This window comes from Bradyrhizobium sp. GW821-FHT13H06 (assembly GCF_058803975.1).
On record NZ_JBXAPN010000001.1, the window covers coordinates 449,741 to 507,411 of the forward strand.

Below are 57,671 nucleotides of genomic sequence, written 5' to 3' on the forward strand. Positions count from 1 at the left end.
CGCGAGCCATGACGCAAAGCGCCGGCAGCGCTCATAGGTCTGCGCCCAGGTGAAGCTGCGGCCCTCATAGACGGTGCTGACGTGATCGGGATAGACGGCGGCGCTGCGCGCGATGAAGCTCAGCGGGCTCAGCGGCACATAGTTGGCGGGTGTCTTGTCGAGGCCGATATTGTACGGGTTCTGCCGCTCACTCATCGACACACTCCTCAAATCGCGTCAAAGAAATCCGATCGAGATCCAGGGGAAGATCGCGACGATGATCAATCCCACCAGCAGCGCCAGCAGATAGCCCCAGATCGGCCTGATGCCCTCGGCCGGATCGACCCGTCCAATGGCGCAAGCCGCATAATAGCCGACGCCGAACGGCGGGGCGAATAGCCCGATACCCATGGCGAGAATGATCACCATGGCATAGTGCACCTCGTGCACGCCGACGGCGCGGGCGATCGGGAACAGCAGCGGTCCGAACAGCACGATGGCCGGAATGCCCTCCAGCACGCTGCCGAGGATGGTGAAGGCGAGGATCGAGACGGCAATGAAGGTCGTCGCTCCGCCGGGCAATCCCGTCATGGCCGCAGCCAGCGAGCGCGAGAAGCCGGATTGGGTCAGGCCCCAGGCCATGCCGGTCGCCGTGCCGATGATCAAGAGGATCGCGCCCGACAGCGCCGCCGTCTCGACCAGCATCGGAAACAGCCGCCGCCAGTCGAAGCGGCGGTAGACGAGGAGGCCGACGAGGGCGCCATAGACGATGCCGATGGTGGAGACCTCGGTCGCGGTGGCGATGCCCTCGACGACGGCGTAGCGGATCACGAAGGGCAGCGCGAGCGCGGGCAGGGCGACGATGAAGGTCCTGCCGATCTCGGATGCCGTGGCGCGGCGGACGTGACTCATGTCCTCGTGGCGGTAGCGCCACCACACCAGCATGCACAGCGTGATCGCGAGCACGACGCCGGGCAACAGGCCACCTGTGAACAGGGCTGCGATCGAGACGCCGGTGACCGAGCCGATCGTGATCAGCACGAGGCTCGGCGGAATGGTCTCGGTCTGGGCGCCCGTCGCCGCAAGGAGCGCGACGAGGTCGCCAGGCTTGGCACCGCGCTCTTTCATCTCGGGAAACAGCACGGGCGCGACGGCGGCCATGTCGGCGGCCTTGGCGCCGGAAATGCCGGAGACCAGGTACATCGCGCCGACCAGCACATAGTGCAGGCCGCCCCTGATATGGCCGAGCAGGCTCGCCAGGAACGCCACCATGGCCCGCGCCATGCCGGTCATCTCGATCAGGAGGCCGAGGAACACGAACAACGGCACCGAGAGCAGGATGAGGTGGCTCATGCCCTCGTCCATGCGCCCGACCAGCACCATGACCGGCGTGCGCGTGGCGAGCGCGAGATAGCCAAAGATCGCCAGGCCAAAGCCGAACGCAATGGGAACACCGGCAAAGACGCAGAAGCCGGCAACGCCGACGAAGAAGATGACGAGGTTGAGATTGCCGAGCTGCCGCAGGAGCGGCTCCGCCAGCCAGAACAGGCCGATTACGGCAGCAACGGTGACGAAGGCAGTTGCTACCATCCGGTAATCGGCCGCGCGCAGCAGCCGCAGCAAGGCAAAGGCCGCCATGAGGCCGATGCCGGTCGGCAGCGCGGCGGCGCGCCACATGTTGGAGATCTGGAGCGCCGGGGTGGTTATGTAGCTCTCTTCGTAGGCATAATCGAAGGACGGCCAGACGATCAGCGCCAGGAACGCCAGCGCCGCGCAGGTTGCGACCAGATCGAGATAGGCCCGCATCGCAGGCCTGGCGCTCGCAACGACCGCGGTCATGCGCATGTGCTCGGAGCGGCGGAAGGCGACCGCCGCGCCCAGCATGGCCAGCCACAGGAACAGGATCGAAGCGAGCTCGTCGGACCAGATCAGCGGCCGGTGCAGCCCGTAGCGCGCGACCACCCCGGCGAACAGGATCACGATTTCGGCGACGACGAGAATCGCCGCCGGGACTTCGACGAGGAGGCCGAGCACGCGCTCAGTTAAGCCCAGCAGTGAAGGTCGGCGAGGGGACTGCACAGCCACCTCGCCCGTTACTTCGGTCACCTCGACCTCGATATGAGCCATGACGGCCCCGACGCGTTACGACAGCTTGCCGACCGCCTTCTCCAGGAGGTCCCAGGCCTGATCGCCGTATTTGCCTTTCCACTCGGCATAGAAGCCGGCGGCGCGCAGCTTGTCCCGGAACGGCGCAACAGTCGGCTGGTTGAAGGTCAGGCCCTTGCCCGCGAGTTCCTGCTGCAGGCTGGCATTGAGCTTGGCGGTGTCCTCGCGCTCCTTCACGGCCGCGGCGTTGATGTTCTTGGCGACGATGGTACGCACGTCCTGCGGCAGCTTTTCCCAGGCCCTGCGGTTGGCCAGGAACCAGAAGCCGTCCCACATGTGGTTGGTCAACGAGCAGTATTTCTGCACCTCGTAGAGTTTTGCCGTCGAGATGATCGCGAGCGGGTTCTCCTGGCCCTCGACGATCTTGGTCTGGAGCGCCGAATAGACCTCGCTGAAATTGATCGAGGCGGGCGCCGCATCGAACGCCTTGAACATCGAGGTCCACAGCGGCGACACCGGCACGCGGATCTTGAAGCCCTTGAGGTCGTCCGGCCCGGTGATCGGCTTGGTTGACGACGTGGTCTGGCGGAAGCCGTTGTCCCAGATCTTGTCCATGACCTCGAGCCCGGCCTTCTTGATCTCGCCGCGGACATGGGCGCCGAGATCGCCGTCCATGGCCTTCCAGACCGTGTCGTAGTCCGGGAACGCGAAGCCGATGCCGTTGATGGACGCCGCCGGCACCAGGGTCGACAGGATCAGTCCCGACAGCGTGAAGAACTCGACACCGCCGGAGCGGATCTGGCTCAGCATGTCGGTGTCGGACCCGAGCTGGTTGTTCGGGAAGATCTGCAGGTCGAACTTGCCGCCGGTCTCGCTCTTGATCGCCGCGGCCATTTCCTTGGCGCGCACGTTCATAGGATGGGTGTCGGGCAGGTTGTTGGCATATTTGTAGGTGAACTCGGCGCTCTGGGCGCGGGCCACATGGGGCGCACCGAGGCCGCCCAGGACCGCGGTCGCGGCGGAGGCCTTGAGAAGCGTGCGTCGGGAAAAGCGCGTCGAAAAGACCATGGGTCTGCTTCCTCGGAAGGTTTGTTGTTGTTCTGAGATGCAAACCTATACGGACGGTCGGTCTTCAGGTCATCTGCGATCTCGCGAGGCCTCGCTTATTGCAGCCGGACAACGTCACGGCAATATCGGCTTTCGGCACGGAGATCCGATTTCAAAATCTGCAAAACAACCCCATGCACAGTAGCTTTCAAAAGCTCAGGCGACGGTCGAGGCGCAGGCAGCAACCGGCGCTCAAGTGGAGATGCCGCCGCAGGAATTACAGCTAAACTATTGATCTAATTCGAGATAAAGATATTCCATAATATACCTTATGCGAATTAGAGATAAGGCGCGCGGGGTTCCCGCTTGCTGAATGTCGTTCGCGTTTGAATTTGTCACTGGGGCCTCTGGTTGATTTTGTCACTCGCCTACTGATGCAATTGGCCTTTCTGGCCGGCGGCGTCTTCACGCTTGTCGCGGCTCGATCGGCCCCTGATTCTGGAAGACTCAATTCTGTCACCGGCGGTGTTGGCGCTTCGAGATTCAATTTTGGCACTGAGCGATAGCTCGGCCTATCGCAGGATAACTTACACTGCGATAGGCCGAGCCACGCTGCGCTCGTCGACGGGATCTACCGGCCGTCATCGGGACTGGGTTTGGGCTGTTGCTGGCGCACCCTGAGCCTGTGCAGGCTGCGGCGCTTGATTGGATCGGCCTAGGGGCAAGCGCTCGGAGGAGCGGTCATCCTCATGTGATGCTTGTCGTATCCGAACCAGAGTGTCTGCCTGGCGGACCGAAGCGCACGTCCCGTCGAAGTACCCTGACGCTGGCGACGGGCTCGGCGGGCGTGTTCGTCGCGTCGCTCCCGACAATCACGCAGCGGCCACCAAACACGCAGTCGTCCTTTTTCCAGCGTCAGCCGTCCTCTTGGGCCTTCCCGTAGACGACGTCGCCGCCGGGAGCATTCAGCAACGGCACTGCTGCTCCTCCCAGAACGTGATCAATCCCGGCGGCAGTCCGTCCCATCTCGGCGCGATCAATCAATCCAGTTTCGGGATCCACAACGATCACCGAGACGGTCTCTCCCGATTGCGCAGGTTCCGGAACGAGATTGGGCTGACCCAGCGGATCAGGCCTTCAAGCATTTCGAGACCCGACCGCGCTGCTGTGCGGTCTCCGAAGGAATTCCGCCGTCCAAGGACGATCGCAGAGCTGCGAATAGCCTTCGACCCACCTAACGAAAACCGGCATCGGCGCCCTCTCCTTCCGCGGCCAGGATACATCCCATTGGGAAGGGTCGCGAGGACGCGCCTGGGAGACCCGCCAATCTTGACTTATAAGAGATAATATAATATCTATTATTGGCAAATAATGGGAACAGAGGCTATGGATATATCCCTTAATTTAAGCTCACCCCAAGACGTTGCCTCCGATATAGCGAACCGCGCAAAGCAACGGCGATTAGAGGCCAACTTAACCCAGTCGGGGCTTGCCGCTCGCGCTCAGGTCAGCTTGGGCACGCTGAAGCAATTCGAGCGCACAGGCAAATCTTCCTTAGAGTTCCTCATAGCCATCGCGTTCGCTCTCGGCGCCGAAAAGGAATTCGAGGGGCTGTTTCCTCCGAAGCCGCACAGGTCGATCGAAGACGTGATTTCCAAGCCTGTCAGAATTCGGGGACGCAGAAAGTGAAGAAGCCGAAGGTCCCAAACGGAAAACCGCCCCAAGGCATCCAAAAGCTGGGGGTGTCGCTCGATTTCTACGGCGAAAAGATCGAGGTAGGAACATTGGCATGGAGCAAAGAGGAACGCCGGGCGTATTTCGAGTACCACCCCGATTTCGCCGCGAGGCGCCTCAACGTATCTCCATTCAAGCTTCCCGTCGGCGAGGGAGCAAAGCCGGCGCCGAATTCGCCGTTCGCCGGGCTGCACGGCATGTTCAACGATAGCCTCCCCGACGGTTGGGGCCGCCTACTCCTTGACCGTCATCTGCAAAACCTCGGATACGACTTCAGGCTCCTCACGCCTCTAGACCGCCTGGCATACGTCGGCCAGACCGGCATGGGAGCGTTGCGCTACATTCCCGATAATTCCCTTAGCAAAGCCGCCGGCGACGCCGTCGACCTCGATTGGCTTGCTGCACAAGCTGAGGCGGTCCAAGGCGAGGTCGACGAAGCCGACGTGGATCGTCTGCTCGAAATCCAAGGTGGCTCCGCCGGCGTCCGCCCCAAGATTATGATCGGCTTGAATGGCAAGACCGGTAAGATCGTAGCCGATACCGGCACCGAGCTTCCGGAAGGCTTCGAAGCTTGGCTGGTAAAGTTCAAATCGAACGTCGATCACTCCGAAATAGGAAAAGAAGAGTACGCCTACTCTCTTATGGCGAAGGCAGCCGGCGTCGATATGCCCGCCACTAAGCTCATCAAAACCAAGAAGGGCAGCTATTTCGCCGTCCAAAGGTTCGACAGAACCGAGGGTGGGAGCGCGCATGTACAGACGGTGAGCGGGCTGTTGGAGGCCGATCATCGGGCTCCGTCCATCGACTACGATACGCTGCTGAAAGTCACGCGGCTTCTGACGCGCGACGAGCGTCACGTGCGCCAGATGTTCGTCCGGATGATCTTCAATGTCCTCGCACACAACCGGGACGATCACGCGAAAAATCACGCTTTCCTGCTTGCAAAGGATGGAGTTTGGCATCCGACGCCGGCGTACGACCTCACGCTCTCGGAGGGCCCCGGGGGCGAACACAATCTAGCTGTGGACGGTGAAGGGAAGAACCCGACCAAAAAGCACATTCTAAAGGTTGCGCAAAATGCGTCGATTCCGCAGACGGAAGCCGAGCAGTTCGTCGAACAAGTTCAGCGTGCCATAGATCGCTGGCCCGAATATGCAAAAGAAGCCGGATTGACGGAGAAACGTCTCCAGGAAATCGACCGGCTGTTGAACAAGCGTGGACCGGGTGCCGCTTAGGACGGCGGCATTTCTCCCCAAACGTAGCCAACATTGCTTTCTGGACACCACCCTATGGCCTACGAAATAGATTTTCATCCCGTCGGGTCGGGGACCAACAGCGGCGACGCGATAACAATGCGCTACTGGACGGGCGCGGAGTGGCGCGTGATTGTCATCGATGCTGGATTCCAGGAAACCGGCGAAGCAATCGTCGAGCATGTGCGGTCGGTGTACGGCACGAACACGGTTGAGCACGTCGTCAGCACGCATCCGGATAACGATCACATCAGCGGTCTCCGCGCAGTCATCTCGCAACTGAATGTGCAGAATCTCTGGATGCACGTTCCCGAATACCACGCGAAAAATATGATGGATTACTTCCACGATCCTCTATGGACGCTGGAAGGTCTCACTGCGGACTTGCGGCGCGCCTACCCGATCGTCAGCGAAATCCGAGACTTGGCTCTGAAGCGGGGCACGTCGCTTCAGCCTCCGTTTCAAGGCGCGAGGATCGGACCCTTCACGGTGCTTTCGCCGACGCTGGCGATGTACGAGGGCCTCCTCCCCCAATTCCGGGACACCCCAAAGCCCGCGCAGCAACTCCTCGTCTTCCTGGGGCATTGGCTCACAGGAATCGGGCGACGCGTGGCGGCGGAGATTCGGCGCATCATCGCGGAGGACCTGTTCACCGAGACGCTCCGTGAAGGCGGCATCACGGCGGCGGAAAACGAATCCAGTGTGGTCTTGTACGGTCAGATCGACGGTCGAAACATCCTCCTGACGGCGGACGCCGGCTTGAGGGCTCTTGACGCTGCCGTGTCGTACGGGATCGCCATCGGTCTTCAGTTCGGTACCGCTCTGAACGTATTCCAGGTCCCGCATCACGGCAGCCGCAACAACATCTCCCCTGCATTGCTCAATCGGATCGTCGGAAATGTCTCGGGGTTCGGATCCAGAAGGTCGATTGGTTGCGTCATCTCCGCCGGGCCCGAGGATGAAACTCATCCGCGACAAGTCGTGGTGAACGCTCTCCTGCGTCGTGGCGTCGAACCCCAGGACACGAAGAAGGGCCTACTTCTTTTCAATCACGGCGTTTCGAATCGGGCGGGCTTCAGTCCCGCACGCACGCTGGAGTTTGCCACGCGGGTGGAAGCCTATGACTGAGATGGTATCGACGTCTTCCCCGGCCAAGATCCGACAGGTGACTTGCGGGGATCGTTTCATCCCCCGACGGTCACATTGCGAGTAAGTGCTGCTCGAGTTGCTTGGCGATCGGAACTCGTAACTTCTTTGAACCTGCGTTGCCTCGTTGGCAACGGAGGCATACTTGGGTGTAATCGGCCTGCCCGCTCTCTTTCGGCGTGAAAAGAGCGCGGCGCGCCCTTGGTTATCAATCAGAAACCCGAGCAACTGCGCATTCTTTAACTCATGAAAAGCAAGCGTCGAGACGCCTTCGCCCCAAAGGAATTTCCGGCAACACTCTTTCGACCTCCAGACAAACGGAGCGATGACTGGCCGGATGAGCCGGATGTCCGGCGGGCTGTGACCTACTTTCGCGACCTTATTGGCCAGGACGAGTGGAAGAAGCGGCGCAATGCTGCGGCCAATCGCCTGTACGCGGCGTCGCTGGGTCGTGTCGACGAGACCGACCGCGGCAGATATTTCGATGAGTCCGACGCATTCGGCTGGTATCTCTTCCTGGCCGAGGCTTTCATCGATCATGTCTGGAATTTCGAGCCGACGTTCGGATCGCGGGTAGTGCCGGTGTTCAAGGCGATCGGGCGCGGTCTCGATCTGCTTCTTTCGGTCGACGGCGTCGAAGAACGGGCACGTCGCCTGGTCGGCAGTGAACGGCGTCAACCAAATGGCGGGCTCTTCGAGCTGCTCGTCGCATCCGCCTATCGCTCGTCGGGCGCGCGGGTAAAATTCGTACCTGAGCGACGCGGGCTGAGCCGGACATACGATATGGACGTCGAAATCGGCTCGCGCTCCTTCGCGGTCGAGTGCAAGCGCTTGGAAACGAGCCAATACGGCGAACGGGAACGAGCCGCGATGCGCGAGTTATGGCGCCCCAGCGCGGCAGGGTTTTCCCAGAATGAGCAGAGCGCATTTTGCGATGTCCATTTCCGCATCCCTATCGATCGGGTGCCACCCGCTTATCTGACCGAGAAGTCGCTCGAGTGGCTCCGGTCCGACATGCCTTCGCTGCTTTGGAGCGACGATATATCGTATGGCGCGATGGGCGAGCTCGATCTCGATCCGTTGCGCGAGGTTCTCGACGATCACCATGTGCTCGCGTCGAGCTCACGTATGCTGGAGCTGCTCTCGGGCCGCTACGTGAGGCACGCCAATTACATTCAGTTGAGCCGCTTAAAGCTCGCGGAAAACCCGAGATATGTGCGCGAGTGCGATCTTGCCGTGCTGCTCCGTTGGGAATCGGCCTCTCCCGAAGCCATCGATGCCAAGGCCCGCGACATTACGACGAAGCTATCGGAAGCCAGCGACCAACTTCCTGCGGGTCGCCCCGGTATCGTTCACATCGGCTTCGAGGCCGTCGAAGGAGACGATGTAGAGCGCGCCCGACATCGGAAGATCATCGAGCGAGCGCAGGCTTTCGATCCGAGGGGAAAACCTCTGGAGTACGTGTATTGCCATTACTTCGTACCCGAAAGCCCGCCTGACCAGGCGTGGGCGTTCGACGAGACGCTCCAGTGGGTGGGCATCGCGCCGACCGGTCCTCATCCCCTCGGAGAAACCATGCTGATCCTTCCGGCCGAGGGCGTTCGCGAAGGACCTCACTGGCGTTGAGAACGCCAATCTACGTCTAGGATCCGATAAAGACCCCGACGGCACGCGTCGCAAGGCGCTGAAATGGGCCTAACCTTGTTGGGTTGGAATTTCTGCTGATGCGCTAGGACTGAAAGTTGCAAAAAAGCCCGATAGTGGGCCGCCGACAACGCGCTTCATGTATCGCTCGAGAAAGGCACCGGTAGTACTGGATCGAGCTCCTCTTGCTCGAGCGTCTTGGCGCCATCCTTGGCCAAGTACGCCGCCAACGCCGCAATGCCGGAGCCTGGAGGAGACCGCGCAGGCGCGGCCTTCCTCTGCGGTACATGCCCGGATCTTTCAGCGATCTCGACGTTCATCAGATGAGGATAAATTCGGCGGCCGACGGCGCGCTCGATCGTATGGAAGATCCATGTGCCGTCCGGGTCGATGTCCGACCAATGAAAGAGCGGCGTGCGTTCTGATACCATTCCCGCGATCGTCCGCAGCGCCTGTTGGGTGGCGAGCGACGGATACCCGCCCACGTACATCGTCGTTCCGAGCCGACCGGGATCCGCCTCGGCGATGTGCCTGTTGAAGCTTGCGAAGTTTTCGATGGTCAGAAAATAGGTGGGCGGCTTTCGGAAGCGGATGCGATCCGCCTCCTTGGGCGCAATTCCGAGATAATGGAGGTAGGTCCGGGACAGATCGGCTCCCTCCAGATCAATCTGCCCCGAAATCAAAAGAGGTGGAGCGAAACGTTCCAGGCCGATAGTCCGCAGTGCCTCTCTGGGACGGGCGCCGGGCGGAAATTCGAGGATGCCGCCGAGAAGCCGCACGACGACGCCTTCGATGTGTTCCAGCGTCTTGCTATGGCCCACAGTCCTTCGTGAAAACGTCTTGTAATCGACGTCGAGATGCTTGTTGTTCAGGATCGCCTGGGCGAGAGCGAAGCCGTCGCGCAGTTTGTCGACATCGGCCGAGGCGAATCCGTGCCAGCTCTTCCCCCTCCCCCAGGCATCCGTGATCAAGGAGACAGCCCCGACCAGGCGGGCATCTAAAGCGAGGCCTGCGACGAGCCGCGTGCCGGCGTCTTGCGCGAGCCGTCCGGCCGGAACGCGACCAAGATAACCATAGAGGGCGTCGGCCGAGCGGAGCCTGACGTGCGCGATCTGATCCCGCCTGGCGCCCTTCCCCATTCCGAGACCGACCGCGCCCGCCTCGCCGGCGCGCGCAATTTGCTTCAGGAAGGTGTCGGCAGCCACCACGGAAGGAAACGCGTCGTAATCCGGATGCGCGATGGGGCTCGCGGCCCCCCCTTCGTGACGGTCCAAGAGGTCGTTCAGCAATTCGTCGGCATCGGTAAAGCGCGGAGCCATGGCTACTCAGCCGCAAGGCGCGCGGCGAGTTGATCTTCAGACATCAGGTCCGGGTCAATTGCCATCAGTTCGCGCTTGGCCCTTTCCTTCAGCACGACCACGGTTGCTCTCGACTGCTCGCCGATGCGATCCACTTCCACGATGGTGTCCATGTGCTCCAGCACCGCGACCCGCTTTTCGAACGGCGCCGCGATTACGAACTGCAGTCCAAGATTCTTGTAGAAGCTCATCATCTGCCGCTGGTTCTTGCCGTCCATCTTGGAGAAAGCCTCGTCGAACATGGCGAGCGCAAAGCCGGCGGGCTTGCCGGTGCGCCGCTCGGCGCTCCCGTAGACGGCAGCGAGCGAAGCGCCGATGGCGACATAGATCGGCACCTGCTGTTCGGCTCCGGAACCGGTGCCGCGCCGCTGCTCCCAGCGGGTCGACCGGCCTGTGGCGACGTCCTCCATGTGGATCTCGAAAGTGTAGAAGTTGCGGTAGTCTTCGAATTGAGTGAAGTCCTTCGCCGGATCCTCAAGCAGCGCCTCCAGCGCCAAGATCGTGTCCTTGTGGGGGAAGTCGTCGGGGACGTTGCCGCGGAAGAGCATGTCCAATGCCTCCGGAGACGTTTTGCCGATCTCGATGATCTTCAGGATGGGTTGGAATTCCACGACCTGGGTGCGGTGGAACGAGTAGCGCTCGCTGTGGAAGGGGTGGGCCTGAAGGCTGCGGTTCAGCGACTGCAGATCCCGCTCCATCTTTCCGATCCGGGAGGTCAGCGCGTTGATGAACTCGCCGCGCAGCAGCGTCGAAGCCTTCTCGGCCGCCTCGCGCGCCTGCCGTTCGTATCTCCGCAGTTCGTTGGATTCGATGTCCTCGATCAACTGCTCCATCCAAGGCTTCACTTCCTGGAGCGGCTCACTTTCGATGCCGACTTGAGAGCTCGTGCCGAATTCTTCGAAGTATCCGTCCAGGAACTCCCGTACCTGGCGCTCGATCCCCTTACGCTCCGCGTCCGACGAATCGGCATCCTTCAGCGCCTTGTCTGCGATGGAGCGATGCTTCTCGGCTTCGTTCTTTTGAGCGCGCGTATCAAGACGCGACCGGTAGGCGGCGCGGCCCTTCATCGCGGAGTAGAGCGGCCGATTCCTGAGGAAGATCGACCGGGCGACCCTCAAGCTGAGTTCGGAGCCTGGCACGTTTTCTCCGTCGCCCAGCTTTCCTTCGATGAACCGCACCTCGCGGTCGTGCTGGTTGAAAGCCTTCTGCTGCGTCTCCCGCTCGCCGCGGCGGCGTTCCTTCAACTCGAGCTGCACCTTCTTCTTCGCGCGAAGACCGCCGTCGCTGGCGTCGTCTAGGGCCGATAGCCTGGCCTGCACATCTGCCTTCTCGGCCTCGGCGACGGAGAAGGCGGCCGCACACGTCTTCAGGCTGGCGTTCTGGTCGGCGCAAAGCGACCTTAGAGCCGCGAACGCACCGTCGGCCGCCTCCGCCTCCCTCGTCTTCCCGGAAAGCGCGTCCAGCAGCGCATCCGCCTGGTCCTGCAGCGCGCGGAGCGCGTTCGCCTGGGCGGCCTTGCCGATCTTGTGCTGCGCAGGGTCGATCGAGCGATGGGTACGCACCAAACCGTCGTCATAGAGGCCGTCCTTCATGATGGCGCGGCCCGGCTTGTTGAATTGTTCGAGCGTATCGGCCAGGCGTACGGAACCGTAGCGCCGCATGATGAACGACAACGCATCCGGATCATCCGTACGGAAGATCGAAGGAAACGTTCCACGATCCGGCTTGGCCTTGAACTGCTCCAGCTTGTTGAGGCTGACCAGCGAGGTTTTCCGGAATTCGCGGCGACCTTCCTTGAACATCGCCGTCGCAGCGCCGATGTCCGGTCGGTCGACGAACACCGCATCCCGGTCGCGGCCGAGAAGCGCTTCGGCGGCCCCCACCCATTCGGGCTCGGTCACCTCGATCAGTTCGCACAGCACACGCGGCGCCATTCCCCTTTGCCGAAGTCTGAGACACAGCTTGTCGGTGTCCGGTTCGAGATGCGCGCGCGCCCCTCCGGATGCGTGCTGGCTGATACGCTCGAGCAGTTCGCCGCGCTGGGCCCGTAGTTTCGACGTCTCGGCCATGATGGCCTGTCTCGCTTCGTCGACCCTGGCCGACCACGTCGGCGCCGACGACAAGAATACCTGCTCGGCCGCCGAGAGGTCGTCGGATACGGCGCGAATTTCGACGTTCTTGGCTGCGCCGAGGAGCTTCTCGACCGCGGGAATGAAGTCGTCGAAGCCGCAGCCATACATGGCGACCAACGGACGGAGCCGTTGTATACTCTCGACCCGGCTCCGGAACTCGGACATAGCCCTCTGTGCAGCCTGATCGGCCATCATGGCGCTCTGAGCCAATTCCTTCCTGCCGGATTTCAGATCGTGTTCCGCGATCGCCGTCGTGAGGCGCTCGATTTCCTTGTCGATGGCCTTGACGTCCGCGTCGATGAAAGCGAGCTCGGCGGTCGCCGTGGCCCTGCGCCTTTTCGTCGCCCAGCTTGGCCCGGAAGTCGCGATTCGCAGCCCTAGCCGCCAGCCAGTTGGCTCGCCTGGCGATCCATTCCTCGCGGAATTTCGTCTCGAGGACCGCCTCCATCCTCGTCAGGATCGCCCGCAGTTCCTTCAAGGCGTCGAGCTTCTCCCTCATCTTCCTGATGGTCTCGCTGATGTTGCGGTAGGTCTGGATCGACTCACGCAGCTCCTTGATGCCGATACGGCTGTCTTCCAGAATGTAGTCTCGGACGAACTGCGTGGCGGTCTGGTTATGGTCAAGGGTCATCGCGTTCACGATGGACTTCTGCAACGCGCTGGCATTCTGCTCGCCGTACGGCGCGTGTGGTACCAGATGGCGCATGTATTCGCGCACGTAGTCGCCGGCCCGATCCCGGTGATTGATGAAATTCTGCTCGCCCACGGAGGCGATTATCCGGGCGCGGACGTCCTCCCATTGCGCCGGAAATTGCCGCGCCCCGCGACGCTCGATGAAGTTCTCCGTGGTCAGCAGAGTGCCGACGACGACGAAGAGCGCGAGCACCGTCTCCTTGCTATCGGACTTTCGCGCCTCAAAAGCCATGCCGATCGTGACCGGCGGTCGCTCCCCGTCGGTATCCTCAAATCCGAGCGCAACGTAGGTTCGGGCCTCATCGCGACGGCGCTGGTCTTCGCCGAGCGTGCCGAGGCAGTAGTCGACGACGGATCTCTTGGATCCACTGCGGGACTTTCCGCTATCTCCGGCGACGGCGTTCAGCCGCAGGAAACGCCGGTTGCCGCCAGTGAGAACGACCTGCGCCATGTCGAGGATGGTCGACTTGCCGGACCTGTTCTCGCCCAGCACCCCAATGTGGCCGGCAACAGCGATGTCGGCGACGTCGAACAGGTGCCAGTTCACCATGGCAAGGTGTCGCAATTCCATCATGCCTCGCCTCCAGCGTCCCGCGGAAAGCGGGCTTCCTCGCTGCGGACGTAGCGCTCCAGTCTGTGCAGGGCGTCGCCGCCGCTGATCAGCTTGATCATGGGGCGGATCCGGACCTCGCAGTCCTGCTGCTCGTTATCGAAGTCTCCGATCTCGACCAGGCTGCGCTGGCCAGCCTCTCTGAGGATGTCGCGGAAGCGCTGACCGGAGATGGCGCTGCCGCCGTTGGGCTGCACCATCTCCCGATAGCGGTCGAAAAGATCGTTGAGGGTGGCGACGACCACCGCCCGGTCTTCCATCGCGCCGGCGTTGATCTCCTGCTGCCAGTACGCGGCGAGAACCAGCATCACGATGGTTTCGTCCAGTTTCATCCGCGGCAGCGGCACGTCTTCGTCCATGGCGACGATGCCGGCCCATTGCGCTTCCGGATCGCGATGGACGCGATAGCCGCAAGTGTCGAAGAAGCCGTCGACCGCGTCGCGGAAGCGCCCGTCCATGATCGTGTTGTAGACGGTGCCGGTTCGGGGATCGCCCGCGAACACGAACTGCCGGCGCAGCAGGAAGTGCAAGGCCTTGCGCAAATCGGCGGCCTTATCGGCACCCGCCGAGCGCTCGATATTTTCGAACTCGCTAAGCATGCGCTTCTCCCTTGCGGACGCCGCCGCGCCGGATCACGAAATTCGCGCATCTGAGCCATTCGCTGTCGTGCGGCGGAGTATCGAGCGACGGCTCGAGGTCGAAACTGCCGGCGACATGCGCCGGCACTTCACCGGTCAGGGCGTACCGGCGCGCGGTGTCGAACGCGAGGAAGTCGTCGACCGTCGCGATTTCGAGGAAGCGCGCCTCCCTGGTTCCGAAGGGCGGGACCTGTCCCTCGAGGAACCTGCGGACGTCCTCCGGACGCGGCGCAACGCGCGCGATGTACTCGAGCCGGAGTTGCTTGCGCAGTTCGTAAAGGGGATCGGACGGCGGTCCGGCGAGCTCCCTTGCCTCGACGGGGCGGCGCGGCTGCCTCGTCGGCGCCTGGTGATGCTCCGACCACGGCGAGCGCAGCGGCTCGACGCTCCACTCGACGGTCGCCTTGTCGTGCTTGCCATCGCGCAGCAGGGCATCGAGGCGCCGCACCAAATCGCCAGCCCGTCCGACGAGTCCCTGGGCTCCGCGTTCGGCGTACTTGATCGTGTTGCGGACCCGGGCCTCGAGCTGCCTGCGGAAGGTCTCGATCCGATCGAACATCTCGCCGATCTGCTCGAAGATGTTTTCGATGGCCAAAAGATCGTCCGCGGCGGCCATTCGCCCGTCCTCGACATCGGATGCCATACTGGCGGCCACGTATTCCTCGGCGAGCACCTGCATTGTTTCCGGGGTGTAGGAGATCCGTCGGGCGAGGTCGACGATGGCGTCGCGGAATCGGTAGGGATGGTTGACGGTCAGGATGGACTCGAAGTCCTTCAGCAAGAGTTGGTCGACAAACTCTTCGAAGAAGGCCTCCAGGCGAGTGCCCACGGTCTTCGATTCCATCACCGTCCGGCGGATGCGCTTGAGGTCGGCGAGAATGGCCCGCAGGCTCTTGGTGAACTGGTCGGCCTGGTTGCGCGCCTCTCGGACAGCGAGTGCGGCTTCGCGCTGCTTGCGGTCGGTGATCTCAGGCTTGAGTTTTTCGACGGCCTCGAGGTTGAGGCGGATCTGGACGATCAAGCCGCCAAACCGCTGCGAGAGGTCCTTGTTGAGACTCGCCAAGCGCTGGATGACCAAGAGAGGTCCCATCGCCATGTCGACGGTGACCCGGAGGCCGTATTCCTCCTCCTCGAGCCATCCCCAGGCGACTAGCCGGGCGTAGAGTTGCCGTGCCAAGCCGAGGGCTTTGTCGCCCTTCTCGGAGGCGAACGCGACATCCACCTTACGGATGCGGCGGCGGCCCGCCGAGATCATTTCCGGTAGCGCGCCAAAATCGTCACCCTCGTTCCACAACGCAGGGTTCGCTCGCATGACGTCATAGACGGCGTGGACAACCTGTTGAGGTGTCGGAAACGCCGGCGCACCCGAAAAGAAGCGCTCATGGAGGTCGAGCAGACACGCCGCATACAGGTGCTTGTGATCGCGCGAAAAGGCCAGAAACGCGTCGTCGTGTAAGTGGCGGAACAAGGACAATGGACGCCGCTCCTTGGACCGACTTCATCGCGATGGATTCGTCGAGTCGGCCCCTTAAACTAATGATATGCTGGGTAATATTGCTACTGAGGGAGGTTCGAAAGAGTGCAACCAGAGCATTAGTTCTTACTATGTTCCAATATAGCGTCCAACTCCCGGGGTTGTCGAGGCTCCGAAAGTCGCACGCGCCTCCCGCAGCGGCTGACGCCCCCATTCATGTAGGCGCCGCTATGGCATCATGTCCTGCGTAGGGCCCCCCGAATTCGATTCACGGAGCGGATGCCTCAGTAGCGGGAAGAAGCCGATCAGCCAGGTCAGAAATGCAAGTGACCAAAGCGATGCGCTGAGCGCATAGTGTGCCCCGAGCAGGAACGGTGCCGCTCCGGTCTCGGGCAAGATCTTGACGAGCCCGGCCGCGAGCATCAGCGCGAATTCCGCTCGCCGGGCGAGCGGGGTGCGGATTTGGGGGCGCCCCCCCCGCATAGGATCGACCTAGGCCGGCATAAGATGACCATCATCGGCGCAAACGGGCCGCGAAGCGCTGAAGCGTAACCCGATCGCCATCGGTCATCAGAAAGCCGCGTGATGGATAGTCTTCCGTGCCTCCATGAAGGACCCGTCGATCGTCGATCTGCGAAACCAGGTAGGCGAAAGGTGGATTGAAGCGTCGAAGCGGCCAGCCGGAGGCCGCATGCAATTCTTCCGCATCGACAGTCCCGGTCCCAGATTTGTCGAGAGCAAGATCGACGAGCGCAACCACGTCCGTTTCGGGGGTGCTTTGCCCGGTATGGGGATCGAACGTGATAAAAAGCTCTGCGGTGGTGAACATCCGCGGAAGCCGCGTGGAAATCATCGAGTTCGTTCTCAGATAGCCATCGCTTTCGAGCTCGGCGACGGCAAACGCCAAATCGTCGATGTTGGATTCCGGAAACGCCTCGATGAGGTCTTGCTCGGGAATGAAGCAGTCGAAGCCCTTTTGGGATTGTTCCGATACCCACAATCCTATCCGAATCGCCAATGGCCCGAGTTCGCCGATCTTCAGCTCGGACTTCTTCTTTGCTGGCGGCGCGATCAGCGGAATGCTCAGCCTGTCTTTAGCCGGCGGCGGAGCTCCGCCTGCAGCGAGCCATCCGTCGAGACCGTCGATCACCAACTGACCAATCGCGGCGAATTCCAGGATGTCGTCGCCGACCAAAGGCACGGTTTCGCCCAGTCGGGCCTCAGCGGCATGTTCGGCGAACTTCGCGTCGGCCACGCCGAGATTGTGTCCGATGACATGCCGCTTCTGGATGTTCAGCGTCAGGACGGCAAGAGCGTCGGCCGTCAGAGTTCCGAACGGATCGAAGTCGAACTCGGCGAAGCGCTTGCGGCCGCGCTCGATGTTCTGGAAGTCGTTGGCGACCGGCTTCGTCGCCGCGACATCGGGCGGCCGAGTGGTCGCCTTGTACAGGTATACCGTCTTTAAGGTCGCTTCGAAGGCCGTCAGTACGTCTTCATGCGCATTGCCCATCATCCTGTATGCGAGTTCATGCCTTTCCGAGCCGAGTTGGCCCGCGAGCTCCACCTGCTCCCGGACGAGCGCGATTTCCCGCGCAAAGTGCAAGTGAATGTTCGGCGCTCCGCAATCCGGACAGAACAAGGAAATGGCGTAGACGCCGTAGTCCCGGCCGCACTCGTCGCATACCAACTCGCGGAGAAGATCGTTTCGAGCGAACCGCGGTGCGGGTTTGGGCGACGGCCGTGTGCCAGTCGTCACCTTGAAAAATTTGTTGCCAGCGTTCTTCCGGGCGAGGTCATCGAACATGCCATGGATTGCCGCCGCGGCGTCGGCGTGAAAGGCATGAGCGACGATTTCCTTGGCAGCCGCGAGGTCGTCGGGATGCGTAAAGTTCTCGTCGTCGTCCAGAACGCCGCTATACGGACAGACTGTGCCTGGCGTACCGGGTGCGTGCGTCATGCGAGACGTCAAGGCCTCGGGTAGGGTGAAATCCGATACTCGATCGCCCAGAAGAAAGAGGCGCGGATGTGCGTCTTCGTTGGGTGAATACCGGTACACCCGGCCATCCGGCGTCTTCGGTAGCGGAATGCCAAGCGTCAAGTTGTTGCCAGAGCCACCCGTCTTATACTTCTCCAAATTCCGCAAGCGCATGAGTCCACCTCGGATAGTTGATATTGAGCCGATGGATCGACGCGAGGAGATGCATCTCCTCCTCGCGTCTGAGATCATGATTCCCCGCCTTCCGAGCGAGCCCGCCGAGACCTGGTTTCGCCGGTCGCGGTCGATGCCCGCCGCGTACGTTTTGCGGATGAGGCCGCCGCGGGCCGGGCGGCAGCCGGCACCTCAAGCGTGTCGCAGCACGCCAGCAGGGCCCGCGCGAACTGATCGCCGGCGTCCCGAACCCACTCGTCGCGTACGACGGTAAACCAGGCCGTCAATGCGACCAGATCGACGCAGATCGCTCCGATCGCTGCGGGCTTAATGGCCGCCAACGCCGTGAGAAGTGACGACATCGAGAAACTGGACACGGCTGGGATGATGTTGTCGTAGCGCCAGACGACGGTGAGAACTGAAATCAGAAGAGCCGCCAAGCAGGCAGCGACCCCTATCGGTTTCAATCCGCGCAGGTTCCGGCGAAAACCATATTCGGCATTCTCCTTCTCGACGAGCGGATAGGCCTTTCCACGGCAACGCTCCTGAAGCCACTTCACCCCCGATGCGTACATGGCGTCCGCGGCCTTCGGATCCGCCCTCTCCTGTTCCGGGCTTGGCGTAACGAACAATGGCACATTCTTCGCGAAGAACGCATGGTATCGGGCCAACACCGGCGGCGGCAGATGCTCTTCCCGATGGCGCAGCCAGATCGTCGATGGCCAACCTCGCCATTCAGCCAGGAGCCGCTTCTCCACCTTCTTGCCGCGCGATCTGCTCAGGACGCTCAAGCCATACAAGAGCCCGCAGGATGTCGCGATGGTCACCAGCGTGGCGCCCCAGCTCGAGGTGACCAGCCGAGGAAACCACGCGATCGCAGTGAGGATGATCGGAAACAGCGTGAGCAAGCCCGGAAACAGGCGAGCCTGTCGTGAATAGGGATCGAAGAGCTTCGAAATGTCGATCATCGGATCGCCCCTGTACAGTCGTGGCTCCTGGCCGGCGACAGGTCTGGAGATCTCGGATCCATCATCTTGCCACCTTGACTACGGCGCTGTGCGAGCTGGCGGCCCCGGACAAGGCTTCAGCGGTGAAATGGACGTATCCAGCCGGCGTATGGATCAGCATCAGCAGCGGAAAATACTGGCGGATCGAAAGCAGAGCGGCGGTCTTCACGTCCTTCCTGGACGGGCCGCTTGGGACGAGATGATTGTGCCAGGTCCCGAGCGCGTAGAGTGCGCCACCAGATCCTTCGATTAGATCTTCCAGCATGGGCCCCAGTCCCTCGGTGCCCAGCACGAACTCGTCGCGCGAGAATTTGCTGTCGGGCGGCGCGGGCATGGTGCCTACGACGTGGAAGACGTTGGCGACGTCCGAATATCGGCCGACGATGATGCCGCCCGTCTCCGAGCCACGGCGCGCAGCGACCTCTCGCCGGATCGTGTCGTCGACCTCCGGACTAAGGCGCACGACGCTGTCCGTGCCGTCGCCTACGACGATGCGCGGCCGTATAACCTTGCGATGCCATATCTGGTTCAGCCCATCGGCCGCCAAACTGCCGACCAGCACCTCGCCGGTCTCGGGAAGACCGTCGCGTTGGAGCCGGCGAATATGCTCGGACATCGGCGCCGCGAACGAGGACAAGCGGCCGTCCGACAGCGGCATCGTGATGGCCGCGCAGCCCTGACCGATCGCGATAGCTTCGGCCTGCGTGTTGAAGACCTCGTTCCTGAGGGTGGGATCCGAATGGATCAGGCGATAGGCCTCGCAGATCAGATCGGTCGCCGACGGGTTGGCCGCCGGCCCCTCCACCGACATCAGGCCGACGCTTCCGATGCCCAGCATGCATGCCTCGACCACCCGGGGCCGGTCGACCGTGACTCCAGGCAAGACCAGCGCCTCGCGCACGCTTGCGGAGCCGGTCGTATTGACTACGGCAAAGCTGTCTCGGGCGACCAAAGGGGTGATCGATTGGTCGTCGAATGCGCGCGCGACGACGTCCACGACGTGCGGCACCGTCGGCTGCTTGAGGGTCGCGAGTGCCTCGGCCAGGTAGTGCGCCTTTGGAATGGACCAGAAGCTTTCGACTTTCGTGTCGGAGGGAAGCGTGGCGTAGCGCGCGAAATTGTGAGGTTGCAAGATGCCGTCGTCGATGAGGGCCGCGGGTCCCCGTCCGGACCTGGCGAGATGAACTGCGAGTTTGGATCCGATGCTTCCGCAGCCGAGGAGCGTCCACGGACGCAGCGCCTGCCCGTCGTCGCCCGCAGCGCGTCGCAGCAATTCGGGGGATACCTCATCTCGGTGCGTGGCGGTTCTGACCAGCTTGCCGCTGCCTGACGAGAGCGCCTCGCCGCCGCGCAATTCCACGACGTAGGGGCATATCTCGACCGGCGAAGTCGTGCCGATCACCTCGAACGGGCGGCGCGCCAACAGAATGACGGCTATCGGCTGCTTCTCCTTCAATTTCGATTGCGAAACCCGCTCCTGCAGGATCGCGAGCTTCGGCTCCAGGAATTCGCGGCAGCCCAGCTCGGCCGCCCGCTTCAAGAGCTCGTCAATCGTCGTGACCGTTTCCGGAAGATAGCGATCCGCCACGAACGGCCGACCGGTCGGGAGCTTTCCCGACCACGCGACCAAGGCATTGGTGATGCCTCTTCTCCCTCGGGCACCGACCGGCTCGAACCACCACTGGTCGGCCATTTCCGGTCGCAGCGGCAACTTTTCACCTTGCGGAACCTCCATGCGATAGGTGACTAGATCGCCGCGATCGGGGGCGTAGTACCAGGCCGCGAAGGCAGCGCAGCCGCCGTCGCGGGTGGGCAGACCCGTCAACCAGGTCGGATCCGCGACGATCACGTCGTCGATCCCGTCCCGCCGCACCGGCTCCCAACCGTGCTCCGGATCGATCAGCTGCGCCATCGCGGCCTTGTCCAGCCAGTCGACCAGTTGTTCGAAAAGGCCGCCTATTCCGCGAACGCGCAGTACCTCACGCGGGGAACCTGCGACGAGACACGGTTCGGGTGGACCGCCATTCCTCAAGGGCTGAATGTGAGGATGGGTGCGATTGAAGTCCGCGCGCAGGCGGATAAGCGGCGCCCCCAAGGGATATCCTGCCGTGAAGATGAACGTTACGGGCTCGACCGCGCGGACGCCCGACGGGCTCTCGCCCGCGGCCCTCCACGCGTTCGGGAGTTCGGTCCGGATCTCCACGATGGCCCGGACGGCGTCGCTTCCTTCGATCCGTTCGGCGGTCACCCGTTCGACGGACGGGTGAGCCTCAATGAGGCGCAGCGCCCGTCGGACGGGTATGGGAATGTCGTCTGCCGCGGAGATCGCCGCCATCGGCTCATCCGTGGGCGAGCGGCTGGCTTCCGATACCGGTGCCGGCGGCGACGCTGACGGCGACCGCAGCGCGCTTGATGCGCGGTCCGGCCGAAGTGACCTCGATCGCCAGCGGATCGTCGCCCGGACTGTCGGCGACGCACTTGAATTCTCCATTCACGGGATCGAGGATATCGATGTATTCGCGCTTCGCACGGATGCACGGCGGATCGTTCTTGTCGTCCTTGATGGTCTTGCTGCTGGCTACGATCAGCGCGCCATCCAGCGGCTGCCCGAGGGCGCTCCGGGCGGGCTCGGACACCTTGGCTTTCTCGCCCTTTTCGGACCAGCTATCGTAGGAAAGGCTGTGCCACGAACAGTGGTGCGGAGCGATCAGAACGTCGTATTGCAGACGCTCGGGCCACTTCTTGTTGCGCTCCCAGATGCGGTCCCAGATCGCGACCTCGGCGTCGCCGCCGAGAAGGAAGCGCCCGCGGGTGACCTTGGACACCTTCAGGTCCAGACGCATGATGACGCTGGAGTTGTTCTTCGTCAGAACCTCCTCCTCCGCTTCGTCGTCGGCAGGCATCGGCGCCAGCAGTCGCGCCTCGAAGGAAGTGTCCTGTACGCCGCAGATCTTCGAGAACACCTCGTCGACCTTCACCAGGATTTCCGTCAGGTCATCGGTCTTGCCGTCGACGTCCTCGCCCAGAATCAGGATGCGGTTGCCGTCCTCGGCGGTCCGTTCCTTCTTGAACCTGTTGGCGCGGCGGCGGGCCTCGTCGCGCCAAGCCTCGGCGTCGGGGCAAAGGACGTGATCCTCGTCCTTCGCCTTCGCCCGGCGGAACACGATCGGCGAGGACCACATTTCACGGATGATGATCTTGTCGTCGGCCTTCACCCAGGTCGACGGGTCGCCGAGATGGAAGTGCTTGACCAGGCCCCGGATGTGATCGGCGTCCGGATGGGTGTTCAGAAAGCCATCGACGAACAGCCTCCCCTTATCGTCCCGATCGAGCTTGTTCCGGAGCTGCTTCCCCACGTTGGGGGTGTCGTCGTGCTCGTCGTCGGCCGCCTCCCGGATGTTGATGTCGGTCAGGATCCGGCGACCGGACTCGGTCTCGAACAGCACCATGTCGCCGTTGTCGACTTTGAAAAGTGATGCTTTAACTATCATCCCCATCCCCCTGATTCAACGATCAAAAGATCGGTCGCGGCTCCTTGACCGATTGCAGATCGGACGGGCGCACTTAAGAAGATATGATGGCAATTTGGCCACGCAAGATGTGCTACCAGATTAATTTTATTGCGCTATATATATGAAATTGTTCAAGTTTTAATCATATGGAACCGGCTTTGTTCACTCGGTGTTCTTGGTTTTCTAGCCGAGAGGCGGCATGATCGGGGAACTAGGATTGCTCCGGGTGGAGATCGTCCTCGCAGCGGATGGACAGGTTCAGGATGAGCAAGAACATCGTCGTTTACTCCGACGGGACCGGCCAAGACGGCGGGGCCCGTCCGGAGCAGCGCATCAGCAACATCTTCAAAATGTACCGGGTGAGCCGCGACCACTCGGACACGGCCATCGATCCGTCCAAGCAGGTGGTCTTTTACGACGCGGGCCTTGGGACGGACATCGGTGCAACGGCCCTCACCGCTCCGGTGCGCTTCGTACAGAAAATGCTCGGATCCATCGCGGGCGACGGCATCAAGCGCAACATCGCCGACTGCTACGAATTCGTCGTCAACCACTACGAAGACGGTGACCGGATATTCCTCTTCGGGTTCAGCCGCGGCGCCTACACGGTCCGAAGCCTGGCAAACCTGCTGATGCTCTGCGGCGTCCCCACGAAGACGCCCGCCGGCCCATTGATGCGCTACCGCAAGGCCGTGAAGGACATCGCTTGGGAGGCAGTGGATACCGTGCTGGAGCACGGTGCCGGGCACCCGCGGGAGCAGTTCGAGGCGGAGAGGCTCGAACTGGCGCGGCGATTTCAGACCAAGTACGGCTCCGGCGACGGCTCGGATGCCAACGCCTCGGCATATTTCGTCGGCGTGTTCGATACGGTCGCTGCCCTCGGCGCCAGCGGTCCGCGACGCCGGATGATCCAGGCCGGCTTGACTCTCGGCGTCGCTGCCCTCGCCTTCTTCGCTTCGCTCGTTCCGGCCGCGATCATCGGTGCGCTGACGGCCATCGTCTCGGAGGCCGGCCTGCTATGGGGTTTCATCGTGCCGGCGTGGCTGGTCACGCATCTGGCGATGCTGATTGCCGTCATCTGGTTCTGGAAACGGCAGCGGACGGTCAATCTCAAGACCATCTACGACTTCCCGAACAAGGGCGATCCGCCGCGCTCTCATACCGCCGAGTGGACGGGCAAGAATTTCGATCGCCTTCTCAGCAAACATATACGTTTTGCGCGCTCGGCGAACGCGATCGACGAGACGCGCAAGGATTTCGCCCGGGTCGGCTGGGGCGGCACCGAGCCGTCTGTGCACCCCGCAACGCCGGGTGTTCCGCGTCTCATCCAACTCTGGTTCGCAGGGAACCACTCGGATATCGGCGGATCTTATCCGGAACCGGAATCGCGTTTGTCGGATATCGCCCTCGCCTGGATGTGCGAGCAGGCCACGTCCATCCCGGACGGCTTGATCACCGGGCCGATCTACGTGGAGGGGAGCAGGATGCCGAAGACTGATGACAACGGACCGGTACTGAACGTCTTCCCCGGCGCGAACGGCGTTCAGCATTGCGAGATCGCGGGCATGCGCGACACGCTCGACGCCTACGCCGCCGGTCTGCCGAATTGGCGATGGCTGCAAAACCTCGTCGGCACCAGGAACTGGGAAGTCGAAGTCCGCGAGATCAACCACCAGGCGCCGGTACATCCGACCGTGCGCACGCGCTTCGACCTGCCGGAAGTCAGACAATGTGCTGGCGTCGGCGCATATCGCCCAAGCGCACTGGCGAGCCATGACGAGTTCAAACGCTACTATCCGCAGGTGGAGTCGACAGCACAGTCGACCGGGTCCGCCTGAACGTTCGAGGAGACGCTCTTGGTTGCGCTTGCCGACATCAAAGCTGACCTGCCGGATTGGCCGGACGACGTGGTGGATCAATGGCTATTGAACTTGGCGAACCAGGAGGGCATGGGCTGGCCCCCACCGGTCCCCTTCAACGGCCATTGGTGGCAGTACATCATCGTGAAGCCGGTATCGTGGTGGAAGAAGGTCACGTGGACGAAGGAGTCGCGCGACTGTAGTTTCGACGAGCTGTCGCTTAATTCCCGCAAGATCATGAATTCCATGTTCGAGGCGTTGGTCCTCGGAATCGAGAATGGCTATGGCGGCGACAACAGCAAGAAGCGCTTTGAATCTTGCGTGAGCTATCTGGCGGTGAAAGGACAGTTCCCCCGCGTGCCTGTCACCATGCCGATAGAAACGGGCCTAAGTATCCTCGACGGCAATCATCGAGTCTACTCGCTCACTTTCCTGCAAAGCGTTCCTGAGCCGGAATTGAAGAAGCAAGGCATCACTCGCCCTTCCGTCATCCACGATGTTTGGGCGGCGAAGCACGCCGATGGAGAGGTTCTGGATAGCTGACGCGGTTCTGGTCGCCGTCGATCGAGCAAGTGGTGCCGCGCAATTTCCGGTACCGTCGTCAATTGACGGGGCTTGCCGAGAGATCGGTTCGGGACGCTAGTGCGACAATCGGGAGACCTCGACAATCCGTAAAGGCTCGCGGAAAACCTGAAACTCGCCATCGCCGTCGAACTTCTTTCCCATCAAATCAAGAAGCGCGCGCCCATGCACAGCAGGTACAGGGTGCGCTGTCATTATTTCCGGATCTTCCGGAAAACTCGGCCCGACGATGTCGCGAACGTTCTGGACGCTCACGGACGCGCTCGCACCCTCAAAGAGAAGCTCGTCGGTCTCCGGGTGCCAGACGCAAACCACGATAGCGAGCATGTTGATGTTCCTTGGGCCCACCGGTCCGGCCGGTCCGACAAAAGGCCGGCGTCGGCTGCCTCGACTTGCTTCCGTTTCGCCCAGTTAGATCATCTCGATTGCGATGGCGAGCCGCGCAAAAGATCGTTGGAGGTATCGAAAGATACATTGACGGCCCTCCATCGAGCCAAGCACTCCGTTGCTTTGGTCGTCGGCTGCGGCCCGGACTCTAAAGATCGGGAAGATGTAGGGCACTTGATCCCTTCGCCCTCCCCTCGAACCGCGATGACCTACGGCAACTTCGGTGCTTCCGGCTTTTTCTCGGGCCTCAAGCTTCTGATATAGGCAATCGCTCGTTGCTGGAGTGCCGGATCCAGATTTGTCTCATGGATCCGTCGTTCGACGAGGTCTAGGTCAAGCGGGCGTTGCGCATGAATGGCCTCGACGAATTGCTTGTCTCTGTCATCCAGTCGCGCAAGTTTGGAGGCGATCAAATCCTCCGGAGCCGGCGCTATGCCGTACACGCTTCGTCCTGCGACTTCGGTCCTTACTTTGATCGCGCGAACCTGCCAGCCTGCGGGGAGTTTGGCCGTCGTCTCGTCGACCCCGTCGATGTAGAAGCCGTGAGTACGGTGGAATTGGCTGCTCTCACCGAACAAGCCGTCGATGTGCTCCGACGCGACGTTCGGATCGCCGCCCGGCGACTTGGCATTTTCTTCCAGCTCCCAAATCCTAGCGTTCTCCGGGAAAGCGTCGATCTCCGGCGATGCTCTTGCCGGCTCCGGCGCATCGGGCATCGATGCCAGAATGGCTTGGCTGCCGACGACGAAGACGTTGTCAGTGTTGAATTCGAAGGCCAAGGCTCGGACGACCCGGAGAAGGTCATCCATGGTCCGTATGCCGCGATCTTCGGCCATCAAGGACCTCCCGGAACAAGGAAGTCAGGCTGCGCAGACAGGCTGCGTTTGACGATCCGTCTCGCCGCCTTCCTCAAGCGGACACGGGCATGGTAGTCGCCAAAATCGACTCCCTCGGCGAGCCAGAACGGCGAGGTATTGCGCAGCCGCACCATCTCGCGGTCGCGGCTGATGAGTTTAGAGGCTAGTTCCTTGGGCGGTAGCGCAAGTAGTTCCTGCCACTCGCGCACGAAGGGCCAGCCGGCGAACTGACTGGCTTGGCGCTCATGAGCCAACTTCGCCTTCTCGACCAATGAAGGGTCGCGGCGAAGCATCCGCACGATCAGCCGATGCATCATCAGCTTCGCGGTGTCGCCAACTATGCCTTCATTTAGCCCGTCGCCCATCGCGTGGAGCGCCTCTCCGTCCGCTTTTCCGACCGTCGTGTGGACCTCAGAATATAAACAAGCAGTGGGCAACAAAAAAGGGCGCAAACCGAAGCGGATCGGAGATGGTTACCGCTTCGGCGGCGACTGCCTAGGAGTTTCGTCGCAGTGGTCCCGGCGGGGCCGTCGGCCGCATCCCCGCCTCTTTGCAGCGACCTGCAGGTCACTTTCGCGATAATGGCCGAAGCGATGGAGACTTGAAGCGCGTGTGCAGAGCGGCAACCATAGGACGTAAGAAGAAGGTCTGGGTTGCACTTTCGGAGAACGGAACGTAACAACGCACCGCTCGGCAGTCGCGGTGCCTTTCCTCTGCTCGCGCAATAGATATTTCGATTCCAAAAGCTTTTTCAGGCGAGAGATTGCCGATGTGGCCCGATAACGAGACCGAGCGGGACTTCCTGAACTTCTCCGGCGTCGCCGAAACCGTGGCCGAGATCATTGTGCAGGCCAAGGGACGCCCGATCTCGATCGGCGTGTCTGGCGCCTGGGGCATCGGCAAATCCTCGATGATCAAGCTCACCCGCTCGGCGATCGCCGCCAGGAAGGACGAGAGCGGGAAGAAGGCCGCCGACAAGTACGTCTTCGTCGAGTTCAATGCCTGGCTCTACCAGGGGTATGACGACGCGCGTGCTGCGTTGATGGATGTGATCGCTGACAAGCTCGCGAAGGAAGCGGAGAGCCGACAGACGGCACTCGATAAGGTCGCGTCCCTTGCCAAGCGCGTGAAATGGCTCCGGGCCGCGAAACTCGCAGCGACCTCGGCCGCCTCGATCTATTTCGGGGTGCCCCCGGTCGGCGCGGTCGGCGAGATCTTCGAGCTCGCCAAGAAGGTCTGGTCCGAAGGGGTCGGGAAGGAAACCGGCGAAGCCGCCAAGAAAGCTGCGGCGGACGCGGCGCACGAAGGTGGCGAACTGCTGAACCCGAAGGAGGAAACGTCACCGCCGAAGGAGATTCAGGCGCTGCGCGACGCGTTCGAACAAGCGCTCGAGGAGCTCGGGATAACTTTGGTCGTCCTGATCGACGATCTCGACCGATGCTTGCCGGAGACCACGATCTCGACCCTGGAGGCGATCCGCCTCTTTCTGTTCCTCAAGAACACCGCCTTCGTGATCGCGGCCGACAACGACATGATCAAGCACGCCGTCCGGAAGCACTTCGTCGGGGTCAGCGACGACCTGCTGGTCACCAACTACTTCGACAAGCTCATCCAAGTTCCCATTCGGGTGCCGCAGCTCGGGACCCAGGAGGTCCGCGCCTACATGATGCTCCTGTTCGTGGACAACAGCGAGTTGTCCGACGACGACAAGGAGAAGATCCGCGCTGGCATGATTGGCCAGCTCAAGCGGACGTGGCAGGGAAAGAAGGTCGACCGGGCCTTCGTCCAATCGCTTGGCGTGAAGTTGCCCGAGCATCTTGTCGGTCAATTCGACACGGCCGAGAGGCTCGCCTCGCTCATGACGACGGCGTCGGGGATTCTGGGAAATCCGCGGCTGATCAAGCGCTTCCTGAACGCGCTCTCGATCCGGATGACGATCTCGAAAGCGCAGGGCGTTGGCGTCGACGAAGCGGTGCTCGCCAAGCTGTTGCTTTTCGAGCGCATCGGCGACACCGCAGCGTATGCCGAACTGGTCAAGAACGTCAGCGCCTCGGGTGAGGGAAAGCCTACTTTCCTCCAAGAATGGGAGGACGCGGCGACAGCGGGGCGCGATCTCGATCTGAAGGCGCCGTGGAACGCTCCCTTCGTGAAGGAATGGTTGGCGCTCTCGCCGCCCCTTCACGACCACGACCTGCGCGGCGCGCTCTACGTCGGCCGCGAGCAGGCGCCGCTTATCACGCCCGAAGACCGCCTGTCGTCGGAGGCGGCCGAGTTGCTCACGGCCCTGCTCGAGCACCCCGACATGGGCCACCAGCTCAAGGACAGGCTGACCCGGGTCTCGCGTATCGAAGTCACGGTGATGATGGATCGCCTGCTCGAGCGCGCCAGAAAGGAGCAGGACTGGGGTGTCCCGCCTATCCTCAACGCCTGCATCGCTCTCGCAGATGCCGACCCACCACAAGGAGCCCGTCTCGCTGCATTCCTCGCGGACCGCCCTTCGCAACAGATCCAACCGAACATCGTGCCGAAGATCGGCGACCGTCTATGGTCGAGAAGTGTCCTCGATGCATGGAATTCGTCTCCTGACGTTTCGCGCCCGGTGAAGACGGCAATCAGAAAGACGAGAGAGCATGGGAACGTCGCAATCTAGTGACGGTCCCGGCCCAGGCGTGCCGTTGGTCCCTCCCTGGACACCGGCCGCCCCACAGGATCCCGTACCCCCCGTACCCCAGCCCGGATCTCCGGACGTCCCGCCGGACGCTCCTCCGGCCGATGGCGCCCTGCCCCCGCCTCCCGCTGCGCCACCGCCAAGCCTGCAGCCGGCGCCGTTGGCACCTGAACGACGGTTCGGCGGCGTTCGCTCGAGCTTGGGCAATTTCGCGCGATCCGGGGACGGCCGCGACCTTAGACGCGGGCTCGGACACTACGTCCGCAATGGCTACGGGGGATCGAATTTCGCGACGCAGCGGTTCGGCGGCACCGCTCAAACGGCGGGGTCGCTCGGCCATGCCCTCTATTCCACGGCGCAGGGGGATGCGAACGCTCCCGTCGATGCGGCCGCGCTCGCTGGCCGGTCGACCGAAGAGATCGCGAGCGCGATCATCGAGGCTGTCAGACCGATCGATGGGACTCAGGATGCGGAAGCCGAACGTGCGTCCATCCACGACGCGATGTCCGAATTGCTGACGGAATACCCGGACGCCGATCTCCTCGATCTGTCCGATCCTGAACGCGAGTTCGTCATCGAGAAATTCACGGCCATCGATGTGGCACGGCGCTTCGAGCTGGATGTGGGCAAGACGTTGCTGGAGAGAGCGCCCACCGCGACCGTCGCGCTGGCTCGACTGAAACTGATGCGGTCATACATTGCCGAGACTGTGGCCGCCTCCTTCCGCAAACTCAAGGAACAGGGACGCAGGCTCACCGCCGGACGCGTCGCGCGCGTCGTCCAGGCTGCGTTGCGCGAGACGTTCGAGGTCTTCGAGGGGTACGAAGAGTGAAGTTGCTCTGCGCGCCGGCCGAGGTGCGTCGGCTAAAGGAGAAAGGCACGCTCAGGGTTGTCCTCTACGGCCAGCCAGGGGCTGATGATCGCGGCAGCGCGGGTGCGGCCGTGCGCAACGACATTCGCAGAGCGCGTCTGGCTCCGAACCGCAGGGCGTGGGATCTGCTGTCCATCGCGATGTCCGTCATGGCGGCTGATGCGGCAGGACGACGTAGCCTAAGTCCGGACGGCTGGACACGCGAGTTCGAGATGGAAGTCGCGGTCGCCGAACCGGCATTCTGGAACAAGTCCGCGGACCTCCTCGCCGACGCGTTGACGTTTCTCACGACCGACCGATGGCAATTCCGTTTCATCGCCGGCGGTGCAGCGCCGCAGCCGCCGGCGGAAGTTTTCCGACCGCCCGAAGGCAGCGTCGTGCTCCTGTCGGGTGGGCTAGACAGCTTGAGCGGCGCCATCGACCTTGCGGCGTCCGGACAGCGACCCGTCGCCATCAGCAAGACAGTCCGGGGCGATGGAGAAAAACAGATCAGGTTCGCGTCGTTGATCGGCGGCGGTCTGCGCCACTTCCAGTTGAACGACAACGCGGGCGTTCCGGGCACCGAAGATACCTCGCAGCGGGCGCGCTCGATCATTTTCCTTGCCTTCGGCGTTCTCGTCGCTACGGCGCTCAAGCCATATCGTCCCGGCGGCAGCTTGCCGCTCTACGTCTGCGAAAACGGCTTCATCGCCATCAACCCGCCGCTGACGGGAAGCCGCATCGGAAGTTTGAGCACCCGTACGGCGCACCCCTACTTCCTCGCCAGGTTCCAAGACGTCCTCGACGCCGCAAATTTGGGCGTGAGTATCCACACTCCTTATGGATACACGACCAAGGGCGAGATGCTGAAGACGTGCGCGGACCAAGACTTGTTGCGCACGCTGGCGGCGAACTCGACGAGTTGCGGCCGCTTTCAGCGCTACAACTACCGCCATTGCGGACGGTGCGTGCCGTGTCAGGTCCGCAGAGCGGCCTTCCTCGCTTGGGGCGAAGACGATCCGACCGACTACGTCTACGAACATCTCGGTCGGGACGATCCGGATCACGCCGGCTTCGACGACGTCCGCTCGGTCGGCATGGCGCTGGCGGCCTCAAAGGGTGCGGGGTTCGACGATTGGCTTGGCGGAGCCCTTTCGTGGCAGGGGATCGAGGAGCGCGACGCGCTGAAGGATATGCTACGACGGGGACTTGCCGAACTCGGCGCCTTGCACGCGAAATACGGTGTCAAGTGATCGACCTTCATGCCCATCTAGACCTCTACCATGATCCCGTCGCGACAGCCGACGAATGCAGAGAGCGAGACCTCTTCGTCCTGTCGGTGACGACCACACCATCGGCATGGGCCGGGACCGCGGCGCTGGCCCGAGGAGCGGCGAAGATCCGCACCGCGCTCGGCCTGCACCCTCAACTGGCTCACGAACGACGGGGCGAACTTCAGCTTTTCGACGAGTTGCTCCCGGAGTCCAGATACGTAGGCGAGATCGGTCTGGACGGCGGCCCGGAACTGAAGGCGACCTGGGAAACGCAGCGCCACGTCTTTGACGAAATCCTTCGGATGTGCGGGGCGGCCGGAGGCCGCATCATGACGATACACAGCAGGCGGGCCGCCGGGCCCGTTCTCGATGCGCTCGCGTCGCGGTCCGATGCAGGCGTCGCCGTTCTGCACTGGTTTTCCGGGACGCGCCGCGAGCTCAAACGCGCGGTCGATCAGGGTTGCTGGTTCAGCGTCGGCCCGGCGATGCTCGCCGGCGAGAGAGGACGCGGCCTGGTTGGCGAGATGCCCCGCGACAGGATACTGACCGAGACGGACGGTCCCTTCGCACAGATCGAGGGGCGCTCCCTGTTTCCTTGGGACGTCGCCAAGGCCGAGCCGGTTCTCGCCGATCTATGGGCCGTCGACGAAGGCGAGGTCCGAAGTCAATTGCTTTCGAACCTCAAGCGACTCACGACGCGGATCGCTCCGGAGCGCGGCAGCGCCCCCGGGCGCGGCTCTTCGGGCGTTGGCTGCGCCGGCTAATCCAGCACTCGCATCGACCCGGGCGTGAGATCGTTCTCCGTCTTCCGGATATCTTCGAGAGCTTTGTTCAACCGGTATCCAGAATCGCTATGGTACTCGTTGAAGTCCGAGAAGTCCTCTCTGGTCGCGATCAGGAGAAGGCCGGATCCAAATGGGTCCGCCTCCACCGCGTTCTGTCTGCTCCCCGATCGGCCGGCACGATTATCCGCGACCAGAGCGGGATTCGGTGCCCGTTTGGTGGTCTCCGGAGGTATGTGAAGCTAAGGCGTCTTGCTTTCCGATTTGGCCATAGAGAACGGGTCACTGTGTCCGGCCGCGGGGCGGTCTGAAATGTCCGATGGTGAAGCCTACCACTCATCTCCTCGCCGAACACTGCTGAGACCCCCGTTTCCGTCGACGAGAGAGGCATTGGACGGCGCGTTAGGCACCTCCCTCGCGCCAAGGCCCGGACTTCGCCGGAGAAGACGGGTGACCCGGCAGAGCGGCACCCGGAATTCATCCGGATCGGAGATGCCCTGTTCCGCGAGAAAATCTTCGTCGCCGCCGATCGTCAGGTCGTCGGCCTCATCCTGTGGGCAATCTGCGGTTCGCCGTGCATGTCCCATGTTCACGCTCCCTTGGGCTTTGGTTGGCGGGCCGCTTCAACGGCCAAATTTGCTTGGGGAGAAGATTCCGCTCGGATTGTCTTCCGCCGCCCAGTAGGTGATAGGAGCCGGCGTGCCGTCCCGCCATTCCACCTCGGTGGCTGGACTGAACTTCTCCCAGCGGGCGTTCTCCCCGGCTTTCACGAATGCGTTCGTCTTGGCCCATGCTTCGATCGCTCCATCGACGTTGGCCTCGCGGATGGCAGCGACCGTCTCCTGGGCCCGCTGGCAGGCCCGCGTGATGGCACTGGGATCGTTGCGTTTCGTCAGCGCCCTCATTCCGCCGAGGTAGTCGTCGCGGAAGACCGTGGGGATGATGACCTGAGCCTGATTTCCGCCGAGGAGCTCAGAGGTAAAGTGAAGCCGCGACATCCGGCCGTTGCCGTCGTCGAAGGGATGCACCTCCGCAATCAGGCAGTGCAGGTACAGGCCTCGGGCGAACGGCTCGGTCAGTCCCTGAAGCAGGTCGTAGCCGAACTTCAGCGTTCCGACTACCAGTTCGGGCTGGACCATCTCGATGCCGCTGACCTTGTTGTTGACGGTCTTGAACTTGCCCGGCTGGTTTTCCGGCCGCGCGTCCATCAGGAGCGCATGACGCGCGCGAAGCATGTTCTCGAACGTCTGATAGTCGGAGGGCTTCGCGACGAGCGCGCGCTCGTCCATGAGGAGGCGGTAGGTCGCGAGAACGTCGTGTCCGTCGGCGGGACGGTTCACCGGGGCGACGCCCTCCAGGATGATCCGCTTGGCCTCTTCGATCGTGAATTCCGTGCCTTCGATGAAATTCGAAAAATAGGCCTCCAGAAAGGCGTTCGCGCGTCGGACGCCCTGGTCGGCCGAGGCCGGACGGTCAGGAAAGGTCAGGGACTTCAGATGTGCGAACAGCGTCTGAAGCCGCGCGCAGCAGTCCTTGTCCGCACCGGCGCGCCGGATCTCGGCCACCTTGCTGGCGAACCGGACTTTCTGAGTCCCGAGCAGGCCACCCATTAGGCGGTCCAGCTTCGTCATTTCCCGTTCCGCCTGCAGAAGCGGCGCCAATTTGCGCGCCTCGTCGCGGATGTGATTGAAGTTGTCCTCTCCGCCGGAGTCGAGCAGTGTGACGAGATACTCCTCGAATTCCTCGGGCGAGAGGTTGCGCTGCACGCCGCCGCGGGTCCGCGTTGGCTTGAGGTTTTCCAGAAGCGCCCGCGCGCGAGAGGGCGCGAAGAACTCGCCGTTCGGCGACATGGGGGCGTCCCCCGACAGATTGGAGGGACCTTCGATGAGGCGTATCTCCATTCCCGGCAGTTCGACGGTCCGCGTCGCATAGGGACCCGTCAAGAAAATGTAGGACTTGCCGCCCTTGTCGGGACGATAGGGACTCATCTTGGCCCCCGTTCTCGACGTCATGACGGTCTTCGGAAACAGGTGCGGGACGATGTACCAGATGTTTCGCCGGACGACGTCCTCGAGCGGATCCTTGAGGTTGGAGGTGTAGACGCGCTCGACGATCTGCCTGAGATCGCCTGCCTGGGCCCGACGCCGGATCTGCCTGGCACCGGCTTCGTCATCCTTACTGGTGATGAGTATCTCGCCGTGGGTGGGCATGGCTTGTCCGTATCGTTCGAATTAGGGAAGCGTTTCGGCCGTCCTGTCCGTAAAATTCGATTATTTAGCGCCTTCTGTCCGTAAAAGTCGAATTGGAACCGTGACCGTAATAGTCGAATAATCGACTCTAAACAAGCGAAATGTCCGTAAAAGTCGAATATTACGCCATTTCCGTCCGTAAAATTCGAATAATCCAAGAAGTCAAAAGAACGGAACCCGCTGCCCAAGTTAGAGTCAGGATCGCGCGCCAAGGCCATCGCAGGGTTTCGCTTGCCAGATCGGCGATGAACTTGGTCATGGGTGTTGATGCCCATCCTCCCCGAAGAACCAGACGAAGTCCCAGACGGCCCGAAGGGGGCGAGACGCGTCGGCGTCGGCAGGCCCACCTGCTTGCCGCCCCCCGCTGAGACCCAGTTTCCGCCGACGAGAGACATCGGACGGCGCCTCAGCGGGTAAGGACCACCAACCAAGCCGCCATCAGCGCGCTCTTCCATGTCGTCAACCGGTATGCGGGCAAACTTGAGCCCATGCCCGGTGTCTTCCCGGACTACCGGGCCAGTCGTCCGGGCTGGTGTCGACGGTCGGGAGCTTGCGACCACGCGCTGGGCATGCCGTCGTCTTCGAAGTCGCTCATGGACGCGACGAAAAAGCGGGCCGAGACAAACATCCGCAACGTCAAGAGCAAACGTTGGACGCTGGCTGGGTCCGGAGCACCGCTGCGTGTTGTCGTTCAACTCGTTCAGCCAATTCAACAAGGCCGAAGGCGGAGATTTGGTTTGCGCGCGACGAGACCCGCCCCCTCCTCTGCTTCGTCGGCATCTGGACCAACCGGATGTCGGTGCGGAAAGTCAAGGAAGGCGAGACGACCAAAGATCTCTACGCATTCTGACGACGGCATCCTCTGGCCGGATGGCTGGGATCCGCAGCGAGACTGGGCCCCAACGTATTCGCGCTCGCTGCGGTGGCTCTGATCGCCGCCGCGTTAGCCGTCAGTCTTTGGCCCGCTGCGGATCCGGAGATGGTCCCACACCAACATGCCGACCTGGCCTCCAACCATCCGCACACGGAGGGGCATGAGCGTCACCCACGCCCATTCGCTCGTGATCGATGAGCTCCACAGGAGGTGGCCGTGAGCCGGGCTGTGGCGTTCCCGCCGAGCGCAGCGAGCCACCCTACTTCGGCTTTGTCGTCGCATCGATCGTGTCCGGCTGGCGAGCCGCTCGGCGGGCGCGCCTCGTCGGGGCACCCGGATCAGCCGCAAGCCTCAACCATGGCGTTCGCGAGATCGAACAAGCTGACGGTCTCGACGGTGCGCTCTACAATAACTTTGCATTGTGCCGGCTCCGTGAGATTTTCGGCGTGAACGGTACATTCGACGACGCCCCGCGCTGCGCCCGGTTTGACGAACAACACGGTGAACTCGAAGATTTCTTCTTCGGTCTGATGCCGCCAGAGTTGACAGGTCAACGCACCCTTCAGGACTGTGCGTTCCGTCGGCCAGGAATCGTAAAGGAATTCTTCGGGCTTCAGCGGCTCCGGATGGCGGAAGTTGTGACGCGCCAAGTGACGGATGATTTCCACGCGCGGCGTCACGATCGGATCGACGAGCGTCGATCTCAGCGTCGCGTCGAAGCCGGCCAAGCCCCTGACGGTGTTTTGTAAACGTCTGTACTCGGCCGCTGCGCCTTGGGCCTGCTCCACAAGTCGGCGCGCCGAAGAGAAGCCGCTGGCGGCCTCCATGATGCGCCGATGGTCTGCCGTGACCGGCGAAGACATCCCCCGGAGCGACGACAACGGGACGCCCGCGCGAGCGTTCTGCCTGGCAGGCGACGGCGTGCGCGTCACCTTTTCGACGAAAGCCGGCGACTTCGGCGGACTTGGCAGCCCCAAAATCCGGGTCACCGAAGTCGCATTGTTCGACGGAGCAACGTCGGTCTCGTTGTCCTCAGAGCCATCAGGCCGTTGGAGCACCAGGTGGCCACCCGTCTCGAATTCCACGCGCACATCCTTCGCCGGACGCGATCCGTCGTTCGACATCGCCCATCGCAGCAGGACGAGAGGAGCAGCCTCGTCTTGGCCAACATGCAGGCTCCGCAGCGACTGGCGGCACGTTTCGATCCAGGCCGGGTAGCGCGCGTCACGGTAGCTCGCAACGTCGTCGTCCAACGGCGGCGAATATTCGATCGTCTTCGTCTCGCCTTAGACGTCCGTCGACGTCGACGTCGGCGGCGGCGAGAAGTCGGCGCGCGGCGGATGCTTCGCGCGGAGCGCCTCGATCAGCGCGTCGACCTCCGGCTCGGCAAGCGGCGTCGCGACCTTATCGACGACCGTGACGATGCCGTCCGCATCGGCGGTCTCGCAGCGGATTACGATCCTCGGCTCCAGCGACCGGTACATCGCCAGATCCTTCTTGGCCTCCTTGAGCTGCTTCGCTTCGGTCGATTCCGCGGGCGGTCGCCGCCAGGCGGGGTCGATCAGTTGGAACGGCACTCCGAAGTCTGCTGCTGTGCCCGCCGCGCCAGCGTCGTCGGTGAACAGTTTTATGTCATGGCCGACTGCCTGCCCGGCTAATGTGGAGACGATGCCGACTAGCTTCTCGTCTGGTTTGCCGTAGTCTAACCGGTCCGCGAGCTTGGGATCGGGTCCGACGCTCGTCAGGCGCCGAAGCACGAACCCGGGGCCCCGATTCCTGGATCTCCACCTCGGTCGCGCCCGATGTCAGCATCGCGCGGATGCGGCTGAAGATGTCGAGCGCGCGATCGCGCGTGCGGCCGTTGCTCTTCTTGTGCTTGTCGATCTCATCGACCACCGGCTTAGTCAGCACGATGACGACCGGATCCGCACCGAGTTCGCTCCAACGCAACTGCTCGAGCGGCTTAAACTCGAAGAACAGATTAGTGTCGGCGGCGAGATGCAGTTCCATAAGCTGTATTACCTTTTGGCGGACTACGAAATATCGTCTCCGGACGACCGCGGTTCAAGGATTCATGGCGCTATCGAGGGCGTTCGGCGCCATGGATTCGCAGGCTACCTCATCTACCTCGAAGAAGGTTGTCGCCCCGAGGTGATCGTTCCTCCGCGAGGACAACGAGGCGGCCGACCGCGGCCGCTGTGGGACCGCCGTTTGGGGCCATCCGAGCGAGCTGCATCGGTCCCGGCCTCAGTGACATCGGGATCACAACGCTGGAAAACTAAACTGTTGCCAAGCCTTCATCGCCATGGCGAATACTCTCGCAGGGGATGCGGTCGTCGCGATGAAGAGAGTATTTCTGGGAATTATGCTGGCGGCCGGCTCCGCGGCCGAGGGACTTTCGGCCGACCTGGGCAGGGTCGGTTCTAGCCAGGCAGTCGACTGGAGCGGCCCCTTCGTCGGCTTCCACTACGCCTACGGAGGCGGCGAATCCCACTACTCTTTGCGCGGTCCGGGATCGGACCCGTCGTCCGGCTCGATCGGCCTGACGAGCGCGCCCGACGCGTTCAAGGGAACCGGCTCCTACGCTCTCGGCCTGAGCGCCGGCTACAACCACCTGCTGCCTTCCCACGTGGTTCTCGGCATCGAAGGTGACCTCACCTTTCCCAATACGATCACCGGGACAAACTTCGTCGTCGGCGTTCAAGGGCCGGTAGCCCTCAAGGAAACCGTCCTGACATCGGGAACGCTGCGAGCTCGGCTGGGGTACGCGTCGGGGTCCTGGCTGTTCTACGCCACCGGGGGTCTTGCGTGGAGCTACGACCAGGCGACGCTCGGTCCGTTCGACGGCAGCGCGGGAGACAAGATCGGTTTTACTCGGCTCGGCTCCGCCTGGGGTGCCGGCGCCGAGCTCGCCTTGTCGGCGAACTGGTCGGCGCGGTTCGAATACCTCGACACGGAGTTCGGCGCGAAGGCGAAAACGTTCGGCGGAACGCAGCTTCTTTCCTCTGACCTTTCCGTGCAAACCGCCCGCCTCGGCCTCAACTACCGCCTCGGCCAAAATGGGCAGAAGGTTCTCCAGGACGGCTTGACGCCCTTCGAGACGGATCAGTTCAGCATCCATGGTCAGACGACGTATCTGCAGCAGTACGCGGCGCCTTTCCGCTCGCCGTACACGGGTACGAACAGCCTAATTCCGAACCAGACCCGACAGACCTGGGACGTGACGCTCTACGCCGGGTTCAGGCCCTGGCAAGGCGGAGAGTTCTGGGTCAATCCGGAGATCGATCAGGGGTTCGGCTTGAGCTCGACCTTGGGCGTGGCCGGATTTCCGAGCGGGGAGGCCTACAAGGTCGGATCCGCGGCGCCCTACGCCCGCATTCCCCGCGCCTTCTTCCGCCAGACGTTCGACCTTGGAGGGGAGACCAAGAAGGTCAACGCCGACATCAACCAATTCGCTGGCACGCAGAGCGGCGACCGCTTGGTCCTGACGGCTGGAAAATTCGCCGTGACCGACGTCTTCGACACCAACAAATACGGCCACGACCCGCGCAAGGATTTCATGAACTGGTCGATCGTGGACACTGGCACATTCGACTACGCCGCCGACGCCTGGGGCTTCACGTACGGTGCCGCCGTCGAGTGGTATAAGGGCGACTGGACCTTCCGCGGCGGCTTGTTTGATCTTTCGACCGTCCCCAACAGCACCGAGCTGGATCCGACGTTCTCCCAATTCCAGTGGATCGGCGAGATCGAACATCGCCATGAGATCTGGGGCAAGCCGGGTAAGGTCGCGGTTACGGGATTCCTGACGCGCGGGCGCATGGGCCGCTTTGACGACGCCGTGGCGCTCGCGCAAGCGACGGGCGCAGCCGCGGATACCGCCCTGGTCCGGCGCTACCAGAGCCGGGCCGGCATCAGCGCCAACCTGGAGCAGGCGATCACGAAGGACCTCGGCGTCTTCGCGAGGGCCGGCGTCGCCGACGGCGCCAAGGAGTCCTACGAATTCACCGACATCGACACGACGGTTGCCGCTGGCCTCTCGCTCGCGGGAACCTCCTGGAACAGACCCAACGACACGTTCGGATTCGCCGGCGTGGTGAACGGCATCTCGCAAGCGCGCCGCACCTACCTCGATGCGGGCGGTCTCGGCATTCTCGTCGGCGACGGGCGCCTGCCAAACGCCGGTCCCGAGAAGATCATCGAAACCTACTACAGCTTTCCCCTGTGGTCGTGGCGCGCGACGCTGGACTACCAGCTCGTCGTCAATCCCGCCTACAACCGCGACCGCGGTCCGGCGTCGATCTTCGGCATGCGCGTCCGCTCTCAATTCTGACGGCCATCACGGGCCACGTGGACGGTGCCTCGCCAACGACTGGACCGTGTCGGCGCAAACAGGGCTGGCGAGCGCTATTTCAACCAACACAGTCCTAGTTGTTGAAAGCGACCTGGGAACCTTCCTGACGGCCGTTTTCTCCGACGAGGCGGATTTTTGAATTCCAAATGCGGATCCCGACGCGCGCCCCCCTTTCGAGGGAGAAAAACCAAAAGGCCGCCCCGGGAGGGCGGCCTTTTCTTCGCGTCTCTCTCGTCGAGCGGTCACCAGGCCGAGTAGTTTTGGGGAGGACATCTCAGGCTGGCGTTCCGCGAAGTTCTCAATAGCGGTGGGCGTGCCCGCGCTTAATGACGACGGCCCGGTTTCCGTGCCTCATGTCGCGGTACATGCCGGCCCCATGGTGGCCGCGCATCTCTGCCCGCGCGCCGTATCCACCATGATGTCCTCCCTTCTTGAGAATCACCGTCTCCGCCGAAGCCGGCAGGGCGAACGAGACGGCCAAGCCGAATACCAAAAGACCAATCTTCTTCATGTTCCAAGTCCCTCTGTCATCTGTCGTTACCCAAGTCACACGTCATCGTGACGTTCCCTTCGGCGGAAGAGTCCGGTTGCGACCAATTTACACACGACTAACGATCGCCTGATGGGCCTGTGCGCGGAGCAACCTTGCTTCGGCTCGCGCGTTTTAAATCTCCAACCAAAGGAGACCAGCGATGCCGGACACCACGCAGATCAAGGAACACATGGACGTCATTTCATCCGACAAGAAGACCGTCGGAAAAGTCGATCACCTGGAAGGGACCGACAACATCAAGTTGACGAAGCAGAGTTCGCCTGACGGCGACCACCATCATTTCATTCCGGCATCTTGGGTCGACCATGTCGACCAGCACGTTCACCTCAACAAAACCGGCGACGAAGTCACCAGCCACTGGCAGCACGAAGGTCGCAGGTAGGCGACCCAGCTAGACGCCAAACCGCGCGCCCATTCGGCTGCCGACGCGACGGCAGCCGCGTTGGTTCCTCAAACACCCGATAGTGTGCGCCGAACTCAGCCTAAGAATAGTTTCCGTAGGACGATCACGGTGGCCGCTGCACCCAGCGGGCAGACAAGGGTGACCGCGTAACTGTCAGGAAAAGCACGATACAGCAGGATGCCGAACGAGCCGGACGACAACGCTATCAGCACCAATAGTCCAACAACGAAGAGAACGCGCTGAACCTTGGACATTCGGTGGGAGTCCCCATCCTTCTTCTCATTATCGCGGCGAACCCCCAACCGTCCTCTCGCATCGAAATCAACGGAACGCCGCGGTCGATGACGTGCGCCTCCGCTACTTCGCCTCTTTGTCGTCGCGGAGCTCGGCTTGAGCAGCGGCGAAGATGATGTCCACGGGACGGCACCGATCCACGACCGTCCGAAGCATCCGGCGGCCGGCTGCTTTCTGTTGACCGTGGCTCAGGAACTCGCCGACGAAGAAATCCGCCTCGCAAAGCCGCCTTTCGCGTTCGGCGCCCACACCGCCGTCGGCGTCTTCGCGCACCCGCTCCATGTCCAGTTTGCCCAAGTAGAAATCCAGGACCTGAGCAGGCCACTGGGAGCGATCCACCCTCGCCGCGTTGCGCTCAAGTTCCTCGCCGTCCGGATTGCCCTGGTGGATGCGGGCGATGTGCATCCAGATGGCGGGAAAGGCGCTCGTCGGCCTGAGTCGCGCAGCGACACGCAGGTCTTCGATCGCCCCCGCGATCTCGTCCGAATAGAGCCGAGCTCGTCCTCGTCCAAGATATGTAGCTGCGTTGCCGGGATCGATCGTCTGGGCATGGTCGAAATCGGCCAGTGCATCCTTGTAGCGCCCCACCGTCATGTAGGCGCTCGCCCTGTTCGACCAAAAGATCGGATCGGTGCCCTTGAGCCGGATCGCCTCGTCGAAATCTCCGATCGCCTTGTCTGTGTCGCCCAGCAGCAGATACATGCCGCCGCGGTTGCTGTAGGCGTCCGCGAAGTCGCGCTGCAGGTCGATTGCCCGGTCATAGTCCGATATCGCGGCGCGATAGTCCTGCTTCGCGATGAAGGCATGGGCGCGGTTGTAGAATGTCTGTGCGGCCGTAGGATCGAGCCGGATCGCCTCCCCATAGCTTTCGATAGCCCGGTCCAACTGTCCCTTGCGTTCGTAGACCGATCCGAGATTGTTGTGAATGAGTGCGCTGGTCGGGTTCAGCCGCAGCGCTTGCATGAGATCGTCACGCGCCTTGTCGAATTCCCGCCGATCGTTCCAAGCCAGTGCGCGATACACATAGGAATTCGGGAAGTCGGGCAACAGCGCTATCGCCGCATCGAAATCGCCTAAGGCGAGTTCACGCAGTCCGAGCGCGTCATACGACACTCCTCGCCCGTACAGGATAAAGCCGCGCTGCTCGGGAGTGAATTGCCCTTGCTTGATGGCCTCGTTGAACAATTGAATGGCCAGCGGAAATTGCTTCCTGTCTTTTGCCGCGAACCCCTCCCGCGCGAACTCCCGAGCGGTCTGGGCGGCCGACGGCGAAACCAGCGAGCAAAGCATCAACAGGCTGCAAGCCGCGAAGAGCAACCTCAGCCACCTCCCGAGAATCGCGATGTCGGATCCTTCCGCCGATCGATAGTATTTCGGAGCCTGTTTCGTCACGATCGCACTCAATTCGTGACGCGTCCGGCGGGAAATCTTCCGTCGACGAGCACACCGCATTCCTCGCAGGAAAACATCCAGCCTCCGGGCTCCGTTCGCCAGTCGCCGTCGTGCGGACAGTTCGGGCATGCCACCCTCCCTCTTTCGTTTCCTACGTCGATCGCGATGCCGAGCGCCGACTTGTGGCAATGAAGTCGCTCGACCTGGTCGTCCTCCCGCTCATCCAAGCTAGACCACGTCGTCGGGCGCCAGCGCGCACGCGTTGTTCTCGTCGGATTCGATCTGCAGGGTCGCGTGTCCGATCTTGTGCTCCGTCCTGAGCAGTCGGGCGGCTTCCATCAGGAAATCGTCGCCGGGATGCCCGGCGGGCATGAGCAGATGACACGTGAGCGCCGTTTCCGTCGTGGAGATCGGCCAGATATGCAGGTCGTGGATCTTGGCTACGCCCGGCCGTTGCAGCAGAAACGACCGGACGGCATCCATGTCGGTTCCGGCCGGTGCCGCGCTCAATGACATCGCGATCGAGCCGCGCAGCAGGCTCCAGGTGCTCCACAGGATAGCGGCGCAGATGACCAGGCTCATTCCAGGATCGAGCCAAAGCCAACCCGTCCAGAGGATGAGCGCTGCGGACGCGACGACGCCCGCCGAAACGGCGGCGTCTCCGGCCATGTGCAGAAATGCCCCTTGGATGTTGATGTCGCCCTTGCGGCCGCTCGCGAACAGCATGGCCGTAGCGCCGTTGACGACGATGCCGATGGCGGCGACCACCATGACGGTCAGACCGGCGACGGGCTCCGGTTCGTACAGCCGGAGGATGGATTCCCATCCGATGGCGCCGGTCGCGACGAGCAGAAACACGGCGTTCGCAAGCGCCGCCAGGATCGACGTCCCCTTCAGACCGTAGGTAAACCGGCCGCTAGGCGCTCGCTTCGCGGCGACCGACGCGGCCCAAGCTACGATCAGGCCAAGTACGTCGCTCAGATTGTGCCCGGCGTCCGCGAGCAGCGCCGTCGAGTTTCCGAGGTAGCCATAGACGGCTTCGGCCACGACCAGGGCGGTGTTCAGCCCGATACCGACGGCGAAGGCCTTGTCGAAGCTCGCCGGAGCGTGGACGTGACCGAGCCCGCCATGATCGTGACGGTCATGATGCCGGTGGTCATGGTCGGCGGGTTCATTGTTGCGGTGATCTGCCTCAGACATGGAGCACGGTTTCCTCGGCTCTCATAGCCTCGTCCTCGATCTGGATCGTTGTGTGCTCGATGCCGTATTCAGCCTTCATCAGGTTCCGGGCCTCCCTCAGCGCCTCCCGCCCGGCCGACATGTCGACCACGACGAGGTGGCAGCTCATGGCGTCGAAGCCGGACGTGACTGTCCAGACATGCAGATCGTGGACGGCGACAGTTCCCGGGATGGCGAGCAGCTTCTTCTCGATCGCGCCGGTATCGACGTTGGGCGGGGTCCCCTCCATCAGAATGTGGGTGACCTGACTGAGGAGCGACCACGTCCGGGGCACGATGAACAATCCGATGCCAGCGCCGATGATCGGATCGGCAAGCGCCCATCCCTTCCACATCATAAGCAGGGCGGCGACAATCACGCCGATCGATCCGAGCATGTCGCTCAGCACTTCGAAGTATGCGCCCTTGACGTTCAGGCTTTCGGACGACCCGCTCGAGAGCAGCCACATGCTGACCAGATTGACGGCCAAGCCGATGGCGGCGACAATTAGCATCGGCCCGCTCAGGACTTCGGGGGGCGACAGGAAGCGCTGATAGGCCTCGTACAGGATGTAAACCGTCAGCAGGAGCAGGACGACCGCGTTTGCCAGCGCGGATAAGACCTCCATCCGAAGGTAGCCGAAGGTCCGCTGTGGGGTCGCTTCGCGGGCGGCGAAGCGGATCGCGAGCAGCGCCAGCGCGAGTCCGCCGACGTCGGTCAGCATGTGAGCGGCGTCCGCGAGCAGCGCCAAGCTGCCGGTCACAAGTCCTCCGATGACCTCCGCGATCATGTAGGTCGCGGTCATCGCGAGGGCCCAAGCGAGCTTCTTCGCGTGTTTAGCGCCGGCCGTTCCGACGGATACACCTCCGTGCATGTGTCAATCTCCCGTCGTGGTCGTATTTTGAGCGCCGCCGTCCGGATCTTCGAGCGCTCGGCGGAGGTTGCGCTCGAGCTCGTCGAGCAGGAAGAAACTGACGTCGTCCACCGAACCGTGCCCCTTCGCGAACGGCTGCTCTAGGAGCCGGACGAGGTAGAGGACGTAGACAAACATGAACGTGATGAAGCCGAACAGCAGTGCAGATGCCGGGTCGCCTTCCGTCTTCAGCAGCAGAAGCAGTAGTACGATCGAGAACACCAGCGTCTGCACCAGCACATGCACCGAGGGCACGAATTCGACGCGCTGAATGGTGTAGATCCGGAGCAAGGCCCTCCGGATCACGTCCTGGTTCGTTCGGAGACGAACTACGAAATTCGCAGCCATACCCATGCCCTCGAGCCGACCCAGGATCGGCGTCAGCTTGGCCAACTCGTCCAGGGCGGGGGGAACGTCCTTGTGGCCGTTTTTGTGCCCGAGACCCTCGCGAAGCCTGTCGATTAGGGCCAGCAACAACTGCTGCGCCTTCCGCAGGTCGAAGGCATCGTTGTTCTGCGCGAAGCAAGCGAGGTCGCCCTCGATCGCCTCGATGGAATTCCTGAGATCGGCGGGAATTTTCTCCGCCTCCTTGTAGTCCTGGAGGATGCTCGACAACAGAAAGCCGACGATGAACACGGCGCCGCCGATGCCGCTAGTCAGCAAGCCATTGAGATCGAGGAACTCGAATCCGAAGTAGTGGACCGCAACCTTCGCCGCGCTCAGAAGCAGCACGACGACGCCTACGGTGAAGAACAGCCGGAACCTCTTCCAGAGGGAGATGTCGGCGCCACCGAAGTGAAGATGCGAAATGATCGATGACGTCACCGGTATATGTCCTTTCCGAATGAATGCACGGGCGCGAATGTGCGTCCGTTCCAACGTAGTATCTCCGGCCCACCTCCCTCGAGTTCCAATCCGGCGGTCCCGCCGCCGTTGATCAGCTTCATGTCGTGGACATATGCGCCGAAGACACGGCGCGAATGGCCACCCTGTTCGAGGTAGACTTCATGAAGGCATCGCTCCGCCCGGCAGATCGCTTCTCGCCGTTCGCAGGCGAAGTTTTCGAAATGCAACGACCTGAAGTGCAGGCCGCCGGCCTCTATGGTGGTCGAAAAGTAGTGCGTCGCGGCTGCCTTCCCACCGCATTGCCGCTCCATGCGGCTCAGACCGTGACGGATGTCGGCCGGAAGCCGATCGATGTGCTCGGAGGCATACGGGCGTTCGCTTGCGATGCTGCCCCGTCCCTCGGCAGTGCTCGCCGCCGCGATCAGACCCAATATCGTTCCTAACGCCAGGAAGAGCCGGTCTTTCTTCATATGCGCCTCCGCTGCTGAGCCGCCCTCAATCTTCGAACTCCACACCCAACCGCTTCTCCTTGACCCACGCGACACGACAGGCGCGCCGTGTTCCGTCCGCCGCCACCACAAGCGTGAAATCACGGGGGATACCGAGCGGACTCTCCACCTCCAACATCGCGCCACGATCACTGAGATTGCGGATCGAGCAGTCGATGGCGGAGCTTCCGAATTCAATCGATCCCTTCTTGAGTACCCTGCGGCGCTGATCTCCGCGTCGTTCCATTCTTGTCGCTCCGACAATCTTCAAATCAGTCGACCGCCTTCTCGGCCTTCTCGCCGAGTTTGACGATGTCGCCCTGCGTGAAGAGGATTCCCTTGAGTTCCTCGCGCCACTCCTTCTTCCGCCGCAGCAGGAATTCGAGGTTCATGCCGAAGTGCTTGAATTCCTCTTTCTGGGCGTTCGCCATGATGGCTTTCGCCTTGTTGTCCTTCTCGACCGACATCCGCTGTTCGTACCAGTTGATGGCCTCGGCCTCCTCGATCAGGGACGCGATCATCCTCGCGAAGGTCCGGATCTCCTGCGAAAGCTCCTGCGGCGGTTCGTGATATTGTTCGAAACCCATTTCATCGCTCCCTTTGTGCTAATCGCGGCTGCCGAACTCCTTCGCGCTCCGACGCTCTCCGGTCGGGTGCAGCGCGAAAGTTTCTGGTCCATGTTTTGAAACAGGCGACAGCGATCATGATGCCGATGCCCACAGTACTGACCACGATCTGAAAGACGAGCGAGTCGGAGATGAGATCGATGGCGAAGTAAGCGACGAACGCGAGGAATACGCCCACGCAGAAGACTTCAAGCGATCGCTCTCCGCACAGCCGCAGCGGCCGAAGCCACGGTGCGGACAGGAAGCGCGCCTCCTTCGGGATCAATCGCGAGACAACGATCGCGAGGGCCAGGAAATGGACGATGCGATAAGGCGCCAGATTCGTCTTGTCGTTCGGAATGAACGCCGAGCGGATGGGTTCGGGGATCAGATCCTGGTTACCGGTCCGCGACGCCAGTGTAACGATCGCGGCGAACAGGAGAATGAAACCGGCGATGGCGAAGGCGGTCTTCGAGTTGATGAGCGCCCTTATCGCTGTCGTTCCTCCGACGGCGACCCATGCTCCAATGACGAACAGAAATTGCCAAGCGAACGGATTGAAGTACCAATGCCCGGTGGGATATGCGCGTAGATTCCATCCTAAGGTCAGCGCGGCGACGTAGACGCCCGCCGAGATCACCAGCGCGACGTTCGGCCACCTCATGAGGATCCACAGCAGCGGCGGAAACGCGATCATCAACGCGATGTAGAGCGGCAAGACGTCGAGGTTCAGCGGCTTGTATTCGAGCAAGAGCCCGTGCTTGAGGAACTCGACCGGATCTCGAATCAGAAGTCGAATGTTGAACTCGTCGAGCAGGTGGGCGTGGCCGTACCGTTGCGCGACATATCCGATGGTGACGACGTAGAAGACGAACAGCAGGATGTAGGCGACATAGAGCTGCCATGCTCTGCCGAGAATGCCGAGGGCGGCGGCGAGGAAGCCTCTCGCCCGCGCCATGCGCGCGTAGACGAACGCTACGGTATATCCGGACACGAAGACGAACAGTTCGGCAGCATCGCTGAAACCATAGTTTCGGGCCGTGATCCAAGCGACCGCATTGTTCGGGACGTGGTCGACGAAGATCGCCCAGTTGGCCAGTCCCCGAAACACGTCGAGGCGCAGATCACGGTCGCCGGCTTGGACCCCGTTGGCCGTCATGTGGACGCCCCCTCGCCCACTCCACTGCTGCCCGGTATCGAAAGCAGCCGCAGCGCGTTCATGGTGACCAGAACGGTCGCGCCGGTATCGGCGAGGATGGCGGGCCAAAGTCCGGTGATCCCCACGATCGTGGTGACTAGAAAGACCGCCTTCAGCCCCAGCGCGATCGAGATGTTTTGCCGGATGACACCCATCGTCCGCCTGGACAGCTCGATCATGGCCGGCACGTCGGCGACGCGCCCATGAAGAACCGCGGCGTCTGCGGTCTCGAGCGCCACGTCGGTGCCGCCACCCATCGCCACGCCGACGTCCGCGGCGGCGAGAGCCGGCGCATCGTTGATCCCATCGCCGACCTTCAGGACGACTTCGCCTTGGTTCTTGTACGCCTCGACGGCGCGCTGCTTGTCCTCCGGCATCATTTGCGCGCGATGGTCGATGCCGAGGTCGCGCGCAAGCGCCGCAGCGGTGCGGGGATTGTCGCCCGTAAGCATCACCGAACGGACTCCAGAGTCGGCCAAGCGACGCAGAGCCGCGACCGCATCGCTGCGCAACTCGTCCCGCATGGCAATGCAGCCGGCTGCCTCTTGATCGACAACAAGGACGGACACGGTTTTTCCTCGTTCGTTGAACGCCTCGACGAGATCTCTTTGCTCCTCAGAGAGCGCGACGATCCGTTCAGCCGCGGCGGGCGAGCCGAGGAAAACCGTTCGTCCCCCGAGCACTGCGCGAACGCCTTCTCCCGCCAGGTTTACGAAGTTCTCGACCGGCTGCGGCCGAGCGTCCTTGTCGGAGGCCGCCTGCAAAATGGCGAGCGCAAGGGGATGGCTGGAGCCGCGCTCGAGCGACGCGGCAATGGACAAAACCTCGACCTCCTCGTGACTAAATCCGACGACGTCCGTGACCTTTGGCTTGCCCGCGGTGAGCGTTCCCGTCTTATCGAAGCAAGCGACCGTAACGTCGCGCAAGCGCTCAAGGACGGCTCCGCCCTTTAGGAGCAGGCCGCGACGCGCTCCGGATGCAAGGCTCGCGGCTATCGCTGCCGGCGTCGAGATCACCAGCGCGCACGGACAGCCGATCAGCAGGATAGCCAATCCCTTATAAATCCACTCGCGCCAGGTTGCACCTGTCCAAACGAGTGGCGGCAGGACCGCTACGATCGTGGCGACCACCACCACGCCAGGCGTATAGTAGCGCGAGAACCGGTCGATGAACCGTTCCGTGGGCGCCTTGGATTCCTGGGCCTCTTCGACTAGCTTGACGACGCGGGCGATGGTGTTGTCCTCAGCGGCGGCGGTGACCTTGATCCGGAGCAGAGCCTCCCCGTTCACGGTTCCGGCGAAAACTGCCTCCCCGGCCTTCTTGCGGACCGGCGTGCTCTCGCCGGTCACGGGCGCCTCGTCGACGGCGCTATCTCCGGAGACGATGATGCCGTCGGCAGGAATGCGATCGCCGGGGCGAACCTGGATCAGCGCATCCACAGATAGCGTCTCGGCTTCCACCTCGCGGACTTGGCCATCGGAGTGCTCGAGACGGGCAATTTTGGGGACGAGCTTGGACAAATCCCGGATGCTCGCCCTCGCGCGACCTGCAGCGAACCCCTCAAGAAGTTCGCCGATCAAAAATAGGAAAACGACAGTCGCCGCTTCTTCCGTCGCGCCGATGAAGACCGCGCCAACGGCCGCGATGGTCATCAGCATCTCGATCGAGAACGGTGTTCCAGCGAAGGCCGCCGAAAATGCTCGCTTGGCGATGGGGACTAGCCCGACGAGCATCGCGAGCAGGAACGCCCAGCTCTCGATGTTCGGAATCGCCTTTCCCAAGGCGAAGGCGACTGCCAGCGCGGTTCCGCATGCAATCGTCGCATCGCCCTTGCTCGATCGCCACCACCGCTCCTGACCGTCGGCGGCATGACGGTGATCATGACCATCGTGGTCATCGGAATGACCGTGCTGGTGCGCCGGGCCCTCTTTGCCTTGGGGCCGATCCTCTTCGACGACGTACCCTAAGGCTGCGATCTGCCGGATGACTGCCTTCCGCTGGACGGCTCCCTCATGATCGATCGATACGCTTCCGCCGGTCACCGAGACTTCGACGCCCCGCACCCCGGGCATCCGCGAAACGGCATTCTCGATCTTCGTGGCGCAAGCCGCGCAGTCCATCCCGCCGACCCGAAATCTCATCTTCTGAGCAGCCTCGGTCATGCGTCGCTTCCCTGCGCGGCGCCATCGACGTCGTCTTCTGGTCGAGGTGCTGGCGCAGAGTCCTTCCGGAACAGCACGTATAGGGCTGGAAGTACCAGCAACGTCAGGATCGTCGATGAGATGATGCCGCCGATGACGACGGTGGCCAACGGCCGCTGCACCTCCGCGCCGGCGCCCGTTGCGATCGCCATGGGAACGAAGCCCAGCGAGGCGACCAGCGCGGTCATCAGCACGGGGCGCAAGCGCGTCACCGCGCCTTCATGAACGGCCTCGAGCACGGACCTGCCTTCGTGTCTCAGCTTTTCGATGAACGCGATGATGACCAGGCCATTGAGCACCGCGACGCCGGAGAGTGCGATGAAGCCGACGCCCGCACTGATCGACAGCGGAATACCTCGCAGCAGTAGCGCCAGCACCCCGCCGGTCAGAGCCAGCGGTACGCCGCTGAACACCAGAAGCGCATCGGCAATAGATCCGAAGCTCATGAAGAGCAGCAGCAGCACCAGCAGCAGGGCCACCGGAACGACAATGGTTAGCCGCTTGGTCGCCGAGACCAGTTGTTCGAACTGCCCTCCCCAACCGATCCAATAACCGACCGGCAGCTTGACCTTTTGCGTCACCGCGTCCTGCGCTTCCGAAACAAACGAACCGAGGTCCCGCTCGCGGACGTTGGCCGTCACCACGATGCGCCGCTTGCCGTTCTCGCGGCTGATCTGGTTCGGACCAGGCGCGGAATCGACAGTCGCCACCGACGACAGCGGAACGTAGCGGGGCTGAGCTCCGACGGACCCAACCAAGGCGGTCTTGGTGATGGTGGCCGAACCGGGCTCCTCGGCTGGCAAGGGAATCGGGATCGCGCGGATCGCCTCGATGTTGCCGCGCAGCCGCTCCGGAAGGCGTACGACGATGTCGAAACGACGATCCCCTTCGAACAGTTTCCCGACGCCTTTTCCGCCGACTGCGATCTCGACGATGTTCTGGACATCGCCGACGCTGAGGCCGTACCGCGAGAGAGCCTGCCTATCGAGCTTGACGGTGAGGATCGGCAGGCCGGCGACCTGCTCGGTTTTGACGTCAGTAGCTCCGCGGATTCCCTGTATCACCGACTGCACCTGGCTGGCCGCGCCCTGCAGCACGTCGAGATCGTCGCCGAAGATCTTGATGCCGACGTCGCTGCGGACACCGGAGATCAGTTCGTTCACGCGCAACTGGATAGGCTGCGAGACCTCATAATTGCTGCCGGGAATGTCGTTGGCGGCCTTCTCGATCTCCTCGACCAATTCCGCCTTCGGCTTCTCCGGATCCGGCCACTCGCTGCGCGGCTTGAGCATGATGTACCCGTCCGACATCGACGGCGCCATGGGATCGGTCGCGACCTCAGCCGTGCCTGTCCGGGTGAAAAACTCCTTCACCTCGGGCAGTTGCTGGATCCTCTTTTCCAGCGCCATCTGCAGATCGAGCGACTGCGTCAGGCTCGTTCCGGGAATCCGGATCGCGGCCAGAGCGACGTCGCCCTCATCAAGGCTCGGAATGAACTCGCCGCCCATGCGGCTCGCCGCAAACAAGCTCGCGCCGACGATCAAGACCGCCAAAACCGCCACCACGCCACGGAAGGCGATCGCACGGTCCAGGAGGGGCAGATAGACGCGCTTGGCGGCGCGCATGAAGAAGTTCTCCTTCTCCGACACCTTGCCGGTCACCACGATGGCGACGGCTGCGGGTACGAAGGTAACGGAGAACAGCGCCGCGGCGGCGAGCGCCATCAGCACGGTCAGCGCCATCGGCGTGAACATCTTGCCCTCGACACCCGTCAGGGTCAGTACCGGCAGGTACACGACTGCGATGATCAGCGTTCCGAACAGGCTGGGCTTGATGACTTCTGCCGATCCGTTCCGGATGGTTTCCAACCGCTCCTCGAGATTCAGCAGCCGACCCTTCTCATGTTGAGCTTCGGCGAGCAGGCGAAGACAGTTCTCGACGATGATGACTGCACCGTCGACGATGATGCCGAAGTCGATGGCCCCGAGGCTCATCAGGTTGGCGCTGACCTTCGTTTCGACCATGCCAGTGACCGTCATTGCCATCGACAACGGGATGACGCAGGCCGTGACCAAGGCTGCACGGAAGTTGCCGAGGATGAGGAACAGCACGACGATGACGAGGATCGCGCCCTCAACGAGATTCTTCTCGACCGTCTTGACCGTCGCATCGACGAGGTGGGTCCGGTCGTAGACCGTGCGGGCGACGACGCCGTCGGGAAGCGACTTGGCGATGTCGTTCAGCTTGGCCGCAACCCGCTGGGCCACCGCGCGGCTGTTCTCGCCGATCAGCAGCATCGCGGTACCGAGTACCGTCTCCTTCCCATTGAGCGTCGCTGCGCCCGTGCGGAGATCCTTTCCTTCGGCGACTTGGGCCACATCCCTCACTCGGACCGGTACGCCGCCTCGCGAACCGATGACGATGTCCTCGATCTCGGCGATGTTGGCTACCTGGCCTGGGGTCCGGACCAGATATTGTTCGCCGTTCCTCTCGATGTAGCCGGCGCCGACGTTGGCATTGTTGGCGGCGAGCGCCGTCATCACGTCGCGGAAGCCGAGCTTGTAGGCCATCAGTTTGCCCGGATCCGGCAGCACGTGGAATTGACGTTCGAACCCGCCGATCGTGTTGACTTCGATGACGCCCGGCACATTGCGGAGCTGCGGCTTGATGATCCAGTCCTGGATCGTCCGCAGATCACTCGGCGTGAACTCCTTGCCGCCCGGCGCCTTCGCGCCCGGTTTGGCTTCGACCGTGTAGTGGAAGATTTCCCCGAGACCCGTCGCTACGGGCCCCATGGCGACTTCGATGCCGACGGGAAGCTGATCCTTAACCTGCTGGATCCGCTCGTTGACGAGCTGGCGCGCGAAGTAGATGTCGGTGCCGTCCTGGAAGACGACCGTCACCTGGCTGAGGCCATATCGCGACAAGGAGCGGGTGTATTCGAGCTTGGGCAGCCCGCCCATCGCCGTCTCCACCGGGAACGTGATGCGCTGCTCGGTCTCTAGCGGAGAATAGCCCGGCGCCTGCGTGTTGATCTGCACCTGTACATTGGTGATGTCCGGCACCGCGTCGATCGGCAGGCGGGTGAAATTCCAGCCGCCGAAGGCCAAAAGCCCAAGCACGAACAGGATCACCAGCCAACGCTGGCGGATGGAGAACTCGATGAGGCGCTCAATCATGCTCGGCCTCTCCCTTGCCCATCTCCGCCTTCACGACGAATGAGTTTTGGGCCACGTACTTCTCGCCCGCCTTTACTCCCGCTCGAACCTCCACGAACTTCTGATCGGAGTCCCCGAGTTCCACCGGCCGCGCTTCGAGCTTGTCGTCGCCTTCGCGAACGAATACGACGGTCTTGTTTTCGAAGGTTTGGATCGCGCCGGCATGGATGGCGACCGGCACCTTCCGCTCGGCAAGAATCAGACGGGCTGTCACAAACAGTCCGGGCCGTAGCCTTCCGTCCGGGTTCGGTAATACCACTCGCGCGATAGCTGTCTGGGTCTCACTCGATCCGACTGGCGCCAAGTAGGAGATCTTGCCTTTGATATCGCCGGCGTTGTCGTCCGGATCGATCAGGACCTCGTCTCCGATCCGTACGCGCCTGAGATCCTGACGGTAGATCGACAAGTCGCACCAGATCGTCGACAGGTCCGCCACGACGAATGACGGCTTCTGCTCGGAGACGTATTCGCCGAGCGAAATCTGACGGTCGATCACCGTGCCGGCGATCGGCGCCTTGAGATCGTAGACCGTCAGGCTCTGGTTGCTTTCGATGGACGCCAGCAAGTCGTCCTTGCCGATCACGTCGCCGATCCGGCGCTTGATCGCACGCGCGATGCCGGGGAAGCGCGGCGTGACCTGGACGACGGTCTCCTGATTGGCGCGTAGCACGCCGTTGAACGACAAGGTTTCGGTCAGGGTCGCAGGACCCGCTTCGGCGAAGGTCGCGCCTGCAGCCGCCAACTTGACATCGCTGATGACGATGCGGTCGGCGCCATGCTCGTCCTTCTCGGCGTGCTCGTTGCCGGCCTTCTCCTCCTTCGCGTCCTGCTTCGCGGCCTGCTGCGTCGCGGCGGGCGCGTCCTTGGGCATCAGCATGCGATAGCCGAAGGCGCCGGCGGCGGCCGCGACCAGTGCGAGGACGATTGCGCTCGAAGTCTTCATCGTGCGCTCTCCCGCGCCAGAGCGAAGGGATTGCCGACGAGTCCTTCGATCGTGGCAACGGCGACATGGTAGTTCTGCAGCGCCTCCTGCTCCCGCAGACGAGCCTGGGTGACGTTGGCCTGCGCGTCCAACACTTCGAGCAGCGAGAAGCGCCCGGCGCCGTAACCCTGTTCGATCTCGTTGGAGGCGGCCTGGGCCTTCGGGATGCCGGAGTCGCGAAGTATCGCGAGTTCCCGCAGCGAGCCCTGAACGTTGTCGTATGCCCGTCCAGCGACGACGATCAGCGTGTTGCGGTTCGCCTCGCGTTCCGCCCGCGTCTTGGCGAGGTTCTGCTGTGCCGAGAGGATGTTGCCCTGGTTCTGATCGAAGATTGGGATCGGAACCGTGAGGCTGAGCCGCACCGCGTCGTCGTTGGTCTCGTTGTAGTGTCGCCATCCGGCGGAAAGGCGAACGTCAGGATAAGGCCTGAGCCGCGCCAGCAGCAGTTCGGCGTTGCGTTGCGCATAGACCGCATTCCACCGGACCAGTTGCGGGTTGGCGTCGATGGCGGCGATCACCGTCTGGAAAGATGGCGCGCGCGTGGTGGCATCGAGCCGTCCCGAGACGGCGCCGAATTTCGGGGAAGTGTCGCCCATGAGCACCGCCAATTCGCGGCGCGCGCTGGCCAGGTTTGCCTTGGTGCGCTCGCGATCGGCCTTCACCAGGGCCGCTGCGACTTCGGCGCGGCCGGTCTCGGCAGGCGACGACGCACCGGCATCGACCCGGCGCTGAAGCAACGGCGTCAGACGCTCAAGGGCGGCGACCTGCTCGTCGAGGATCTGGATCCGCCGCTGCAGCCCGAGCACGTTCAGAAACGCGATGGCCGTTTCCGACAGAATCTGCAGACGCACCGCCTGGCGCTCGATCGTCGCACCGTTGACGCCGGCCTGGCCGGCCGCGATGCGGGCCTCGCGCTTGCCGAACAGCTCGAAAAGCTGGCTGATCTGCAGCGTCGTCTCGGCCGACTTCGTCCCGCGATAGATGCCCGAACCGAAGGAGTTATCCTGTTCGTAGCTCAGTTCCGGATTGAGGAGCGCCCCCGCCTGAATGCGCTGGCCCGTCGCGATCCCGATGTCGCGTTCGGCGGCGGTCAAGCGTGGGCTGGTCGCGAGCGCGCGTTGCAACGCCGCCCCGAGATTGAGGGTCTGCGAATGCGACGCCGCCGTCAGCCAAGGACTGACCAGCAACGCCGTCGCGCACGCGAAACGCGTGACGCACTTTGAAAACATGATGAAAACCTGACGAAAGACGGAATCAGAGCGCGATGCGCCCAGCGGTCATTTTCAGGTCAGGAACTTCGGTGGGGGCGGATCGAGACCGCGCACGGTGTCGGTGAGAGGGGTCGTGGCCCGGATGAGGACCGCCAACTTGGGTTCCATCACAGTCATGGCCTGCTGCGGAGGCGCCGCGACGGAAACCGCGAAGCAGCCATGGCAGTGATGGTCGACGATGGCACCCGTCTCAGGGCCGCTATCGGACTTGATATCGACCATCCAAGCCACCGGCGAACCGGTTGGATTGGTCACGTCAAGGTCGAGACACCGATGCAGCGCCCCCGACATCAGATAGGTCACGATCAGAAATACGGACACGATCCCGCGCAAAGCAGGAATATGCCTTAATCCAGATCTGATCCGACCAATCGTCAATGACCACACTCTACGTTCGCGAGTTGGTAGGTAGCATGGGCACAAGGCTCACGTCGACCCGCAATATTATAACAATCCCAAACATTTGTTGCGTGTCAATCGCAACTTCTAGGAATCGAGCATGCGGGTAACCCTGTCCCAGTTCTGGGACGTGGCTGCAGGCTTTTCTTCGGAGGCACCGTACCCGTCTTATGCGACGTTCTTTCACGGCTTCCTAAACGATAGCATTGCAACTCGTCCGATCCGCACCGAATGCGAGGACTGCAGTTTGGCCCCGGCAAAGCCCGCCTTTTTGAAGAGTTTGCCCCAAGTCCCATCGACGTGGGACTGAACCGCGATCCTACTTGAAATCTGCGCTGCAAGGTTGAGGACGATTCGTTCCTCCCGGTTGGTCGGCCGGTCATAGTCCGCAGCGTACAGTGCGCCCCCACGCCGCAGGACTCGGAAAGCCTCCTTCGCCAAGGCGATTTTTTCATCGGGAGCCCGCAGGTGGAAAGACAGTACGCATATCGCGCGGTCGAAGCTGCCGGTGTGGACCGGTAGGGCAGCAATGGAAGGTGCGTCGACGAACGTAATATTCGAAATTTGCTGCTTTTCGATAGCTCGCTTTGACTTTCGGACGATCGATGGATCGGGATCCGCCACAACGATACTGAGCTCGGTGAACCGTTCTGCAAGCGAGATCGCGGTCGCAGCGCTTCCCGGTCCGAACGCCAAGAGGCGCTCTCCGCTCTTCGGAGGAACCAGATCGAACAAGGGCTCCTGCCACGACGTGTCGCGCAGCATTGCAGCGGCGAAGCGATAGTAAAGCGGTTTGAGCGCCGCCACGACCAAAATCGATAGAAACTTCATGCGGTGTCGCGACCGCGAGGCCAATGGCGGAGAGCGTCCGAAGCCGTCAGAAGCTTCGCGCGCTTGAGGACGCTCTTCAGCTCCTCGAGTTCTGCGAGAAGTCGATGCGCCTTGCCGCTCGCGTTATTGGCAACATACGCGTTCGCTGCGTTCATGGAACTAGATAGGCTTTCTATCTGCCACCGAGCGCTGCTCGAAAGTGCGAGGAGCACAACACGGCGATCGGTCGCGCTCGGCTTGCGACGGATCAGTCCTTTGGACTCGAGCAATTGACACTGCGCCGTGACGAACGACGCGTCCACTGCCAGTTTCTCCGACACCACGCTGACCCGCACCCCCTCTTCGTCCGCGAGATGCGATATCGCCATCAGGATGTTCCATTGAGCCACCGTGACACCCAGACCGGCCGCCCAGCACTTCTGCACTTCGTTTAGACAGCCGTGAATTTGCTTCACCTCCCAAGACAATCGCTGCAAGAGGTCGTCCGGCGCCGAAGTCTGCGAATCTTCAACTTGCTTGGTTTCCATAACGTGATCCTTCAATTCCAATGCGGCCGCCGACGGCGCCTGCAAAACGGAATGGCCCGAAAGAGCGGCTTCTGAAAAATGCGCTGTCGATCCAGGTCGCCTGCATGCTCGCGGCCCCGGCAACTTGGCTGAGCTCGCAAAGGCTTTGAGAGCGACGCCGTCGCCATCCCAAAGGCAGGGACGACAGCATCGCGCTGCGGCGCGAGGGAGGTTCGACGGAAAACGGAAACAGGACGCGCGATGCGTCCCGCGTCGTTCGCTTTAGGTCAGAGATTTCGGCGGGGGCGGATCAAGACCGCGAACATTCCCGTATAGGGGAGCCGCCGATTTCGGCAACTCAGCGGGCCTCACATCCAAGTGAGTTCCGCCTGTTGCGCCGGCCCGGGGACCGACACCGAAAAGCAACCGTGACAGTGGTGATCGGCCACCAAACCTCGTTCGGGCGATTGGGAGCTCTTGCCGTCCGTAGCCACGATCGCCGAGGCTGATCCGGAGCGAATGGCGACGTCGACATCACCGAGTCCATGCAGAACGCCAGACAGGACATACGCCAGGGTCAGGAGAGCGGACACGATCCCGCGCAACGCAGTGATGCGCCGAGTTCCCGATATGACCTGACTAACCGACAATGATGACCCACTTGGTGAAGACAACGGGGCTACCTAACATGATGGCTACCTTCCGTCGATCCGCGAAAAATCGCGAGCGCGTCGCTGGTCGAACGGTTCCAACTTCGGGCTGCCGCCCGCTGAGCGCTTCGTGGCCTACAAATCCTCACCAGCCAACTTTCTGAGTTCGTTCTTGTCGTCTTCGCGCAGGATCGTGTTGGCAACTTGATCGTAGGCCCGGGTAGCAGCAACGAGACTGCTCATCTCATGGACCGCGTTTACGTTCGCCCCCTCCAAGGCTCCCGTAGCGAGCCGAATCTGCGCCGGAGGCACCTCGTTCGCAGGCAACTCCGATGAAAAAAGCGTGCTTCCCTCGGCGCGCAACTTGGCATTATCCTCGAACTTCACCAGGCGCAGACGTCCTATCGGTCCCCTCGCCGTCGAGATGGTCCCATCGGCTCCGATGCCCACCGGCCCATCGCGTGGCGGAACCTGTAAGGGGCCGG

General features: G+C 62.4%; 51 protein-coding genes and 2 pseudogenes (2 of these 53 running past the window's edge). 14 read left to right on the forward strand and 39 right to left on the reverse strand.

Going from position 1 to position 57,671, the window contains the following annotated elements; genetic code table 11:
- From AC1RQP_RS02190 to AC1RQP_RS02205, 4 genes are all read right to left on the reverse strand, one after another.
- Positions 1 to 195, reverse strand: partial view of an acyl-CoA synthetase gene (locus tag AC1RQP_RS02190; protein WP_492935759.1) — the beginning only. It extends 1,455 nt beyond the left edge of the window; only the first 195 of its 1,650 coding nucleotides appear in the window; the start codon lies at positions 193 to 195; its stop codon lies beyond the left edge, outside the window.
- Between the two features lie 21 nt (positions 196 to 216).
- Positions 217 to 2,106, reverse strand: coding sequence for a TRAP transporter large permease (locus AC1RQP_RS02195; RefSeq protein ID WP_492935760.1), 1,890 nt, complete (start codon positions 2,104 to 2,106; stop codon positions 217 to 219).
- Positions 2,107 to 2,121: 15 nt separating this feature from the next.
- On the reverse strand, positions 2,122 to 3,153 hold the full coding sequence (locus tag AC1RQP_RS02200; RefSeq protein WP_492935761.1) for a TRAP transporter substrate-binding protein: 1,032 nt from the start codon (positions 3,151 to 3,153) through the stop codon (positions 2,122 to 2,124).
- 894 nt (positions 3,154 to 4,047) lie between these two features.
- The gene (locus AC1RQP_RS02205) at positions 4,048 to 4,203 is read right to left on the reverse strand and encodes a hypothetical protein (protein ID WP_492935762.1); all 156 of its coding nucleotides are present in this window, start codon (positions 4,201 to 4,203) and stop codon (positions 4,048 to 4,050) included.
- A 315-nt stretch (positions 4,204 to 4,518) separates the two neighbouring features.
- Between AC1RQP_RS02205 and AC1RQP_RS02210 the strand changes: the two genes are divergently transcribed.
- The 4 genes from AC1RQP_RS02210 to AC1RQP_RS02225 all read left to right on the forward strand — a co-directional run bounded on the left by AC1RQP_RS02210 (position 4,519) and on the right by AC1RQP_RS02225 (position 8,891).
- Complete coding sequence (locus AC1RQP_RS02210) at positions 4,519 to 4,821, forward strand: helix-turn-helix domain-containing protein (RefSeq protein ID WP_257194719.1); 303 nt, start codon at positions 4,519 to 4,521, stop codon at positions 4,819 to 4,821.
- Positions 4,818 to 6,101 (forward strand): type II toxin-antitoxin system HipA family toxin, encoded by a 1,284-nt coding sequence (locus tag AC1RQP_RS02215; protein ID WP_354220562.1) that lies wholly within the window; start codon positions 4,818 to 4,820, stop codon positions 6,099 to 6,101. The genes AC1RQP_RS02210 and AC1RQP_RS02215 overlap by 4 nt, the downstream gene beginning before the upstream one ends.
- Before the next feature lie 54 nt (positions 6,102 to 6,155).
- Complete coding sequence (locus AC1RQP_RS02220) at positions 6,156 to 7,247, forward strand: ComEC/Rec2 family competence protein (protein WP_492935763.1); 1,092 nt, start codon at positions 6,156 to 6,158, stop codon at positions 7,245 to 7,247.
- A 378-nt stretch (positions 7,248 to 7,625) separates the two neighbouring features.
- Positions 7,626 to 8,891, forward strand: coding sequence for a transposase (locus AC1RQP_RS02225; protein ID WP_354220558.1), 1,266 nt, complete (start codon positions 7,626 to 7,628; stop codon positions 8,889 to 8,891).
- 155 nt (positions 8,892 to 9,046) lie between these two features.
- On the opposite strand, the gene AC1RQP_RS02230 is transcribed toward AC1RQP_RS02225, so the two are convergent.
- From AC1RQP_RS02230 to mblB, 10 genes and pseudogenes are all read right to left on the reverse strand, one after another.
- A complete protein-coding gene (locus AC1RQP_RS02230) occupies positions 9,047 to 10,228 on the reverse strand; it encodes a Wadjet anti-phage system protein JetD domain-containing protein (protein ID WP_492935764.1) in 1,182 nt (393 codons plus the stop codon).
- Between the two features lie 2 nt (positions 10,229 to 10,230).
- A complete protein-coding gene (locus AC1RQP_RS02235; RefSeq protein WP_492935765.1) occupies positions 10,231 to 12,564 on the reverse strand; it encodes an SbcC/MukB-like Walker B domain-containing protein in 2,334 nt (777 codons plus the stop codon).
- Positions 12,565 to 12,892: 328 nt separating this feature from the next.
- Positions 12,893 to 13,666 (reverse strand): annotated as a pseudogene (locus AC1RQP_RS02240) (ATP-binding protein); the annotation flags it as partial.
- A complete protein-coding gene (locus AC1RQP_RS02245; protein WP_354220554.1) occupies positions 13,663 to 14,244 on the reverse strand; it encodes a DUF4194 domain-containing protein in 582 nt (193 codons plus the stop codon). The pseudogene AC1RQP_RS02240 and the gene AC1RQP_RS02245, both read right to left, overlap by 4 nt.
- 49 nt (positions 14,245 to 14,293) lie before the next feature.
- Complete coding sequence (locus tag AC1RQP_RS02250; RefSeq protein ID WP_492935766.1) at positions 14,294 to 15,808, reverse strand: Wadjet anti-phage system protein JetA family protein; 1,515 nt, start codon at positions 15,806 to 15,808, stop codon at positions 14,294 to 14,296.
- 234 nt (positions 15,809 to 16,042) lie between these two features.
- Positions 16,043 to 16,297: an NnrS family protein gene (locus AC1RQP_RS02255; protein ID WP_492935767.1), complete on the reverse strand. Its 255-nt coding sequence runs from the start codon at positions 16,295 to 16,297 to the stop codon at positions 16,043 to 16,045.
- Between the two features lie 31 nt (positions 16,298 to 16,328).
- On the reverse strand, positions 16,329 to 17,912 hold the full coding sequence (locus AC1RQP_RS02260; RefSeq protein ID WP_492935768.1) for a hypothetical protein: 1,584 nt from the start codon (positions 17,910 to 17,912) through the stop codon (positions 16,329 to 16,331).
- Positions 17,913 to 18,037: 125 nt separating this feature from the next.
- The gene (locus AC1RQP_RS02265; RefSeq protein ID WP_492935769.1) at positions 18,038 to 18,931 is read right to left on the reverse strand and encodes a hypothetical protein; all 894 of its coding nucleotides are present in this window, start codon (positions 18,929 to 18,931) and stop codon (positions 18,038 to 18,040) included.
- A 61-nt stretch (positions 18,932 to 18,992) separates the two neighbouring features.
- Complete coding sequence (gene cap2-3 / locus AC1RQP_RS02270) at positions 18,993 to 21,305, reverse strand: anti-phage 6A-MBL system cap2_3 protein (protein WP_492935770.1); 2,313 nt, start codon at positions 21,303 to 21,305, stop codon at positions 18,993 to 18,995.
- A gap of 4 nt (positions 21,306 to 21,309) precedes the next feature.
- Complete coding sequence (gene mblB / locus AC1RQP_RS02275) at positions 21,310 to 22,461, reverse strand: anti-phage 6A-MBL system MBL-fold protein (RefSeq protein ID WP_492935771.1); 1,152 nt, start codon at positions 22,459 to 22,461, stop codon at positions 21,310 to 21,312.
- Between the two features lie 284 nt (positions 22,462 to 22,745).
- Between mblB and AC1RQP_RS02280 the strand changes: the two genes are divergently transcribed.
- Entirely contained in the window at positions 22,746 to 24,320 is a 1,575-nt protein-coding gene (locus tag AC1RQP_RS02280) for a phospholipase effector Tle1 domain-containing protein (RefSeq protein WP_492935772.1), read from the forward strand.
- A gap of 18 nt (positions 24,321 to 24,338) precedes the next feature.
- The gene (locus tag AC1RQP_RS02285; protein ID WP_492935773.1) at positions 24,339 to 24,884 is read left to right on the forward strand and encodes a hypothetical protein; all 546 of its coding nucleotides are present in this window, start codon (positions 24,339 to 24,341) and stop codon (positions 24,882 to 24,884) included.
- 96 nt (positions 24,885 to 24,980) lie between these two features.
- Here AC1RQP_RS02285 and AC1RQP_RS02290 read toward each other — a convergent pair whose 3' ends face one another.
- From AC1RQP_RS02290 to AC1RQP_RS02300, 3 genes are all read right to left on the reverse strand, one after another.
- Entirely contained in the window at positions 24,981 to 25,250 is a 270-nt protein-coding gene (locus tag AC1RQP_RS02290) for a hypothetical protein (RefSeq protein WP_492935774.1), read from the reverse strand.
- Positions 25,251 to 25,519: 269 nt separating this feature from the next.
- Positions 25,520 to 26,146, reverse strand: a complete 627-nt coding sequence (locus AC1RQP_RS02295; RefSeq protein WP_492935775.1) for a DUF6036 family nucleotidyltransferase — start codon at positions 26,144 to 26,146, stop codon at positions 25,520 to 25,522.
- Entirely contained in the window at positions 26,146 to 26,532 is a 387-nt protein-coding gene (locus AC1RQP_RS02300) for a hypothetical protein (RefSeq protein WP_028136429.1), read from the reverse strand. Before AC1RQP_RS02300 ends, AC1RQP_RS02295 begins: the two co-directional genes overlap by 1 nt.
- A 404-nt stretch (positions 26,533 to 26,936) precedes the next feature.
- On the opposite strand from AC1RQP_RS02300, the gene AC1RQP_RS02305 reads away from it, so the two are divergent.
- From AC1RQP_RS02305 to qatD, 4 genes are all read left to right on the forward strand, one after another.
- A complete protein-coding gene (locus AC1RQP_RS02305) occupies positions 26,937 to 28,817 on the forward strand; it encodes a KAP family P-loop NTPase fold protein (protein ID WP_492935776.1) in 1,881 nt (626 codons plus the stop codon).
- Positions 28,818 to 29,034: 217 nt separating this feature from the next.
- A complete protein-coding gene (gene qatB, locus AC1RQP_RS02310) occupies positions 29,035 to 29,667 on the forward strand; it encodes a Qat anti-phage system associated protein QatB (RefSeq protein ID WP_492935777.1) in 633 nt (210 codons plus the stop codon).
- Positions 29,664 to 30,938 (forward strand): Qat anti-phage system QueC-like protein QatC, encoded by a 1,275-nt coding sequence (qatC, locus tag AC1RQP_RS02315; protein ID WP_492935778.1) that lies wholly within the window; start codon positions 29,664 to 29,666, stop codon positions 30,936 to 30,938. Before qatB ends, qatC begins: the two co-directional genes overlap by 4 nt.
- Positions 30,935 to 31,723: a Qat anti-phage system TatD family nuclease QatD gene (gene qatD / locus AC1RQP_RS02320; RefSeq protein WP_492935779.1), complete on the forward strand. Its 789-nt coding sequence runs from the start codon at positions 30,935 to 30,937 to the stop codon at positions 31,721 to 31,723. The genes qatC and qatD overlap by 4 nt, the downstream gene beginning before the upstream one ends.
- Before the next feature lie 641 nt (positions 31,724 to 32,364).
- On the opposite strand, the gene AC1RQP_RS02325 is transcribed toward qatD, so the two are convergent.
- Positions 32,365 to 33,591 carry a Fic family protein gene (locus AC1RQP_RS02325; protein ID WP_492935780.1) on the reverse strand — a complete coding sequence of 409 codons (1,227 nt, stop codon included), beginning with the start codon at positions 33,589 to 33,591 and terminating at the stop codon, positions 32,365 to 32,367.
- 180 nt (positions 33,592 to 33,771) lie between these two features.
- On the opposite strand from AC1RQP_RS02325, the gene AC1RQP_RS02330 reads away from it, so the two are divergent.
- Positions 33,772 to 34,035 (forward strand): hypothetical protein, encoded by a 264-nt coding sequence (locus AC1RQP_RS02330; protein WP_492935781.1) that lies wholly within the window; start codon positions 33,772 to 33,774, stop codon positions 34,033 to 34,035.
- A 392-nt stretch (positions 34,036 to 34,427) separates the two neighbouring features.
- A pseudogene (locus AC1RQP_RS02335) lies at positions 34,428 to 34,837 on the forward strand (SOS response-associated peptidase family protein); the annotation flags it as partial.
- Positions 34,838 to 35,202: 365 nt separating this feature from the next.
- Here the strand turns inward: AC1RQP_RS02335 and AC1RQP_RS02340 are convergent.
- From AC1RQP_RS02340 to AC1RQP_RS02350, 3 genes are read right to left on the reverse strand one after another with little or no spacing between them, the layout of a single operon-like run.
- The gene (locus tag AC1RQP_RS02340; RefSeq protein ID WP_492935782.1) at positions 35,203 to 36,117 is read right to left on the reverse strand and encodes a hypothetical protein; all 915 of its coding nucleotides are present in this window, start codon (positions 36,115 to 36,117) and stop codon (positions 35,203 to 35,205) included.
- A gap of 33 nt (positions 36,118 to 36,150) precedes the next feature.
- Positions 36,151 to 36,441, reverse strand: coding sequence for a hypothetical protein (locus AC1RQP_RS02345; RefSeq protein ID WP_492935783.1), 291 nt, complete (start codon positions 36,439 to 36,441; stop codon positions 36,151 to 36,153).
- A gap of 55 nt (positions 36,442 to 36,496) precedes the next feature.
- The gene (locus tag AC1RQP_RS02350) at positions 36,497 to 36,874 is read right to left on the reverse strand and encodes a hypothetical protein (RefSeq protein WP_492935784.1); all 378 of its coding nucleotides are present in this window, start codon (positions 36,872 to 36,874) and stop codon (positions 36,497 to 36,499) included.
- Positions 36,875 to 37,169: 295 nt separating this feature from the next.
- Here AC1RQP_RS02350 and AC1RQP_RS02355 point away from each other — a divergent pair, with 295 nt between their 5' ends.
- The gene (locus AC1RQP_RS02355) at positions 37,170 to 39,197 is read left to right on the forward strand and encodes a carbohydrate porin (protein ID WP_492935785.1); all 2,028 of its coding nucleotides are present in this window, start codon (positions 37,170 to 37,172) and stop codon (positions 39,195 to 39,197) included.
- Positions 39,198 to 39,516: 319 nt separating this feature from the next.
- On the opposite strand, the gene AC1RQP_RS02360 is transcribed toward AC1RQP_RS02355, so the two are convergent.
- Positions 39,517 to 39,729, reverse strand: coding sequence for a hypothetical protein (locus tag AC1RQP_RS02360; protein WP_492935786.1), 213 nt, complete (start codon positions 39,727 to 39,729; stop codon positions 39,517 to 39,519).
- Positions 39,730 to 39,910: 181 nt separating this feature from the next.
- On the opposite strand from AC1RQP_RS02360, the gene AC1RQP_RS02365 reads away from it, so the two are divergent.
- Entirely contained in the window at positions 39,911 to 40,153 is a 243-nt protein-coding gene (locus AC1RQP_RS02365) for a DUF2171 domain-containing protein (protein WP_492935787.1), read from the forward strand.
- A 95-nt stretch (positions 40,154 to 40,248) separates the two neighbouring features.
- Here the strand turns inward: AC1RQP_RS02365 and AC1RQP_RS02370 are convergent, their stop codons facing one another.
- The 17 genes from AC1RQP_RS02370 to flgF form a co-directional block, all read right to left on the reverse strand.
- Complete coding sequence (locus AC1RQP_RS02370) at positions 40,249 to 40,428, reverse strand: hypothetical protein (RefSeq protein ID WP_492935788.1); 180 nt, start codon at positions 40,426 to 40,428, stop codon at positions 40,249 to 40,251.
- Positions 40,429 to 40,531: 103 nt separating this feature from the next.
- A complete protein-coding gene (locus tag AC1RQP_RS02375) occupies positions 40,532 to 41,989 on the reverse strand; it encodes a tetratricopeptide repeat protein (protein ID WP_492935789.1) in 1,458 nt (485 codons plus the stop codon).
- 99 nt (positions 41,990 to 42,088) lie between these two features.
- Positions 42,089 to 43,060: a cation diffusion facilitator family transporter gene (locus tag AC1RQP_RS02380; protein ID WP_492935790.1), complete on the reverse strand. Its 972-nt coding sequence runs from the start codon at positions 43,058 to 43,060 to the stop codon at positions 42,089 to 42,091.
- On the reverse strand, positions 43,053 to 43,952 hold the full coding sequence (locus AC1RQP_RS02385; RefSeq protein ID WP_492935791.1) for a cation diffusion facilitator family transporter: 900 nt from the start codon (positions 43,950 to 43,952) through the stop codon (positions 43,053 to 43,055). Before AC1RQP_RS02385 ends, AC1RQP_RS02380 begins: the two co-directional genes overlap by 8 nt.
- 3 nt (positions 43,953 to 43,955) lie before the next feature.
- Positions 43,956 to 44,816: a hypothetical protein gene (locus AC1RQP_RS02390; protein WP_492935792.1), complete on the reverse strand. Its 861-nt coding sequence runs from the start codon at positions 44,814 to 44,816 to the stop codon at positions 43,956 to 43,958.
- Positions 44,813 to 45,307, reverse strand: a complete 495-nt coding sequence (locus tag AC1RQP_RS02395; RefSeq protein WP_492935793.1) for a hypothetical protein — start codon at positions 45,305 to 45,307, stop codon at positions 44,813 to 44,815. The genes AC1RQP_RS02390 and AC1RQP_RS02395 overlap by 4 nt, the downstream gene beginning before the upstream one ends.
- Positions 45,308 to 45,332: 25 nt before the next feature.
- Complete coding sequence (locus AC1RQP_RS02400; RefSeq protein WP_492935794.1) at positions 45,333 to 45,572, reverse strand: PilZ domain-containing protein; 240 nt, start codon at positions 45,570 to 45,572, stop codon at positions 45,333 to 45,335.
- Between the two features lie 25 nt (positions 45,573 to 45,597).
- Positions 45,598 to 45,912, reverse strand: a complete 315-nt coding sequence (locus AC1RQP_RS02405; protein ID WP_492935795.1) for a ferritin family protein — start codon at positions 45,910 to 45,912, stop codon at positions 45,598 to 45,600.
- Position 45,913: 1 nt separating this feature from the next.
- On the reverse strand, positions 45,914 to 47,089 hold the full coding sequence (locus AC1RQP_RS02410; RefSeq protein ID WP_492936365.1) for an OpgC domain-containing protein: 1,176 nt from the start codon (positions 47,087 to 47,089) through the stop codon (positions 45,914 to 45,916).
- The gene (locus AC1RQP_RS02415) at positions 47,086 to 49,290 is read right to left on the reverse strand and encodes a heavy metal translocating P-type ATPase (RefSeq protein ID WP_492935796.1); all 2,205 of its coding nucleotides are present in this window, start codon (positions 49,288 to 49,290) and stop codon (positions 47,086 to 47,088) included. Before AC1RQP_RS02415 ends, AC1RQP_RS02410 begins: the two co-directional genes overlap by 4 nt.
- Complete coding sequence (locus AC1RQP_RS02420) at positions 49,287 to 52,508, reverse strand: efflux RND transporter permease subunit (protein WP_492935797.1); 3,222 nt, start codon at positions 52,506 to 52,508, stop codon at positions 49,287 to 49,289. The genes AC1RQP_RS02415 and AC1RQP_RS02420 overlap by 4 nt, the downstream gene beginning before the upstream one ends.
- Complete coding sequence (ihpB, locus tag AC1RQP_RS02425; protein WP_492935798.1) at positions 52,501 to 53,490, reverse strand: divalent metal ion exporter adaptor subunit IhpB; 990 nt, start codon at positions 53,488 to 53,490, stop codon at positions 52,501 to 52,503. The genes AC1RQP_RS02420 and ihpB overlap by 8 nt, the downstream gene beginning before the upstream one ends.
- Complete coding sequence (gene ihpA, locus AC1RQP_RS02430; RefSeq protein ID WP_257194693.1) at positions 53,487 to 54,758, reverse strand: divalent metal ion exporter subunit IhpA; 1,272 nt, start codon at positions 54,756 to 54,758, stop codon at positions 53,487 to 53,489. Before ihpA ends, ihpB begins: the two co-directional genes overlap by 4 nt.
- A gap of 54 nt (positions 54,759 to 54,812) precedes the next feature.
- Positions 54,813 to 55,121 (reverse strand): hypothetical protein, encoded by a 309-nt coding sequence (locus tag AC1RQP_RS02435; protein WP_492935799.1) that lies wholly within the window; start codon positions 55,119 to 55,121, stop codon positions 54,813 to 54,815.
- Between the two features lie 261 nt (positions 55,122 to 55,382).
- Positions 55,383 to 56,030 (reverse strand): class I SAM-dependent methyltransferase, encoded by a 648-nt coding sequence (locus tag AC1RQP_RS02440; RefSeq protein WP_492935800.1) that lies wholly within the window; start codon positions 56,028 to 56,030, stop codon positions 55,383 to 55,385.
- Positions 56,027 to 56,557 (reverse strand): MarR family winged helix-turn-helix transcriptional regulator, encoded by a 531-nt coding sequence (locus AC1RQP_RS02445; RefSeq protein ID WP_492935801.1) that lies wholly within the window; start codon positions 56,555 to 56,557, stop codon positions 56,027 to 56,029. Before AC1RQP_RS02445 ends, AC1RQP_RS02440 begins: the two co-directional genes overlap by 4 nt.
- A 764-nt stretch (positions 56,558 to 57,321) precedes the next feature.
- Positions 57,322 to 57,671, reverse strand: partial view of a flagellar basal-body rod protein FlgF gene (gene flgF / locus AC1RQP_RS02450; RefSeq protein ID WP_492935802.1) — the final stretch only. 385 nt of this gene lie beyond the right edge of the window; 350 of the gene's 735 nt are visible here — the last part of the coding sequence; the start codon falls outside the window, past its right edge; it ends in the stop codon at positions 57,322 to 57,324.

Bases quoted from the DNA above. Each gene is read 5' to 3' on its own strand.
- AC1RQP_RS02195 (WP_492935760.1), bottom strand. From the start codon at position 2,106: ATGGCTCATATCGAGGTCGAGGTGACCGAAGTAACGGGCGAGGTGGCT.
- AC1RQP_RS02200 (WP_492935761.1), bottom strand. From the start codon at position 3,153: ATGGTCTTTTCGACGCGCTTTTCCCGACGCACGCTTCTCAAGGCCTCC.
- AC1RQP_RS02210 (WP_257194719.1), top strand. From the start codon at position 4,519: ATGGATATATCCCTTAATTTAAGCTCACCCCAAGACGTTGCCTCCGAT.
- AC1RQP_RS02220 (WP_492935763.1), top strand. From the start codon at position 6,156: ATGGCCTACGAAATAGATTTTCATCCCGTCGGGTCGGGGACCAACAGC.
- AC1RQP_RS02230 (WP_492935764.1), bottom strand. From the start codon at position 10,228: ATGGCTCCGCGCTTTACCGATGCCGACGAATTGCTGAACGACCTCTTG.
- AC1RQP_RS02235 (WP_492935765.1), bottom strand. From the start codon at position 12,564: ATGTCCGAGTTCCGGAGCCGGGTCGAGAGTATACAACGGCTCCGTCCG.
- AC1RQP_RS02255 (WP_492935767.1), bottom strand. From the start codon at position 16,297: ATGCGGGGGGGGCGCCCCCAAATCCGCACCCCGCTCGCCCGGCGAGCG.
- AC1RQP_RS02265 (WP_492935769.1), bottom strand. From the start codon at position 18,931: ATGATCGACATTTCGAAGCTCTTCGATCCCTATTCACGACAGGCTCGC.
- cap2-3 (WP_492935770.1), bottom strand. From the start codon at position 21,305: ATGGCGGCGATCTCCGCGGCAGACGACATTCCCATACCCGTCCGACGG.
- mblB (WP_492935771.1), bottom strand. From the start codon at position 22,461: ATGATAGTTAAAGCATCACTTTTCAAAGTCGACAACGGCGACATGGTG.
- AC1RQP_RS02280 (WP_492935772.1), top strand. From the start codon at position 22,746: ATGAGCAAGAACATCGTCGTTTACTCCGACGGGACCGGCCAAGACGGC.
- AC1RQP_RS02290 (WP_492935774.1), bottom strand. From the start codon at position 25,250: ATGCTCGCTATCGTGGTTTGCGTCTGGCACCCGGAGACCGACGAGCTT.
- AC1RQP_RS02295 (WP_492935775.1), bottom strand. From the start codon at position 26,146: ATGGCCGAAGATCGCGGCATACGGACCATGGATGACCTTCTCCGGGTC.
- AC1RQP_RS02300 (WP_028136429.1), bottom strand. From the start codon at position 26,532: ATGGGCGACGGGCTAAATGAAGGCATAGTTGGCGACACCGCGAAGCTG.
- AC1RQP_RS02305 (WP_492935776.1), top strand. From the start codon at position 26,937: ATGTGGCCCGATAACGAGACCGAGCGGGACTTCCTGAACTTCTCCGGC.
- AC1RQP_RS02325 (WP_492935780.1), bottom strand. From the start codon at position 33,591: ATGTCGCCGAACGGCGAGTTCTTCGCGCCCTCTCGCGCGCGGGCGCTT.
- AC1RQP_RS02350 (WP_492935784.1), bottom strand. From the start codon at position 36,874: ATGGAACTGCATCTCGCCGCCGACACTAATCTGTTCTTCGAGTTTAAG.
- AC1RQP_RS02355 (WP_492935785.1), top strand. From the start codon at position 37,170: ATGGCGAATACTCTCGCAGGGGATGCGGTCGTCGCGATGAAGAGAGTA.
- AC1RQP_RS02360 (WP_492935786.1), bottom strand. From the start codon at position 39,729: ATGAAGAAGATTGGTCTTTTGGTATTCGGCTTGGCCGTCTCGTTCGCC.
- AC1RQP_RS02365 (WP_492935787.1), top strand. From the start codon at position 39,911: ATGCCGGACACCACGCAGATCAAGGAACACATGGACGTCATTTCATCC.
- AC1RQP_RS02370 (WP_492935788.1), bottom strand. From the start codon at position 40,428: ATGTCCAAGGTTCAGCGCGTTCTCTTCGTTGTTGGACTATTGGTGCTG.
- AC1RQP_RS02375 (WP_492935789.1), bottom strand. From the start codon at position 41,989: ATGCCCGAACTGTCCGCACGACGGCGACTGGCGAACGGAGCCCGGAGG.
- AC1RQP_RS02380 (WP_492935790.1), bottom strand. From the start codon at position 43,060: ATGTCTGAGGCAGATCACCGCAACAATGAACCCGCCGACCATGACCAC.
- AC1RQP_RS02385 (WP_492935791.1), bottom strand. From the start codon at position 43,952: ATGCACGGAGGTGTATCCGTCGGAACGGCCGGCGCTAAACACGCGAAG.
- AC1RQP_RS02395 (WP_492935793.1), bottom strand. From the start codon at position 45,307: ATGAAGAAAGACCGGCTCTTCCTGGCGTTAGGAACGATATTGGGTCTG.
- AC1RQP_RS02400 (WP_492935794.1), bottom strand. From the start codon at position 45,572: ATGGAACGACGCGGAGATCAGCGCCGCAGGGTACTCAAGAAGGGATCG.
- AC1RQP_RS02405 (WP_492935795.1), bottom strand. From the start codon at position 45,912: ATGGGTTTCGAACAATATCACGAACCGCCGCAGGAGCTTTCGCAGGAG.
- AC1RQP_RS02410 (WP_492936365.1), bottom strand. From the start codon at position 47,089: ATGACGGCCAACGGGGTCCAAGCCGGCGACCGTGATCTGCGCCTCGAC.
- AC1RQP_RS02415 (WP_492935796.1), bottom strand. From the start codon at position 49,290: ATGACCGAGGCTGCTCAGAAGATGAGATTTCGGGTCGGCGGGATGGAC.
- AC1RQP_RS02420 (WP_492935797.1), bottom strand. From the start codon at position 52,508: ATGATTGAGCGCCTCATCGAGTTCTCCATCCGCCAGCGTTGGCTGGTG.
- ihpB (WP_492935798.1), bottom strand. From the start codon at position 53,490: ATGAAGACTTCGAGCGCAATCGTCCTCGCACTGGTCGCGGCCGCCGCC.
- ihpA (WP_257194693.1), bottom strand. From the start codon at position 54,758: ATGTTTTCAAAGTGCGTCACGCGTTTCGCGTGCGCGACGGCGTTGCTG.
- AC1RQP_RS02440 (WP_492935800.1), bottom strand. From the start codon at position 56,030: ATGAAGTTTCTATCGATTTTGGTCGTGGCGGCGCTCAAACCGCTTTAC.
- AC1RQP_RS02445 (WP_492935801.1), bottom strand. From the start codon at position 56,557: ATGGAAACCAAGCAAGTTGAAGATTCGCAGACTTCGGCGCCGGACGAC.